This window comes from Oceanobacillus caeni (assembly GCF_042678465.1).
Lineage (GTDB): Bacteria > Bacillota > Bacilli > Bacillales > Amphibacillaceae > Oceanobacillus > Oceanobacillus caeni.
Genome location: NZ_JBHTKV010000022.1, coordinates 1 through 43,386, shown reverse-complemented (window position 1 = coordinate 43,386; position 43,386 = coordinate 1). Strand labels below are relative to the sequence as shown.

Genomic DNA, 43,386 nt, shown 5'->3' with positions numbered 1-43,386 from the left:
CATTTTTATATCAATCCTTATGTTTTATAAGACTGATTATACCTTAATGAACAATAAAGGCAAAAGAAAAAGCCTTGAGGCTGTCGCCCAACCGAAATTCATCTCCCCTTACCATTGGGCTACGCCCTTCACACGCTTGAAGAGGGAGACTTCTTTCGGAAGTGCGTTAAATCGCTGGACCCATTCTTCCATTTTTTTAGAATCTTCCAAACCGAATAAGGAATATTGCGGGTGTCCCTGCTCATCCGTCCATTTCATAATCATTTTAGCCCCAATAACCTAGCTGATCCGAGCCCTTAGACTGATAACGGGTTGTCCGAGCGATCAATACTTCTTGCATTTGTTCGAATGGAACGAATTGTTTCCACTCCTCTCTTGTTTTTTTTATTCTGAACGTATGTATAATAACCTTCTTCTTGCAATTCGCATTTCAGGTCAATGTCGGAATACATCTTGTTGGATTTTTTAATAATAGAGCTAGCCCATAAAATAAAACCGCTCACAGCAAAACAAGCAATTACGCCAAACCATTGTTGCCAATAGATTAATAAAATCCCGAAGCCAAATGCTGTAATTCCGATCAAATATAAGAACCATAATATAATCATTTGAACAATTCTTGCCCATCCCGGAATATCGTTTGAGTATTTCAGATCTTCTTTTTCACGCATTTCAATCAAAACTAGTTCCTCCCCATAGCCATGGATTCAACTTTAATACGAATAATATGAACAGAGGTTTCATTATTTTATAAAAAATAGTTAGTAAAAAAGACTATAATGGAAATACACGAAAAAAAGTCCCCTACTATACAAAACCATTCATATAGTAGGGGACCTTTTACCTGGTATATATCTAATATAAAAGGCTATTTTACTTCAGTAATTCGGCACCAGCGATTCCAGGATGTGTCATTTCATCTGGATTTAATATCAAATTTAATTCCTCTTCTGTTAATACATCGTATTTTAAACATAGTTCTCGGATAGAAGTCCCGTTTAGTATTGCCTCGCGTGCAATGTTGGATGCTGCTTCATATCCAATATGAGGGTTAACCGCAGTAATAATTCCGGCACTCTTTTCTACATACTCTTTTAATCTTGCTTCATTGGCTTCTATTCCTTTTAAGCAATTGTCTGTAAAAGTACGGAAAGCGTTATTCATGATACTAATTGATTGCAATAAATTAAATACGAGTACAGGCTCCATGACGTTCAACTCAAACTGTCCTGCTTCAGATGCAAGGTTGATGGTTTGGTCATTACCTATGACCTGGAACGCCACCTGATTAATTACTTCCGCTATAACTGGGTTTACTTTACCAGGCATGATAGAAGAACCAGGCTGTCTTGCAGGTAAACTGATTTCACCTAAACCGGCTCTTGGACCTGAAGCCATTAAACGTAAGTCATTCGCTATCTTTGACATATTAGTCATACAAACTTTCAATGCTGATGAAACCTCTGTAAATACATCTGTATTCTGCGTTGCATCAACAAGATGTTCGGAGCCAACTACCGGAAGACCGCTAATATCGGCGATGTGTGATACAACTAATTTTATATAACGAGGATCTGCGTTTAAACCGGTACCGACAGCCGTTGCGCCCATGTTCAATTCATATAAATACTGGCGCGTTTGTTTAATCCGTTTTATATCGCGTTCCACTACACGACTATAAGCTGCAAACTCCTGACCGAGTCTTATTGGCACCGCATCTTGAAGATGGGTGCGTCCCATTTTAATGACATGGTTAAATTCTTCGGCTTTCAGTTGGAATACAGAATGCATATCCTCCATCGTTTCCAATAACTTCTCTAATAGTCGAAGTACAGCAATATGAATCGCTGATGGTACGGAATCATTCGTCGATTGCGACATATTGACATGTGTATTCGGACTGCAATGGGAATAATCCCCTTTTTCATACCCCATTAATTCAAGTGCACGGTTAGCAAGGACTTCATTTATATTCATGTTGGTGGAGGTCCCTGCCCCACCTTGAATCGGATCAACTATGATTTGATCATGCCACTTACCGTTAATCATTTCATCCGCTGCCCTAGTGATTGCTTCCCCAATTGTAGTATCAAGGCGCTTCACGTCCATGTTTGCAAGCGCTGCAGCTTTTTTCACGATGGCCATTGCCGCAATCAATTCTTCATGAATACGGTATCCTGTAATAGGAAAATTTTCAACCGCACGAAGGGTTTGAACTCCGTAATAAGCTTCAGCTGGAACTTCCCTAGGCCCTAAAAAATCTTTTTCAATTCTCGTTTGACTCAACGTGATGGACATCATTTTCACTCTCCCAAGTATATTTAAAAAAGGAAAAGAGGAGCTATAATTTTTGCTTCACATTTCCAATATAGACTATCCATTAACAATATAACATAAGATAAATCTTCAGCAACAAATACTTTTTAGAATTACAATCAAATAGGTTATTTCTTTTAATTCTCCATTATCTGTCCATTCAGACAATCTTATTTGACCCAGCATTCATCTAAGTTTATATAAGAACACTTTAGGTTCCCATTGTTGATAAAGGAATAAAAATCATGTAATCTTTATTCATGTGACAAAAAATAAGGTTTTTTATAGATAAAAGGCCTCGTTGTTCCAAGATGAGGCCTTTTTTTCGGGGCAGAGAAGAATAAAAGATGTGTCCCGTTTTTACTTTGGAGGTAGACAATGAAGCAAGGAAATCCATGGGCACTGATCCCATTTGTTGTTTTTTTAATTTTATTTATTGGTTCAGGGATTATTACTGGTGATTTTTATGCCTTTCCCGTCATTGTCGCCATCGCCATTTCAGGTGCTGTGGCTCTAGCAATGAATCGAAAAGAACCGTTTGCACGTAAGGGTGATATTTTCTGCCAAGGCGCAGGAAATTTAAATGTCATGCTGATGGTTGTCATTTTCCTCTTGGCTGGGGCCTTTTCAGAGGCGGCAGAAGGCATGGGCGCAGTGGATTCCACTGTTAACTTTGCTTTATCTTTCATTCCTCAGAATCTGCTTGTTGCAGGCTTATTCATTATTGCTTGCTTTATCTCCTTATCCATGGGTACTTCGGTGGGAACGATTGTTGCACTTGCACCAGTTGGGGTTGGAATAAGCGAGCAAACCGATCTTGCTATGGCTTTAGTAATGGCGGCCATTATTGGCGGTTCCATGTTCGGCGATAATTTATCCTTTATTTCCGATACAACCATTACTGCCGCCCGTACACAAGGTGCAGAAATGAAGGATAAATTTAAGGTGAATTTTTGGATTGTATTACCGGCAGCTATTGTAACATGCCTAATTTTAGGGGTAATTACCATGGGTGAAACGACATCAGTAGAGCATGTAAGCTACAATTGGGTGAAAATCCTCCCCTATGTTTTAGTTATTATTTTTGCGTTAGCTGGTATGAATGTTTTCCTTGTTTTGGCATCAGGGATTGCTCTTACAGGGGCTGTTGGCTTAGCGGATGGCAGTTATCATGTCATGAGCTTTTTGCAGAAGATTGGTGAAGGAATGGCAGGTATGTACGAAATTGCCTTTCTTGCCATATTAATAGCTGGAATGGTAGAGGTAATTAAATTTAACGGCGGAATTGACTATCTTCTTCACCTTGTGACACGGAAGATTAAATCGAAAAAGAGTGCTGAATTAAGTATTGCCGGTCTCGTGGGCCTAACTGATTTGTCGACTGCTAATAATACGATTGCTATTTTAATTGCTGGCCCACTCGCAAAAAATATTGCAGAGCAGTATGAAATTGAGCCACGAAAATCCGCAAGTCTTTTAGATATTTTTGCCTGTGCAATCCAGGGCCTTCTGCCATACGGTGCTCAATTTTTGGCAGCCGCAAGCGTAGCCAGAATATCACCAGTGAGCATTATGCAATACTCTTTTTATCCAATTCTTATAGGAGTTTGCGGAATCATCGCTATACTTATTGGATATCCGGCAAAAAAGAGAGCCTAGGAAAATAAAAACAAAATCCACTTCCCAGAAAATTTCCATAATACGATGGTAGTGCTTAAGCCCTTTGACTGCATCTATATGCGGCAGAGGGCTTTTTCATTAGTTTCTGATGGCCTGAAACTTATCATTCTATTCACCTTTCTGCTTAGCTGGAAAAATAGTATACGACCATGAATATATAAAATCAACAATAAATACTAATCCCCAAACCATCGAAATCCCATATAAGGTTTCATTGGAATATGGTGTTTCTTCAACATATTCTGTACCTATCCATGATAAGTCTGTTAAATATGGTATTGCTTGTTCCATACTATCTAGGCTATAAGACAAAAATATCAGTTGCGCAATTACAAAAAGCAGGAAATGGATCATAGAACTGTATCGATATTTCTTAGCAATATACTTTGGATCTTTTTGTTTCTTCATCACGTACTTATCTTTTTCCGTCAGTAGCTCTGTACCTCGCCAATTTCCTATTTTTAAACGCATCCAACGATCTAGCTTCTTGAAATCACTAATCCCAAACGTGCAGGCATATATAACAAATATCGTAATGACGATTTGGAATGTAGAAAATTCTCCAGTTTCCCTATAAATAAAAATTGCCAAAGCAGCTTCTAGAAATAGCAATAACACAAACAAAAATAAAAAGGATAAGCTTCGTTTCTGTTTATTAAATACATAGCGAACAACCCCAAATAACAAAAGGGAAACTAATGATAGCACTTCTATTCCGATAAAAACTTCCCACTGGTATTCTAATATAACGTCCATTTTACCCCCACCCTTTATCTACGCAGTAAATATATATCCGGAGTATATATTCATTGTGTACATATGTCAATGATAGGTTAGAAAATTCTGATAAGTACTTTTACCAAATACATACCGAAATTCCTGATTAGGAGTAACTAAGTATCTTCCTCAAAATGATTATCCACACACAATTAGATCGAATCCAAAAATGTTTGAACAAATGGTATGGCAGCACCTTTGGGAACTCCCATTGCTGGTGAACGGCTAATATGAATAAATGGCTCATTCGTTGGAAATGCCGTTTTTTCGTTAACTTTTTCATGAAGAATTTCCATATCTTCTTCGTTTAAGTATGGAGAAAGATGGCCACCTAAAATAAATTCTCGATTAATAACAAGATGTATATTATTGATTGACAACGCTAAATGATCTAAAAAGACATTCCATCTTTCCGCATAAGAAGGGACATTAGAACGTACCTGTTGAAAGAAGTAATCTAATGATTCATCATCCTCTAGAAGCGCGCTTATAGAGCTGTAGGTTTCCATGCAACCCCTTTTTCCACAATAACAAGGAGGGCCTTCGGGATTAATTATCATATGTTCAACTGTACCACTGTGGCCGTCTTTCCCCATATAAAGTTGATCATTTATAATAATCGCACCCCCAAGATGTATACCAATAGACAAATAAACAGCATCGCCAATATCATTTCTTACCCACAACTCTGTTGTTGCGGCGCATTTGGCATCATGAACAAGCTCGCAAGGATAATCGAGATATTGGGAAAATGCATCAATTTCTAACCCTGTAGGCAGTAATATTTTTCCGTAAGTTATTTTTTGTCCATCATTTGATGTTAAAGCTTCTACGGCAAAACCAATACCGAGAACCTGTTCTTGATCCACATCAAGTGTTGTGATGAAAGCTTGTACAGCCTCGCTCACCTCCTTGTAATAACGGTCGACATTAGAATAATGAATGGATAGTTCCGTTTGCTGAAATACGCTTCCACGCAAATCGATTGCTAAAATTTTCACATGTTTTTTCTGGATTTCCACCCCGATGCTAATTTTAGCCCGAGTACATATCCCGTAAGCAGTTGCGCGTCTACCAATAGAAGATTGAAAGTATCCACTCTTCTCTATCAGTTTCTCTTTTTCCAACCGTACTAGATTCTGAGTGATAGTTGGTAAACTCAAATGAAGTTGATTCGCGATTTCTTGTTTAGAAATTTTCCCTTTTTGATAAATAAGATGGTAAATGGATGAGTAATTACTTCTCTTAATATCTTTAAAAGTGATGTTATTATCCATGAACATACCTCATTACATAAAATAATTTTATAAAATACGTTAATTTAATTCCGTTTAAAATATATCATATTAGACTATGCAAAAACAATTTCTTCAGAATTCATGGGATTTAACTTATTGACTATCCTAGAAAAAAACCTTATTATATAAATGAATTTTATAAAACCATTTTACAAAAATAATTAACAAAAGGGAAAGGAACATAAAGATGGGGATTATTGAGAAAATGCGGCTAGATGGAAAGAAAATTTTTGTAACAGGTGGCGCTAGAGGCATTGGTAAAAGTGTTGCAACTGCATTTGCCGAAGCAGGAGCAGATATAGCCATCATCGACCTAGATATAGATGAAGCAAAAAAGACTGCTATAGAACTAGAAAAAAATCACGGAATTAAGTCGATCGCTATCAGAGCAGATGTAACAAATCCAGATGATGTCAATGCGATGATTGACATAATATTAGATAAATTTGGTCGTTTAGATGTTGCTTTCTGTAATGCGGGAATTTGTATGAATGTTCCAGCGGAAGAAATGACGTTTGAACAATGGAAGAAAGTAATAGATATTAATCTTTCAGGTGTATTTTTAACTGCACAAGCAGCTGGAAAAGTCATGCTAAAACAAGGTGGTGGTTCCATTATTAATACAGCTTCTATGTCAGGACATATTGTAAACGTTCCACAACCACAATGTTCCTACAATGCCTCTAAAGCAGGAGTAATACAATTAACCAAATCGCTTGCGGTCGAATGGGCAGATAGAAATGTACGTGTAAATTCGATTAGTCCAGGATATATCGGAACAGAACTTACATTAAATTCTCCAGATTTACAACCTTTGATTAAACAATGGAATCAAATGGCACCGCTCGGACGAATGGGCAGACCGGAAGAACTTCAATCTATATGCGTTTATCTTGCAGGAGATACGAGTAGCTTTACGACTGGCTCGGACTTTGTAGTAGATGGAGCATTTACTTGCATTTAATAGTAATATAGGGGGATTATCATGAACTACTTACTTGGAACTGACATTGGAACATCTGGTACTAAAACAATTTTAATGGATACAGCGGGAAATCTAATTGCTCAAGATTTACAAGAATACGATGTATTGACTCCAAAGCATCTATGGGCTGAACAGTGGCCAGATGTCTGGCTAGATGCAACAAAAATTTCAATTAAAAATACGGTAAAAAAATCAGGAATTTCAGCTGAGAAAATTCGTGGAATTGCCATTAGTGGTTTATATGGTGGTTCCGGGATACCATTGGACGAAGAAATGAAACCAGTTAGACCGTGTATGATTTGGATGGACCGCAGAGCTGAAGAAGAAACACAATGGGTCTTAGATAATATTGGAGAAGATAAACTCCGAGAAATCACACATAATGGAGCCGATCCTTATTACGGCTATACAAAAATGCTATGGATGAAAAGGAATGAACCGGAAAACTGGGAGAAAACAAAACTTTTTCTACCACCAAATGACTATGTTATTTATAAACTTACTGGTGAGATTGTTATAGATTATTCTTCTGCCGGAAATATCGGTGGCATTTTTGATATGAATAACAGATGCTGGTCGAAAGAAATGATGGATGCAATGGGAATCCCCCTTTCGATGATGCCGGAAAAAATCGTGGAATCAACCGATATTGTTGGTGGAGTTACAAAAGAAATCGCCGAGGAATTAGGGGTTTCTGAAGGAATGCCCGTCATAGCGAGTGGTATTGACTCTGGAGCAGCTAATATCGGACTTGGTGTATTTGAATCTGGTATTTATGCAGCAGCTATTGGAACCTCTATGTGTGCAGCATTAATTTCTGATAAACCAGTGAAGGGAAAAGATTTGATTGCTTGGCCATACTTATATGATGCCAAAAGATTGTCTTATTACTTCGCTGGTGCAAACACAGCTGGAGCAATTGTAAAATGGTTCCGTCAAATAATGTGTCAATATGAAATTGAATTGGAAAAAGCCGGCGGGAAAAAAGCCTATGACATTTTAAATGAACAGGCAGTCGACATTCCAGCTGGAAGCGAGGGGTTAATTGTACTCCCCTACTTTATGGGTGAAAGAAGTCCTATTTGGGATTCAGATGCAAAAGGAACCATTGTAGGCCTATCATTAGCGCATACAAAGGCGCATATTTACCGTGCATTTTTGGAAGCAGTTGCATTTTCTTTAAGAGATGCAATGGAAGCGACCGGAGAAAACCTGGGCGAATATATATTGCTCGCCGGTGGTGTGACAAAGTCCAAACTCTGGCGACAAATCTTTGCAGATGTGACTGGTTATCCGGTTGTCTGTCCCGTAAATGATGTAGAAGCAAACATGGGTGATGTCATGCTTGCTGGCATCGGAACGGGTCTACTATCTTATGAAGATGTGAAGCAATGGCAAGTTTTGGATGAAAAAATTATACCAAATAAACAGAATCACCAAAAATACAATGAATATTATAAAGTTTACAAATCTGTTTATAACAATTTAAAACAGGATATGAAACAATTGACGGTACTTTCTTGAAATATAAAGAGTTACATTGCAAAAATTTGATGTAAAAAACCTCACAAGCCTATCCATTCCACTCGTGAGGTTTTTTATGATGTCGATTAATTATGCCAGTCAGGGCCTTTTCTAAAAAAGGTTAAAACGACCTTTTCTTCTGAGACAGCTTCCCTTCACGAATTATTTCAAGTAACAGCCCCACTTACACGTCAAAAGGATTGCTCTCTACCCTACTTTCCTTATTAAACAGCATAGTTTCTTGTTTGGTTAGGTTATATTCTGGCCAGTCTGGAATCCCCTCATGATTCGGATTGCCTGAGTGGGCAAATGCAATCCATGCTTGATGCATTTGTTTTGCAATCTCCTCCCGTTCCGGAGAATTACCTGTTAACTGGATAATCTGAGGTTCGTTAAGGTTATTCCATACAAATGGAATTTCCAATGCGTGACATGATTTTAATCCACCAGCCGCGACAGGACTCTCCCAATCAAAACGATACATATAAGTAGGTGCACCCTGCCTTACCTGATATTCCGCAAGTTTTAAGGCTGGCTTCGTGAAAATTTGCGCTGTCATTAACTTATCGTACAAATCCTGATCCAAAGTATCATTTTCCGAAAGCTGGCTTTGAATAGCTGGCATGGCAGTTCCGAATGTGCTTTCAAAAATTTGCTCTACTTCTCTTTGCTCGGCATTTTTCCATCTAGGATCAAAGTAGGTAAATAGACGATACTCATCTTTATTTACCCCAATCAGTATAGGAATGTCTTTTGCAAATCCATCTTCCAAAGCTTCTTCTGGGTCATTTGGTAATGATATTCCATCAACTACTGGTACAAGCTTCATCATTGGAAGTGTGCTAGACACTTCTATAAGCTTTTCAACGGGGATATCCCTCAATTTTGGAAGTTCATCATGCACAATACCGAGGGAAGTTAAAATTCTCTCCGCAACCTTTGTAGCCTGAGATGAACGAATAACGTTACTCGCAGCGCCACTTTGTAAAATAGCTTGATGGAAAAGACCTTTTGCTGATGGCATGGCTAATAATACGCCAACACTCATCGCTCCGGCTGACTCTCCAAAAATAGTAACTCGGTTAGGGTCTCCTCCAAAATTTTCGATATTGTCTTGAACCCACCGCAATGCAGCAACCTGGTCAAGGATCCCGCAATTTCCTGAAGTTGCATACTCCTCACCAGCCAATTCACCCAAATGAAGAAAGCCTAAAATTCCTAATCGATAATTGATTGTAACAACTACGACATCCCCCGAGCTTGCAAAAGAAGTTCCATCGTACAACCCACTAGAACCGGAACCATTCATAAAAGCTCCCCCATGAATCCAAACCATAACAGGACGGAGCTTATCTTTATTTATACTAGGAGACCAAATATTAAGGTTTAAACAATCTTCACTAGAACTTTCAGCGTCATTTCCTAAATTATTCATTATCTCACTATCCGGCTGAGGTGCAACCGGGCCAAACTGGGTTGCGTCTAGAACTCCATCCCATGATTCCGGCGCTTCAGGTGGTTGAAAACGTAATGATCCGACAGGTGCTTTCGCGTAAGGAATTCCCTTCCACACATAAACGTTTTCATTCTTTTCCCCTTTAACTTGACCATACGTGGTATTTACAAATGTTGCCGATGTCATCCCAATCCCTCCTTATCCTTTATTTTTATTATACGGTATGTTTAAGTATTCGTGGACATTTAAGGACGAAACCTGTACGCGATACCTCTGTACATTTTGCTTTCCACATTAGTATTTATAGGTAAATCAACCTTTATACCAAGTATATCGAGACTTGTACTTTTGTGTTTCTGCATTATTATTAGGGATGACGACTTAGCATCATTTTGCATAACGTTAGGGAAACTATTTCCAAAATCCCATACCACTATCACAACACACAATTCCTTGAAGCAATCAAAGTTATAGCTCACCTATCCTTCACTAACGGCATCTTCTCCTGATACTAGGCCTGTTGAATCCCCTTCTAAAAAGGATTTAATGACCTCTTTATTTTCTTCAAAATCAATATCCAATGCCATTCCTACCCCTTCATATCTTACATTTGTATAAGAGTTTTCCACGGGTATGGTTAATGTTTCTACGGTCTGAGGCGGCTCTAGTGCAATGTCTTTTACAAGATTAAATAGATCAGCGCTTTGAAAATTCGTTTGAACATATGGTTGAACTGTACCAATTAGCTTTGGTAGCTTTAATGCACCATTAGTGCTAAGAAGTTCGTTGCTCATGGTTTTGATAATCTGCTGTTGACGTCTCACCCGTCCAAAATCAGCTTCTGCGTCTTTACGGAAACGGGCATATCCTAATAATTCCTTTCCATTTAACTTTTGTAAGCCAGAATCTAGGGAAACACCTATATTAGCAGACATATTTTTCTCAACATCAATCTCAATACCATCAGGCGCAAGAACATCGACCATTTTTTCAAATCCCGTAAAATCAATGATGGCATAATATTCCACATCTAAGTCAAAGTTGTTTTTCAAGGTTTCACGTAGCAATTCTGGTCCACCGAGATAAAACGCGGTATTGATTTTATAATTCTTATAACCGGGAATTTCTGAGTAAATATCCCGCATAATAGAGATGAGTTTTGCCGTTCCTTCCTTTGGGTCGTATTGCGCTACCATTATAGAATCCGTGCGAGATTTACCTTCATCAGGGCGGGCATCAACTCCAAGCAGCAGAACATTAACTTTGTCAAGATTTTTCTGCCCATTGAACTCGTAATCCTGTTTCTGAACTTCCATTGGATCTGCCATGCTCACACCTTCGTTATACTGGTAAACAAAATACCCTACCGCTACTACTATCATAGCTAATAATGCAACTGCTATCTTAAAAATCCTGCTTTTTCGTTTATTACGTTTTTTACTTCTCATCATTTATTCCAATCCTTTTTTTGTGCTGTAATTTTTTCATATTCCTCCATTTTTCATCGATAAACCATTCATGACCCAATTGATAACAATGGCATCATCTATAAACCCAATCGGAAACAGATAATCCGGGATACAGTCTAAGTTAACAATAAAGTAGAGAAGTGCTCCGCCTATTAGAGTAAGCTCTGTCTTCGTACCATTTTTTCCGCAAAATTGCTTGTACATAACCTTTAATGAGTGAATGAATGGTCCTATACTCCCTACTTTTTCTATTTTCTTTTCAAATTGTCCAAGGATGGTTTCATTTCCCTCCTCTTCTAACGATAATCGTTGGTATTTTTCTAATTCTTCTTTTACGTCATTTAAACGAAACTCTTTATCTACTAAATTAGTGTTTTCCAAAATTGCTTGTATATGTACAATAGATTCCTTAAGATCTGAATGGCTTTGATAGACGGGATAACCAGCAGCTTCATATAATCTTAAGATTGAAATGTCAAGCTTGTCCGCAAACCGCTGTAAATGATCCAGGGTAGCTTTTCGTTTTCCATTGATAATTTTCGAAATAACCGCAGTATCAATCCCCGTCAATTGGCTCAATTTTCTCATAGATAAAGATCGCTTCTTAAGTAATTCCTTTAGTAGCAGACCCAGTTCATTGCTTTTCTCTACCATATTCCCTTTCCCTTCTAACTATCTTATCTATTATTAATTTACAGCGGCGTTGACATTTTGTCAACACCACAAAAAATACAAGTCGGTATCTCCCAAAGTTACGAATATCCGGTAAATGCATTTCCCAAAAGACATACAAAAATCCCCATCATGTTGTTGTAACAACATGATGGGGATTTTTAATGCTGATTTAACTTAATGTTTAGAAGCCTTGCGTCTCACTTCAAACAGTAGAAAATCCATTCCTTCTTTCAGGCATTGTTCCCAACTTAAAAAGGATCCCTTCCAAAACTAGAAGGGATCCCCAAAATAAAACCATCTTATAATTTATTCAAAATTTCTCTAATAAATGCTGGCTCGTCCTGAGGTGTACGAGAAGTAATAATATTTCCATCTACCACTACCTCTTGGTCTAAAAAGTCAGATCCAGCGTTTTTCAGATCATCACGAATTCCAATATATGAAGTTGCATTTACTCCTTTTAGAATATCTGCACTAATCATGACTTGTGGGCCATGACAAATACCGGCAATCACTTTACCTTGTTCATTTGCTTGTTTTACAAATTCTACTACTTCGTCATTAACTCGTAGTGCTTCAGGAGCTGATCCACCAGGAATAATAACCGCATCGTAATCGTCAGCCTTCACTTCACTTATGGAAAGGTCAGAAGTATAAGATACAGTTCCTTTCTTCCCTTTAAGTTCCGCTCCTTTTTCAAGTCCTACAATAACGGTTTTGTGACCCGCTTCATTCATTGCATCATAAGGGCTCTTCATCTCTGAGTCTTCATAGTCATCAGCAAGTAAAAAGCATATATTAGCCATCTTGTATCCACTCCTATATAAAATGATTCAATTTCATTCTAAATGAATTCATAGGGGCATTTCAATTAAAGTGATTCTCTTGGAATAATACATCCTTCAAAAGGTTTCACTAGAATCTACTATTTTGTGTTCACTACTAGTTTGTGAATACCTAAAAATATATTTCCATGCTGAAAGTGCATTTCATTTGCTAGTCACCGATTGAACACCTATTTCTTTTTTTGGCGATATAAATCAATAGATTTATATCCAAGGGAAAGAATATCGATCATTTGTGCTTGTCGTTTTTCACGTGTTTTCTGTTGCTTAGCTGAAAAAATATAACGAGCCCAATCCCTTTGATAACCTGGTGTAAGTTCCTGATAAAATTTTAATTCGTTTGGATGATTTGCTAATAGCTTTTTGATATCTTTTATATTATCCTCATAATCTGCTACGCACTGACTGGAAGCAAGGGACTTTTTCCCTTTCTTTTTTTCCCGTTTTAATCCAACAACCGTAAATACATCATCCATACTAACCATCCGTGAAAATTTCACATCGCTGTTTCCAACATATCCATCTTCCGTTACTTTCATCGCTGGAAAAATATCATCACGATGAACAAATGTATCGTACCGTTTGTTCCCTTTTTTCGGATAGGCAAAAAATAGGTATCCTTTTTCAAGCAATTGTCCCTCATTGATAATGCGTTCTGTATAATTTACCATCTCATCTAGGGTTTCAACAAAAACAAAAATAGCATCATGCTCTTTCGATAACGATGTCTTGTACGCATTAAATAGGTTATAGTCACTTGGTTGATTAAGAACGGCCATATTTTTATACTTACTTAATTTTAATTTATCAATAATTGTCATCATGATCTCCTTTTTCATCGCTTTACTATCCATGGATAATTTGCACACAGGAATCTTCTTACTAGATTATAGCATAAATTGGAAATGTCTTAATCTAATTATATATTTCGATTAGCAAGATGGTATTTTTAGCTAATGGAACTATGAGCACAAATGTAAAAGACATTATTCATCAATCAAAAGCATTTTAGGGGAATCGGGATTTATAACTCTAGGCAAGGAGAATTAGCTTATCAAGAGAACGGACATGCGGTGTTGGATCTTTCCCGAGGAATCTTAAAAAATGTTCTGACGGTTAATCAAAGGTGGGATAGTAACGCTGAAAATTTAAAAGCTTTCACAGATGTTCGACAGAGAATTGTATAAACCGATGTATCCACAAGGACCAGCATTTATTACATGAGAAGATCCGGATGGTAACCCAAATTTAATAGATCAACATCGTTAACAGGAAAGCCATTAAAGAAAAAATGATGAAAAAGAAAAGACGGATAAATGTAATGGGACTGGTCGTGCAACCATTCGAAATTCACCGCCATTCCCTTTTTGTAACTTGTCGAATCATACATAATAAGAAAGTATTATTTACGAATCATATTAGTGAAGGGGGGAAAGATGTCTGTCCCCTATACTGGATAACAGATCCCCCTTTATTTACTATTGGACTAGCCTCTAAATACGCATTAATGCGCCATTAGGCTTTGGTAATTCTTGGTCTCTTATTTGATTCATTTTACAAAAATGTTCAAAAAAGCGTTGTGCCAGCTCTCGTTCCTTTGGGTCACTTTTCAAAGAAACCATATCAAGCAAAATTTGAGCCATCCATAAATTATCAAAATAACGGTATTTACCTGTATTCCATGTCATTTTGTGGGGGAATTTCTCATTTACATAATATTTCCAAAAGAGCATCTGATCTGATTCCTGTTCTGAAAGCTTTAGTCTGTATTCTGAATGAGCAGGAATATATCCATCTTCACATAGCTTACCGATAAAATCTTCATTTACCATATAGACACCTAAGATACGTCTGTCTTTTTCGGGCATGCTAGAATCCCTTGCTGTTAAAAGGCAAGCACTATTTTGGTGCATACGATTAGGTTTGTTTGGTTTCCCTTTGTTAACACCACTTTTTATTTCGCCTGAAAAAACCTTCCACTCAGATAGGGAACTATTCTGTTCTTCCGTGTCACACCAATAAACCATCTGTGATTGAGGATGAAGTTTATGATTTTTCATAAGTCTTTCATGTTCCAAGCGAAGTTCCTGTTCTTCACGCCTTAGTTTTTTTTCTTCTTCCTTCTTCCATTCTTCCTGTTTCCGTTCCATTTCCTTTTTCTGTATAACTTTTTCAATTGAATGAGCAGCGCCTTTATCATGGAGTTTTAGGTGTTTTCCAAATACATCAGGAAAAACAAACTTTTTATTTTCCGTTCCAAAATGTATTTCAATAAAAGAATCACTTTGTTTAACTATACTACCCATGCCAAAATGCTCGTGTGTAACTTTCTTATTGATTAAATTCATTATTTAATCCTCCCTCGTAGTATAAAAACTCGGTTCCATATAAGAAATTAAGTTGATAATTCCAATCAACTAACTTACTTTTAAAGCTCAGCCAATTATTATTATATTTTTTCTTTTCTTCCGTTTAAAAAGGAAAAAATGATGTTAAGACTTATTATAACATTTTTTCGAAAATATCACAAATTCTTTATTGACAATACGTTTTATGATGGTGTAAAATAAAAAGTTTTATTTCATTAACCACAAAGCATAAGGGTGATTCAAGTGGTTTTTATTTCAAAAATTCAATTCTGGTAAATAATTAAATCCGACTATATTACGTATGTTTCTATACGTCAGACAAATAATAAAATAGTCAACTCGAGAAATCTAAATTTCAGTTTTGGTTACGGGTTACATGTAAAAGGTTCATATTTCTTGACACCTATTTGAAATTAGGAAGATAATTTAAGTAGTTTCTTTAACACCAAGATTTAAACAGGAGGTAATCATATGGGAAAATTAGATGGAAAAGTTGCACTCATTACTGGAGGTGCTGCTGGAATCGGTAGACAAACTGCACTCTATTCGCAAAAGAAGGAGCAAAAGTAGTTATAACAGATATTAGCGAAGAGGAAGGCAATAAAGTATTACAGGAAATAAAAGAGATTAATAAAGATGCACTATTCGTGAAACACGATGTTAGTAAAGAAGAAGATTGGAAAAATGTTGTTTCTGAAACGACCAAAACGTTCGATAAAATTGACGTCTTATTTAATAATGCTGGTATTTATATTATCAAACCGATTCCGGAAATTGATTTGGATACATGGAATAAATTAATGGGAATTAATGTTACGGGTGTGTTCCTCGGGTTAAAACATGTGCTTCCGGTAATGGAAAAGAATAATACTGGATCCGTTATCAATGCATCCTCAATCGCTGGTCTAAGAGGAAGTGCCGGTCACCTACTATACGGAGCAAGCAAAGGTGCCGTACGAGTAATGACAAAAGATGCAGCAGCAGAATATGCAGCTAAAGGAATCCGTATTAACTCGATTCATCCTGGTTATATCACTACCGCTATGGCTGATTACGCGTCAGAAGCCACAAAATTATCCAAAAAAGAATTGGATGCCACTTACCCATTAGGTAGAATGGGAGATCCTAAGGAAGTATCAAAATTAGTGCTATTCCTTGCATCAGACGACTCATCCTTCTCAACAGGAGCAGAATTTGTCATCGACGGTGGAGCTACAAATATATTATAAAAAGGAACAAAAGGACATTCCACACAATTGGCTGGAGTTTCCTATTCGTTTAAACTAATTAATAAAGCTATCATAGACAGAACCTATCTCAGATCTGTCTATGATAGCTTTTTATTTGAATAGACCATAATATACCATATTTACTTAAAGCCATTCATGTTGTTATCATAATAAAGCAACCATTATCCCAAGGAGGTGATTACACTGGAATTCATACCAAGCGTCATTATATTAACCATTTTATTTGCCCTTTATAAAAAAGGAATACTATCAATAAGAAGACAAACATATCTATCCCATATAACGAAAAAAAACGAAAAATCGTTTTCGTGCATCTTATAAAAAATATAATGGTTATCATTACTATTGTTTCTTGGTGAAAAAAGGAAGTAAAGTTACTGTATCATATGATGTTACCGTTGAAGCCGGATCTCTCATCCTAGAATGGAAGGATATCAAAATGAATCATTATTTTCATAAGGAATTTTATGATAGCCAATCGGGAAGTTTTTCATTTGAAGCAGAACGACGTTATTATACATTGAAATTTACGGGGAAGAATACAAAAGGCGGATGTATCGTTGAGTTGAAAGAATCCGCTTCATGAGACAATTTTTAAGTAAGTCTGATGCTTTTGGATCTAGCAGGACATAATCACCGAAACCATCCTACATAATCTTACCATCACCCACCCGTAACACCTGCTTCATTTCTATCTTTTATAATGTCTTGAATAATCTCAATATGAAAGGCAGCCCAAGCATTCTCACGAAAGTGTAAAATCACAGTTATTACTAAAAATAGTAAATAAATTAAGCTGAAAAATAACCAAAGCATACTACCATCTTGAAAAAGAAAATTTTCTAAATGTGTGGAGAATAAAAAGAGTAGCCATGGTATGGCGGTTACAAAGATAGGAATCATTCCAGAGCCATTCTTTTCTTTGATCATGCGATAGTGTATCAACTTTAATACGTCCGTCTCTATGGATTGATAAAACGTACGGATTTCTTCAATTTCTTTTAAATATTTTGTCTCTCGAATTTGATGAGGTGTTTTTCTTAAATGAAGGTAAATTTTATGTGCATCCCCACGTAAATTAAACATATCACGACATCCTTTTCAATTTTAGCAAGTTTTTTTGTACTTCCCGAGACCATTTTCATTTGATTTTATATTTTTAGCTTTTGTGTAGTTATATGTTTTTATTCTAATGAGATTACTTTAAGATTAAGGTTAGGTTTGAATATTTTTTTACCTTATACAAAAACTATAAAAACAAACATAATCAGCAAATACATACATAATTCTTCACTACTTCACAGGATGTCCAAGTTCATTTATAATGTTTAGTAGGAGGTGAAAAAATGGAACAAGAAACTATGTTAAAGGAAATTCTACACGCATTAAAAATTCATTCCGAAGAAATTGAGAAGAAATTTGATGTATTGAATTCTAAGATGAACAATTTTGAATCTAGAATGGATAACTTTGAATCTAGAATGGATAACTTCGAATCCAGGATAGATAATTTGGAATCTACGATGAATAACCGCTTTGACCGGCTGGAAAAAAAGGTCGATGGAATTCGAGTAGAATTGACAGAAACACAAGAAACCACGGATTATTTGTTGAGTAAAAATGCTCAACATGAGAGAAAACTTCGCGAACTTTCCAAGCAATCATGATAACCACCTCATGTTGTATTACCTCATTCAATAGATCTTCACATAAGGTTTCTCTATGGTAATATGCTGATAATGTTAGTTAAAGGTTTAAAATCATCCCATTCTACTAATGGAAAAATCTAATGAATCCCCCTTATCTATAATGTTTAACAGGAGGTATAAAAATGGAACAAGAAACCGTACTAAAGGAAATTCTACATGCATTAAAAGTTCATTCCAAACAAATTGAGAAAAGATTTGATGAAATGAATTCTAAAATAGAGAACTCTATATTTGACCTGGAATCCAAAATGAATAACCGCTTTGATCGGCTTGAAAAAAAGGTCGATGGAATTCGAGTAGAATTGACAGAAACACAAGAAACCACGGATTATTTGTTGAGTAAAAATGCCCAACACGAGAGAAAACTTCGCGAACTTTCCAGACAACGATGATAACCCCTCATGTTGTACTACCTCATTCAACAGATCCTCGCTGAAAATGCAAGACAAGCATTTAAAAGCATTTCCCAAATTAACGGGAAATGCTTTAGATTTATCATTCAGTGATATTCAACATTAGACAATCGCTACTTTCTTTTGTATCAACTAAATAAAAGGTTGATTATGGGACTTCTATTTTTTCCATTTTTAATTACCAGCTACCTCCGTTGTCTCAAGAACATAATTTGCTGCAGATTGTCCTGATAATCTACCAAATACCGCACCTGACATTAATCCGGATCCACCTGGATAATTATGGTAGAATATGCCACCAATCATTTCTCCTGCCGCAAGCAGCCCGCGGATTGGAGAATCATTTTTGTCTAGAACTCTTCCTTTTTCATCCACACGAATACGAACATTCGCTATACACTTCACAGCAACCACCAAGGACGAAATAATTATCAGATTTCAAAGGAATTGCTCAATAAATTAATTTCCGATATTTTCATATAAACAATCAGAACCTTTGACAATAGATTCCTTTCATAATAGAGTTATATGCAATATGCTTATCATCGTTTAAGATGTTATGTAGTTAAAATAAAGAAGACTTCCATCAGTGTGGGTATCCTTCATCCCCACTAATGGTTAGTCGCACTTATCGGACCTTTACGGGCAGTTGATCTCCCACCTACCTTCTTTGTTTGAGATGGGAGTTTTACTGCCCATTTGGGTGGGATAAATAGATTACGAGACATCATGTTAAGGGAGTATTGGTATGTGTGAGAATTTCAGTTTTATTTGAAGATAATCATCTATTACTTGTGGAGAAGCCAATAAACATACCTGTTCAGGGAGATCGTACAGGGGATATTGACTTTCTTTCTATGTTAAAGCAGGATTTAAAAATTCGATATCAAAAACCGGGAAACGTCTATCTTGGTCTTGTTCATCGTTTGGATCGTCCTGTTGGTGGTGTGATGGTTTTTGCGAAAACATCAAAAGCTGCTTCACGTATGTCGGATTTAATCCGGAGGCAAGCAATGGAAAGAACGTATTTGGCTGTTGTACGGGGCGTGCCACAAAAAGATCAGGCATTACTGGAACACCACCTCGTGAAGAACAACCGCGAAAACAAAGTGTATACGGTAGCAGCCAATCATAAAAACGCAAAGAAGGCGCTTCTCGACTATAAAACGATTGCCAAAACAAAAAAATTAAGTCTTCTATCCGTTCAACTTCACACTGGTCGACCACATCAAATACGTGTCCAGCTTTCCGCAAATGGAACGCCAATATACGGAGATCAAAAATATGGACAAAACGTAAATCGACCTGGACAACAAATTGCACTTTGGGCACACTCATTACGGTTCGAACATCCAGTAAAGAAAGAAATGGTAGAAGTCCTTTCCCCTCCACCAACAGAAAAATATCCATGGGAGATTTGGAAGAATGTGTATAATAAAATAGAAGCATAAAGTTGCGAAAGGATATCAAGGGTACTGACTTTAGTTAAGGGCCATCGTAGACTAAAGGATGAAAAAGCATTTAAACAATCTATTCTTAATACAAAATCGCTTCCGCCTACATGCTAATAATGTCAATGTAATCATTATAAAAGCACTCAAAAAGATTGGTTTTACAATCTTTTTGAGTGCTTTTGATTATTTTTGTATACCTCTAGACTTACAGGCTTAATTATTGTTTATTTCCCAGTTTCCGCAAATCGTATCATTCGTTCACCTATCTCATCACGAACGCGCCGAAATACTGCCCATATTTCTTCTTCCGTACCTTCTGCTTTGGCAGGGTCATCAAAACCCCAATGTTCCCTTTTCACATGCGGAGGAGTCATCGGACAGCGGTCTTTTGCATCTCCACACAATGTAACTGCTAGCGTTGCATGATTTAAAAACTCCGTATCAATCATTTCTGAATGTTGGTTAGAAATATCAATGCCAACCTCATTCATTGCCTTTACCGCTTTGGGATTAAGTCCATGTGCTTCAATACCCGCACTTCTAACTTCCCATTCATCACCAAGATATTTTTTTGCCCACCCTTCTGCCATTTGGCTTCTGCATGAATTTCCTGTACATAAAAAGTAAATTGACCTTTTAAACATATCGGTTCTCCTTTTCATTATGACGTAGTATCATCTCTGTTAAGAAATTAGTAACGTTAAATATAGGCCGATTAGTGTAATAAATAGTATTGGGATTGTCAAAATGATTCCTGTTTTAAAATAAGTTCCCCATGAAATTTTAACCCCTTTTTGGGATAATACATGAAGCCAAACTAATGTAGCTAATGAACCTATTGGTGTAATTTTGGGACCTAAATCCGATCCAACCACGTTCGCATAAACCAAGGCATCTCTTAATACACCAGAAGTATTGGTTTCCGCTATGGCTAAAGCATCAATCATAACAGTTGGCATATTATTCATGATGGATGATAGGAAAGCAGCGATAAATCCCATAACAACCGTTGCTACAAATAAACCTTGATCCGCTACGGTTTGAATGATACTTGCTAAAGCAGATGTAAGCCCGGCATTTCCTAATCCATAGACGACCACATACATTCCAATGGAAAAGAATACGATATCCCATGGTGCTCCTTTTATCACTGCTTTCGTATTTACAGCTTTACTATTTCTTGCCATAAGGATAAAGAATATAGCAATAACCCCAGCAACAATAGAAACAGGAAGCGTAATAAATTCACTTATAAAATAACCGACAAGTAGTAATCCTAGAACATACCATGATATCTGAAACATTTTATCATCTTTAATGGCAGTTTTCGGTTCACTTATTTTAGAAACATCATACGATTTTGGGATACTTTTTCTAAAATAAATGAACAATACGGTAATCGTTGCTACAAGTGAAAATAGGTTAGGAATAATCATTCTCGATGCATATTCTACAAAACCTATTCCAAAGAAATCTGCCGATACGATATTCACTAGATTACTAACGATGAACGGCAATGAAGTCGTATCCGCGATAAATCCACTGGCCATAATAAATGGAAAGATCATCTTTTCTTTAAAGTTTAAGTTTCTTACCATGGCGAGTACAATTGGTGTAAGAATTAATGCTGCACCATCATTTGCGAAAAAGGCTGCTACAATTGCACCTAAGATACTGATATAAACAAACATCTTTGTCCCATTTCCCTTAGCAATTCGCGCCATATGTAATGCTGCCCACTCAAATAATCCAATCTCATCTAGTATTAAAGAAATAAGAATAATAGCAACAAATGCTAAAGTGGCATTCCAAACGATTCCCGTTACTTCGATTACATCACCAAATCCTACTACTCCTACCAGTAAAGCAATCACAGCACCACCCATTGCCGACCAGCCGATATTTAAACCTTTTGGCTGCCATATTACTAGGACTATGGTTGCAACAAAGATTAATATTGCGAGTAAAAGCGTTACTGACAAAATAATACCTCCAATTCTAACAACAAGAAATGCGTGTTCCTTTTTCTTCCAGCTCTTTTAATTTATATTCTTGACTAGGAATTTGATCAAGAATTGGCTTAATAAATGGATAATACTTATTGCATTTATCTACCGAATAAAAGATCCATTGTCCTCTTCTATCTTCCTTAACCAATCCTAAGTCTTTCAATTTACGTAAATGTTGGCTAATGGAGGGTTGACTAGTTTGAAAGATCTCCACCAATTCACATACACAACAAGCTTCATCATCTATTAATTTCATCATGGTTAATCTTGTTTTATCACCAAGTAATTTCAGAATTATTGTGGCTTTCTCGATCTCCATACTTGTTTGTGGCATATTCAGTTCCCCTTCTAAGTTTATTACTTAATAAGTATATAACTATATACTTATATAAACAATAAGAAAACGTAAAATTCCCCTAAAAATCACCATCACCTGTGTTTTGCAGTTAAAATGAATAAAAAACAGCCTTGAACCCTCATAATTTCTGGTTCTATGGCTGTTATCTTTTTGTCAGAAAGTTGTAGTGTAAATCAACCTTTTTCACCTAACTTCGCTAATCCTATTCATAACGCAATGCTTCAACCGGCTGTAACTTCGAAGCTTTAATAGATGGTAGAATTCCAAAAATAATACCAATGAACATGGAGAAAATAAAGGAACCAATAATTGCTGGTACCGAAACAAAGTATGGCATATTCGCAAATACCGATATGGCTTTAGCAATTCCTAATCCAGAAAGAATACCAATGATACCACCAATACTTGTTAAAACAACGGATTCCGTTAGAAATTGAGCTAAAATAACATACCGTTTTGCGCCCAATGCCTTCTTGATCCCGATTTCCCTTGTTCGTTCTGTAACGGAAACAAGCATGATATTCATGACACCAATTCCACCTACCAGTAATGAGATACTTGCTATCCCACCAAGGATAAAGGCAAAAGCTTGATCATATTGTGATATTTCCTCCATCATTCTTTCAAAGTCAGCAACTTGATAAATCGCCGTTTCATATGGAGGTAAATCCATATTTAAGCGATCGGCTGCCATTGTTCCGACTTCTTGAATCGTTTCTGAAGAACTTGCCTGTACGGCAACCTGCATCGGCGCATCAAACCCATTTAACAATGGCCAGATTGTAGTTGGCAAATAAATGGTTGACTCGGGATAGTACCAATCGCTATCCTCTATTGCATCGGAAAATATTCCCACTACTTTAAATGGTATGCCACCAATGTCGATGGTTTGATGAAGAGCATCACCTTCAGGGAATAATTCACTCATTGCCACTTCATTGATTAGAGCAACTTGATTGTATGAAGCAAAATCTGATTCAGTAAATTCCCTTCCCTCAACCATGGTAGTTGGGAAAAGATCAAAATACCTTTCATCAATACCTAATAGTCTTGGGTGGGTAACATTTATTAAATGATAAGCCTCCTGCCATCCCTCATAATAGATAGACATGCCGTTAACGTTCGGATATGTAAGAATTTCTTCAATTGCTTCTTGCTTAATAGGAGGGGCACTCCGATTAGACATTTCTCCCCCCCACATACCTTCTTCACCATACATATCTTCTTCTTCAAAGACAACATTTATTGTATTATTTCCCATTCCAATTAGGTTACTTTTTAAGTCCTCACTTCTTCCTTGAATAATAGCAAAAATCGCTATAACTGCAGCAATTCCTATAATAACACCAAGCATGGTTAAAGACGAACGGAGTTTATGACCCCATATCGATTGAAAGGAGATACGAATGTTTTCAAGCATGAACGTCTTCGCTCCTCTCTTTAAATAACTCACCATCGCGAATATAAATAATTCGATCCGCCTTTTTAGCCACTTCCTCATCATGTGTGATCATAATGATGGTTACCCCTTCCCCATTTAATTTTTTAAAAAGGGAAAGTATTTGCTCTCCGGTTTTTGTATCGAGCGCTCCTGTTGGTTCGTCGGCTAATATAAATTTGGGTTTATTCACAATCGCCCGTGCAATGGCAACACGCTGTCTCTGTCCACCTGATAATTGCGGAGGTCTGAATGAGGCTCTATCTTCCAATCCTACCTTTTTTAGAGCATCCATTGCTCTTTCTTTTCGCTCCTTTTTCTTCAACCCACTATAAATTAATGGTAGTTCCACATTTTGCAAAGCAGTTAAGCGTGGCAATAAATGGAATGATTGAAAAACAAAACCGATAAATTGATTACGAATTTCTGCTAACTTATTTGCATGTCCAGTTAACATATTCATCGATTCTAACTCATAATCTCCTGAACTTGGAAGGTCAAGACAACCTAAAATATTCATTAACGTTGATTTCCCTGAACCAGATGGTCCCATTATTGCAAGGAACTCTCCTTCCTCAACGTCTAAACTAATTCGCTTTAGAATCGGAATCTCTTCCTTACCCAAATTGTAAGATTTACTCAAATTCTTCAAACGTATCATTGTCAATGATCTCAACCTTCTTTCCTTCTTTTACGGAAGGATCCGGATATACAATATAATCTTCTAGTGTTAATCCTGATGGAACTTCAACAAAAAAACCATCATCCATTACATTCATTTCTACAACTTGCTTATACGTTTCGTTCGTCTCCGTATCGACAGCCCATACATACGGTTCTTCTTCGTCCTGCACAATATAATCAATCGGAATAACAATGGTATCACCTGCTGATTCACCTTCAGCTCCTACCGGTTCTAGATTAACGTGAAAACCAATTTCAAGACCTTCATGTTCTTCTAATAATACAGTAAATGGATATTTAGAGGTTTGGGGATTACCTTCCTCATAATATTCGTCCACATTTTCTTCGTCATTACCTACAGGAAGCTTCCCTATCTCTACAATTCTACCAATCCATTCACCATCAGTTCCATTTTTCGTTGTAATACGAACTTCATCGTCAACAGCAATTGTGTCGAGTAATAGTTCATTTACTTCACTTTTTATTAAGTAAGCTCCCGTCTTAACTATCGTGATTAGCGGACCAGGGCTTCCACCTTCTTGTCCATACGGAGCCCCTTCTATTAAATCCTGATTAATGGATTGGACAACCCCTGAACCTTTACTAACAACAATTGGGGAATCTACTTTCTTCTTCAATGCATCAAGCTCGTTTTGGATTTGCTCTGCTTGTAGGTTATTCACTCTTAAATCAAAATTTACTTGCTCTAGTTCGGATTCCAATGACGCTTTATCGTCTACCCCTTCTTCCCCAATTTCTTCCGAGGTTTTCACATTACTAGAAGCTCCTTTGATACTCTTTTCCAACTGTTCTTTTTGTTTTTTCAAGTGGTTAATTTCCACATATGCCATTTCTAACTCTACTTGTTTTTGATCCTTTTCCACCGTTAAATCATCTGTCAATTCATATTCAAATAGTTTAGTGCCCTCTTTTACTTCTTCTCCCTCTGAAACAAAAATTTCCTTAACCGTACCTTTCTCCGGATCAGGGAATACCTTTTCCATCTTTTCTGCCTCTACCTTACCGGAAAAAGCAGTATATAAAGACATATCTTCGTTCATTTCCATTAGAAGTTCTACTTTTTCCCCATACGGCTCGAACTCCTCATTACCAAAAGCAGCAATTGCTGAACGCTGTAACAAGAATAAACCAGTTCCCCCTGAAAGCAGAAGTATTACAACACCAATACTCACCCAAATCCAAATTTTTTTCTTCGACATATCTTTCTCCCTAACTTGTAATATTTTTGTAAAAAAATCGTAATACTGATAACAATATTATAGTATCTAACCAAAGTTTGGCAATATATTTTTGGAACTTTACTAAAGTTTTTACAAAAATCTACATGGTATTCTAAGGCAGCGCGAAGCCACGGTGCCTCATATCTCCTAAAATAATTTTTAGAAGTAAGAACAAAGGCGCAAGCGCCCGTATAACGACGTCCGGAGGTGAAGGAAGTCTAGCTACGGCTTTAGCGCTGAAACCGGACGTGGCCTATTCTGAATAAGTATCCACATGCAGCAAATTTTATAATTTCCTAACAACAAAAAAACACTTAGTAAACATAGATAAATTCAATGTTTACTAAGTGCCTATATATACTCTTCCCAGCTGCCCCATAGCCCCTTCACAACATCAAGTACCTTAAGAACGATTTTTCGTTAAGGAAAAACGTTTTTTCTCGGTTGTGTCTATTTGTGTAATCTTTCCATCATGGACTGTAATGACTACTGATCCATATTCTAATTCTTTTAATGCAGTTAAAATATGATTGAGTTGTACATCATCAATCTTATCCAAACTAGTTTTCCCCCTTTTTCAAGAAATGTCATGAGAAATAAAAAAGACTTCCATTAGTGCGGTTTTCCTTCATCCTCCACTGATAGTTAGTTGCACTTATCGGACCTTTACGTGCATGATCTCCCAACTACCTTCTTTGTTCCCTGGAAGTTTAAGGTGGGTGTCTTGCTGCTCGTTTAGGTGGATAAATGGCATACTCTTTAAACTTCTGTTTTCTTCTATTACATGATTTCCTAAATGAAGAGCTTAAACATTGAATGCCTTTGGTAGCCCAATCAGCATTAAAAAACCCAATTCTGAAGAAGAAAAGGGGTGAAACAACAAGGTTCACTTTGCTCTTCTTATCTATCAAGTTAAATACTTGCTGGAATTGGCACAGTACTATTGTAAGTCTGTTGCCGAGGCTTCGTTGGGCCAGTCCCTCCACCTCTCTATATAAGTTACTAATCCTAGTGGTTTAATTGTATTTATTAGTTTACCTAGTATTTTTTGAAATGTCAATCACCTTTTTAAACTATTTTTTTATTTTATGGCTTCAGGTTAATTGGAGCCTGCAACAAATATAAGAAAAGACGGTTTCTACAGAATACACTCTATAGAAACCGTCTTTGTTAATGGGAATGGGATCCTGTTCATCCCAATTTATCCTTCAATTTTTATAATGTTTTCTTCTTCTCGTTCAACATTTCCTTGTTTCTCGATAATAACCTTTTCACCGTCTTTAAGGTTTGTGAATACAATTGGTGTAATCGTTGATTTCGCATGATCACCAATATATTGTAGATCCGCTTTTAATAGAGGTTGTCCAGTTTTTACCACATCTCCCTCTTTTATTAACATTTCAAAGCCTTCCCCATGAAGATTCACGGTATCAAGCCCGACATGAATGAGAATTTCTCTTCCACCCTCGGATTTAATCCCAAGTGCATGTTTGGTAGGGAATGCATTAAGAATGGTTCCATTAACAGGTGATACAATCAATCCTTCCTCTGGCTTAATTGCAAATCCATCACCCATCATTTTTCCGGCAAATACTTGGTCTGGAACCTCTGTGATCGGAACAATCTCCCCTTTAATTGGAGAAATAAAGGCTTCATCCACTATTTCATTTTGTAAGGCTTCCGGATTAACTTCCTCGATTTGTTGTGTTATTTCTGACTCTTGATTTACCTCTTTTGCTGGACGAGGTTTTTTCCCAGACATAATATCTTGCATTTGTCCTTTAATAATCTCAGAACGCGGACCAAAGATAGCCTGAATATTATTACCAACTTCAAGGACACCAGCAGCGCCTAAATCTTTTAATCCATCCTTATCAACCGATTGAATATCATGGACAGAAACACGGAGTCTTGTAATACATGCATCCAAGTGCGCAATATTTTCTTGTCCACCCATCGCCTCTAAAACATCAAAAGCTAAGTCTCCAGCATTACCTTTTGATTCTGCTTTTTCATCTTCAACTGCTTCACGACCAGGAGTCATTAGATTAAATTTCTTAATAAAGAATCTAAACAAGATGTAATAAATGACCGCGAATCCGATACCTACTAAAATGGCAAGCCACCAAGGCTCTTTTCCTGGTAAAATTCCGAATAAAGCAAAGTCGATAAATCCACCAGAGAAGGTGTATCCAATGTTTACGCTTAAGAACGTCATAATCATAAATGATAGTCCATCTAAGAAAGCATGGAGTAGGAATAATAATGGTGATACAAACATAAACGAAAACTCAAGTGGTTCCGTAATACCAGTTAGGAATGATGTTAGTGCTCCTGATGCAAGTAATCCTGCAACTAACTTTTTCCGCTCAGGTCTTGCCGTATGGTACATCGCAAGTGCGGCAGCAGGAAGACCAAACATCATAATGGGATATTCCCCAGCCATGAAATTACCCGCTGTGATGTCAACGTTATCACGTAATTGCGCGAAAAATATCGTCATATCTCCACGAACTGTATCACCTGCAGCAGTTACATACGAACCAAATTCATACCAAAATGGCGCGTGGAAAATATGGTGTAAACCAAATGGAATTAGTAGTCGTTTAATAAAACCAAATAAAAATACACCTAAATAGGTTCCTTCTTCGATTAACCAATAGGACGCGCTATTCATTGCATTTTGCACAGGTGGCCATACGAATAATAGAATTAAACCAGCAATAAATGAAAAGACAGCCGTTGCAATGGGTACAAATCGCTTTCCGGCAAAGAATCCTAAGAAAGATGGCATCTCAATATTATGGTATCGATTATAAGAAAATGCTGCGATTAAACCAACGATAATACCGCCAAATACACCCGTTTGCAATGTCGGGATTCCTAATACACTTGCAAAGCTGGGATCGGCATCAATCATCTCTGGTGTCACACCAAGCCAGGATCCCATCACCTGGTTTAGTACTAAGTAACCAACCAAAGCAGCAAGAGCAGCAGCCCCATCACTAGCAAGGCCGATCGCTACTCCGACAGCAAAAATTAAAGCTAAGTTACTAAAAATAATATTACCTGCATCTTCCATCACAGTTGCAACAAGTTGAATCCAATCTGCATGTAAGAATGGCAAGTATTCAAGCATGGTTTCCTGTTGCGCCGCATTACCAAAACCAAGTAATAGTCCCGCAGCTGGAAGTAAAGCAACTGGAAGCATTAGTGCTTTTCCAATCTTCTGTAAAACACCAAAAGCTTGTTTAAACATAAAACACCCTCCTCTTTTTGTTTGAACTTATTTCTCTACAGCAACCCAAACTATTTTGCAAATAAAAAAGGCATGAATAGAGTATGGGAAAATAAGCGATAGGGTTAGTTTTACCCAATCTCTCTTTCCTCATTAATCTCTACTCATGCCTGATCGAATCAGTTACACGTAATGAAATTATGAATTCTTTTTTACAAGTAAACGCTGCAGATGCATGGTTAAATAAACCGCTTCCGCATCATAAACAGGTTTTTTTAAGGTTTGCTGTATGATTTTAATAAGCTTCCATGCAAGATTATAGCACACTGGATATTCGCTTTTCAATAGGTTAGCTAATTTTGTTGGTTCTTCCATTTTTTCTCCTTTTAACACACGTTCAATCGTATAGCGAACATGTCTAATTAGACGGAAAAAATCAATACTTTCGCGGTCTATATTAATATCCAGTTGTTCCTCAATGGTTTCCACTATTTGCGAAATTAAATTAGAATACGTACTAAGCTCTGATAATGATTTATCGGTTATTGCACTATGGACATGTAAAGCAATAAATCCGATTTCTCCCTCAGGCAGATGAATGTCGAGTGTATGGTTCATATAATCGACCACCTCTGCAGCTATTTCATATTCAAAAGGATACAAGGCTTTCGTTTCTGCTAGAAATGGATTTTTTATTTCCATTCCTCGATGAAGACGGGTAAGCGCAAACAGAATATGATCGGTCAAAGCAACATGCACCTTTTCTTTTAGTAGTACGTTAGATTTACGTTTAATCATTTCTGTTGCAGTGATAATAGTCTCAAGAATGGATTCATCCATATTAGGAAGTAACTTTAAATAGTTCTCCTGCTCTACTTTATTTCGTAACACAAATAGTTTTTCTACCGTTTCTTCTTTTATGACATCCTCTTTCTTTTTATTAAATCCAATACCTTTTCCAATTAAAACGACTTCTTCTTTATTTTCATTTAAAGCAATAATGACATTATTATTCAAAGCCTTAGAAACTATGTATCTCAAAATTGTCTTCTCCCTTTATTAGCCAATGCTCTTGATGATAATTAAACTTACGTCAATATCACAACAACATTATACCATTGTGCATGTTAAGAACTAAAGTGAAAGCGCTCAACACTGTTTGCTGATTAATCACAAAATGATTTGCTTACATAAAGGAGACTTCCATCAGTGGGGGTCTTACTGCCTATTTAGGAGGGATAAAAAATAAATCAATACTTCGGTGTTACCCGAAGCATTGATTAGAAAGATGGTCCCTTAACTGATTGACATATAGAAAAGACATCATACATTTTATTAAATTTCAATCAAAATAGGAATAATCATTGGTTCTTTTTTCGTTTTCTCTTTTACATACTTCCAAACTAATTTCTTAATCTGTTTCTTTTTCGCATTCCATGAATATCGATTGGCCTCATGAAGCTCTTCAATAGTATCTCTAATAATCTGGTTGATTCCTTTTCTTATTTCTGAGAAATGATCATCTAGGAATCCTCGAGAAACTATTTCAGGTTCTGCAAGCATTTCCCCTTCTGCTTTACTCATCGGAAGAATGATCATGAGCATTCCATCTTCTGAAATTCGCTTACGATCCTGTAATACAAATTTCATCATTCCTTCATCTATCCCATCAACATATGTACTGCCCACTGGTATAGATCTTGAACTACGAGCAATGGAGTTTTCCATATCTACAACATCGCCATTTTTTAAAATAAATATATTTTCTGCATCAACACCAACAGATTCAGCGAGCATTTGATGATGGTGTAGCATACGATATTCCCCATGGATTGGAATAAAATACGTTGGTTTCATAAGTGTCAACATAAGCTTTAAGTCTTCTTGATAGCCATGTCCAGAAACATGCACTCCTGAACTACTTCCAGATCCATAAATGACATTAGCTCCTAGTTGATATAAGTTATCTACAATGCTGGTGACATTCTTTTCATTTCCGGGAATTGGGCCTGCGGCAAAGATGACGGTATCTTCCGCAAGAATTTCTACACCGCGAAAATTACCTGTTGAAAGGCGACTAAGTGCAGCCATTGGTTCTCCCTGACTACCTGTACAAAGAATCGTCACCATTTCCGGGGCGAATTCATTGATTTCATCCGCTTCAATTAACATACCTTTGGGAATATTTACATAACCTCTTTCCCTTGCAACCCTTACGACATTTACCATGGAACGACCAAGCAAGGCAATTTTTCGATTCGTTTTTTGCGAGGCATGGACAACCTGCTGAATACGACTGACATTGGAAGCAAAAGTAGAAACAATCACTTTTCTTTTAGCTTTCATAAACATACTTTCCAAATTTTCACCGACCATTTGCTCTGATGGAGTATATCCGCCGCGCTCCGCGTTCGTACTTTCGGATAGAAGTAGCAGAACTCCTTTGCTCCCAATCTCCGCCATTTTGTGAATCTCCGGACGTTCCCGATTAGCAGGGGTCAAATCAAACTTAAAGTCTCCCGTATGTACAATTCTACTTTCAGGCGTATCAAACACAATTCCTAAACAATCCGGGATACTGTGATTTACTTTAAAAAAGTTGATAGTCATCTCACCAATTTCGACCTTTGAATCTGAGTTAATTTCATAAAGTTTGCTTTCTCTTAAAATTCTATGTTCTTTTAATTTAAGTTCGATGATTCCAAGTGTGAATCTTGTGGCATAAACAGGTACATTCATTTTTTTCAAGAAGAAAGGGATGCCGCCAATATGATCTTCATGTCCATGTGTGACAATCAAAGCTCTTACCTTTTCTTGGTTCTCTATAAGATAAGACATATCAGGGATAATGAGATCAATTCCTAATAAACTTTCATCTGGGAATTTATTTCCGCAATCGATGACTACGATATCATTTCCATATTCAATAGCGTACATATTTTTCCCAATTTCATTTAAGCCGCCAAGGGCAAAGACTGATATGTTTTTTTCGTCTGTTCTCAATTGAATACCCTCCTGCTTTATATAATAATATAGTATACCCTGTTGATTTATTATTAAATCATCTTATTAAATGCAGTTGATAAATTTAAAGATTCTTTAACGATTAAAAAACAACCTGAAAACCTTTTCCTTATATTTTCACAAATCCCTATCAATCTAAATTCATTTCATGTTAAGTTATATTAGGAATAAAAAGATTTAAACCGTTGAGACCGCTAATTTTTCTAGATATCACAATAGATGTAGTTTCATTTCTAATGAATAATAAAAAGATAGATGGAGGTTTTTCTATTTGAAAGAAAATAACGGGACAAAGAAATATGAATATCTGGCGGATAATCCAGATGTTAAAGTGATGCCAATTATGCTTTCCTTAATTATTGGCGCTTTTTTTGCAATATTAAACGAAACGTTATTAAATATTGCACTTACAACCTTGATGGAGGAATTTCATATTTCCTTGCCTACTGTACAATGGATGGCAACAGGATTTATGCTAGTAATGGGCGTTGTTATCCCAGTATCTGCCTTATTACTACAATGGTTCACGACAAGACAATTATTTTTAGGAACGATGACTGTCTTTACGATTGGGACGACAATAAGCGCAATAGCACCTACTTTTCCGATTTTATTAGTTGGTCGGTTAATCCAGGCAGTTGGAACCGGATTACTAATGCCGATCATTTTCAATGTGTTTTTACTAATTTATCCACCACATAAACGTGGGAAAATTATGGGGTTAATAGGTCTGGTCATTATGTTTGCTCCTGCTATCGGTCCTACACTTTCAGGCATCATTGTTGAATATTTAGGATGGCGTTACTTATTTATTACAGTTATCCCATTCGCCCTATTCTCCATTGCCTTTGCATATAAATATTTAATCAATGTATCGGAGGTTACGAAACCAAAGATTGATATACTATCACTCGTATTCTCGACCATCGGGTTTGGATCAATCGTATACGGATTCAGTGCGGTTGGAGAAAGTGAAGCTGGTTTCCTTAGTCCAAATGTTTATATTGCAATCATTATTGGGTTTATTGGAATAGTTTTATTCTCATTTAGGCAGTTAAAATTGAAAGAGCCTGTCATGGATTTAAGAGTTTTTAAATATCCGATGTATACACACGCGGTTTTGATGTTTTTCATCATTATCATGGCGATGTTTGCTTCTGAGATCATTTTACCAATCTATATGCAGGGACCGTTAGCCTTAACTGCAGCAACAGCTGGTTTGGTTTTATTGCCTGGCAGTATTTTAAATGGACTCATGTCACCATTTATGGGGCACCTCTTCGATAAATTTGGACCTCGTGTTTTAATGATTCCTGCTACATTTGTTTTATGCGGGACGATGTTTATGATGAGCAGATTAACGATTCATACTTCATTGTGGGTAGTAATCGTTGGATATATCCTTATTATGTTATCTGTTTCGGCAATTATGATGCCCGCTGAGACGAATGGGTTAAATCAACTACCAAAACATTTGTATCCACATGGTACTGCTATCATGACTACATTACAGCCCGTTGCTGGCGCGATTGGGGTTTCTGTTTTTATCAGTATTATGAACGCAAGACAGCTTCATTATTTACAAACGGCGAGTAATCCACAAGACTCTGCCGTTATAAACCAAGCGATGGTAGTCGGTGTTGAACTTGTCTATTTAATTGCATTTGTTATGTCCATCTTGGCTATTATTCTAGCGTTTGTCGTTTACCGTGCCGAACCGAAAGAGATGGAAGAACTACAGCAAAATGAAGGATAGAGTTTTGGTAAAAAAAGCCCTATGTATTTGGGATTTCCAAATACATAGGGCTTTGCAATCTCTTTAATCAATACATTTACTGTGGAATTCTCACTTTAAAAGATTCAAACTCAACCGGCTGTATCATATCTCCTTTATATTCTAACTCTTTTTCGTTGCCATTTTCATCGACTTCTACTCCTCCCCCGCCTGACGGAATAACTACATAGGGAGTGATTGTCAATTCAGAAACATTAGAATCAATGGGATCAAAATGCTTATTACTCTTAAACACTATTTTATTCTTAACCAATTCACCTGACGCCCCACCAGAATGACCTGTAATTTCATTTCCATCCTGATCCACTACTTTAAATTCTATATTTCCCCCGCGGCTTAATTCAAAATCTGTTTCGTCTTCGGAACTTTCATAAGATAGACTTAATCCGGTTGGACTTATAGATAATTCCGATACTTTAAGATCTACCCCATCAACAGATTGTGAATGATTAACAGCTATTTTATTAATGTCGGTTATTTTTTGAACAGGAGTGGAAAAATACCACTTCTCTCCATTTTCTCCATGTAATATTAATCCAAGTTCGAAGTTTTCCGGCATTTCTTCAGTCACATTTATTTCTTGAATGGCAGTTCGAGTAGTTGGTGAAAGAATATTTTCGCCGTAACTACCAGTGGATCCACTAGGAAAATTACCGTCGATCGTAAAGTCCATCCCAGCTCCAAAATATAATTCATCAAGTTCTTTTTCAGATTCAATGTAAAGACCAACAGTAATATTATTCTGATCATATAGAATTTCATCAAGCGTAACGGCTATTCCATTTACTGTCTGTGTCTCCCCAATTTCATTCGTTAACCCTTTTTTTTGCGCTTGTTGTAAACCGATTAAATCGGATTTTGCGAAAATAGAACCGATAATCGGAATTTGCGACAAACTACTTGCTAAAGCAGGCGAAAAGTAAGAGGAGCCAACCAATATCGCAATGACAGCTGCCACACTACAGAAAGCATAAACTAGTTTTCTTTTTGCATTGTTCTTTTTAATATGAGGCGTAGTTATTTGTTCTTCTGCTCGAATAATTCCTGAACGAATCGCGGAACGTACCTGTTCTTTCGGAAAATCGTCGAACGGCTCATGTGACTTTTTCATTTAATGGATAACTCCTTTCTAACTCACTTTTTAATTTTTTCCTTGCTCTACGTAAGTACGTTTTTACTGTACTAACCGGCTTTTCCATCACTTCGGAAATATCCTTAATCGACAAATCATGATAGTAAAATAAAATGATAGACGTTTGATAGGATGATTTTAGCCTCGATAATGCCTCACTTAAATGAAAAGAATCTATTTCTTCCTCTTGCTTGCTATCTAATCTTTTCAATAATTCGCTTTCCTCATAAGGAATCATTTGGTCACGTTGTTTTAATAGCTTATAACATTCACGTATTAAAATTCTAAAAAGCCAAGTTGAAAAATACTCCGGATTTCGCAATTTCCTTATCGCAAGGAATGCGTTGTACGATGTTTCCTGAATAGCGTCCAAAGCATCTTCTTTATTACCAACGTAAGAAAGCGCCTTGTAATATAGCATTTTTTCTTCTTTAAAGAGCAATTCTTCAAAAGCTTCAACGTCGCCATTAATCGCCCTTTTCACAGTATGTAGATCGTGTTTCATATTGTCATCACCCCCTCCTCTCACTTATTAGAGTGATTTGGACATACAAAAAGTTTCAACTTTTCCTTTTTCCTAAATAAGTTTTAAATCTATTATTTATTCTTCGTGTCATGATAAGCTAATTATAGGGATTGTGAAGACGTTGCGGATAAATAGATTGCAAGCGGTCAGGAGCTAAGAATGTTAGCCGGCTGGAGTTGAAACCGGTAACGATTTTTAACAATCATAATAATAGACTACAATAATAGCTCAAATATAAAAATATCCCTCTAAGTAACTTTTTTGATACTTAAAGGGACGCGCTTTTTATTAACTAATTATGAATTAATTCCCATCCTCTTCTACTTTATGAAACAACGCCTCTGGAATCATTTCAAATCCTTCAATCATTGTATTTTCTTCTAGTTCAATCATAAGGTATAGCTTTCCGTTTAAGTGGACTTGGCGTACATGTCTTAATTCTTGTGGACTGATAGAAAGGTCCGCTACCTTTGTTTTTACTTTGATTGATTTTGAAGTATATTTCGGTACCACATTACTTGCTTTTAATTCGTAGCTATTATCATCAATCACCGTCTTAAATGCGGTTTCTACCTTTTCTGTATCAATATTTTCTATTCCACTACTTTTTAGTACTTTTTCAACATCTTTGTAATCTAATTTAGGTTCTTCTTCCTCTTCATTTTCTTCTATAACACGATTAATTTCGTCGTACATATTTGATAATGTGGTTGTATCGATTTGGGGACCAGCAACTTTTTTCACAATTTCTTCAAAAACTATTTTATCATCTTCTGCTGTCATCGTTTCTTCGGCATTTAATACCTCTTCTATGAAATGATAATTCAATTCATATGCTTTTCCAGCAGAATAAAGGACATGATTCACGTCCGCTGCATTATCTGTAAAGCATGGGAATAGAAATCCCGATACTGGTTGTTTCAGATTGATAATTGGATCCACGACAAAATTATATTTAAACTCCTTTTCAACGTAGTCGAAAAGTAATTCTTTTTTCGGATCCTGTGTTTTATTCATGCTGCATAAAATAAAGGGATGGGAATAAACCGTATCTCTTTCACTTTCTTCCGATTCTTCACTACGACGCTTCATCGGTTTCATATATTCCCCGCGAATGAAAGTAACAACAATATCCATTTCATATTGTTTATCTTTTAACATTTTTTCTACAAGTAGAAGCATTTGTGCAATCCAATCTTCCGTTTCACTACTTATTAAACCTTGGTGTAGAATCAATTGACTATTATCTTCAACATCACGTTGGAACTTTAACTCAAATAATTTTTCATCCAATTGGCCTGACAATATTTTTTTAAAGTTACCCATGAATAATTCTTTTTGTTCCTCTTCTAGCATTTCAAAAGGCATACTTTGATAATGATAGATTTCACTTGATTCCTTCATAATGTACACATTAAAGATCTCATGAATTTTTAATAGATCATTATTTAATTTAAATTGTTTACGAATATTCGCAATATCCTTCTTATTCATCTCGTTCCACTCCTTATTTGCCCGAATCAAAGCGACAGTTCGCAGTCCCACTTTGGTATGTAACGAAAAACACCCACAATGGTGCTATTGTAGATGTTCCCTTCTATTTACTATTAAATTGACTATTCTAGTATAACATCTACGTAGAATTTTTCATCATTAATTATATCGCTGAAAAAGTAAAACGCCTGCAACCGTCACCATTTTGACGTCTGCAAGCGTTTGGGATTATTTTACTACATTATATGCACCGATGAATGAGACATGCACCTTTTTCCATGATTTTTTGTTATGTTTTTGTACATTTATTAATCATATTACCACTTGGAATTTGCAGTCCTTCCAAAAAGTATATTTTTTCCTTTTAAACAAACTCTAATAAGAAAATAGGAGGTACAACATTGAAAGCTGTTACGTATCAAGGAAAGTATAAAGTAGAGGTTAAAAAAGTGGCTGATCCTATTATAAAGGATCCTCAAGATATTATTGTAAAAATTACTTCCACCGCTATTTGTGGTTCTGATTTACATCTATATCAAGGAAACTTTCCTCTTCCAATAGACTGTATGATTGGTCATGAACCAATGGGGATTGTAGAAGAAGTAGGTCCAGAAGTTACTAGAGTGAAGAAAGGTGACCGTGTCGTTATTCCCTTCACCGTAGCATGTGGTGAGTGTCCTTATTGTCATAACCATCTAGAAAGTCAATGCGATCACTCCAATCCGCACTATGATTCTGGCGGTTATTTTGGCTATTCAGAGAAATTCGGAAACTATCCTGGAGGACAAGCAGAATATCTTCGAGTTCCTTTCGCTAACTATACCCCGTTTGTCATTCCCGAGGATTGTGAATTAGAGGATGAATCCCTGCTATTTCTATCAGATGTATTGCCAACGGCTTACTGGAGTGTTGAACATGCAGGGGTAAAGAAAGGTGACACGGTTATTGTTTTAGGCTGTGGACCAATCGGATTAATGGCACAAAAATTCGCCTGGCAAAAAGGTGCCGAAAGAGTCATTGCCATCGATTATATCGACTACCGTATCAACCATGCGAAAAAGGTAAATAAAACGGAAGTATTTGATTTCACAAAAGATGAGGATATGGGTGAAACATTGAAAGAATTAACAAAAGGCGGAGCAGATGTTGTCATTGACTGTGTTGGAATGGATGGTAAAAAGTCACCATTAGAGTTTGTCGGTCAGAAATTGAAGCTTCAAGGCGGAACCATTGGCCCACTTCAAATTGCCACGAAAGCTGTTAAAAAAGCTGGCACGCTACAAATTACAGGAGTTTATGGTGGATTATATAATATGTTTCCACTCGGTCCATTTTTTACAAGAAATATCACCTTAAAAATGGGACAAGCCCCTGCACGTAGTTACATGCAAGAGCTTTATCACCAGATAGTCGCTGAAGAATTTGATCCGACAGATATTATTACGCATAAGCTTCCACTTGATCAAGCAGAAAAAGCGTACGATATCTTTAATAATAAAAAAGATCATTGTATTAAAGTCATACTTAAGCCATAACTTTTAACAATTTATTCATATGACCAAAATCTAATTCGGCAAATTTTTCCTGGACCTTTGTTTCATTCATATTCCAGATTGCTTCATCAAGTGAACATTGGATAGGGACATCGCATTTAATTCCGGCAAGTTCCCGTGATAAATGAAGCATTTCTAAGTCGTTGTTAATTTTTGTTTGAATTCCTTTAGACAATTGATCCATATTTGCTAATAATTGATCGATGGTTTCATATTCCTGGAGTAATTTTAGTGCAGTCTTTTCCCCAATACCTTTTACTCCAGGATAATTATCTGAAGTATCGCCCATTAAACCTTTCAAATCGATAATTTGTTTAGGATGAATCCCTTTTTTATCGTAGAAATTATCCATTGTAAATACTTCATAATTCCCTTGCCCTTTTCTCATAATAGCAACATGAATTCCGTCATCAACAAGCTGTAAAATATCTTGATCCCCTGTTAAGATGAGGACATCATTTTCTTCGTTTGCATAGCTACGTGCCAATGTTCCAATACAATCATCCGCTTCAAAACTTTCTAAACCGATATTTGGTATATCAAATGCTGCTACCACTTCTTTAACTAAATCAAATTGTGGAACTAATTCTACAGGCGGTTCATCACGATTTGCTTTATATCCAGCGTACATTTCCGTACGAAAGGTTTTACTTCCCATATCCCAACAACATACAACATGTGTTGGTTCAAATTTATCGACCGCATCAAGTAAATAGCGTAAAAACTGATAGATTCCATTAGTAGGAACACCTTTACTAGTTAACATAAAATTCCCTCTAAATGAAGTAGCGAAAAAGCCACGAAATAGTAAAGCCATTCCATCTACTAATAAAACCTGATTTTTTTTCAATTAGGACACTTCCTCTGTACCATGTTTACTTAATTCCGTTTCCATGATTTTTTGTTTTTCTTTAAGCTCAGAAATATTTACTTCTGTACTCATCATATCTTCATAGTTTTTCACCTGAAGATCATTTGTTGAAATTGCTTGTTGCTTCATTTTTTCAACTAGTTCTTCCCATTGTGGCATAAAACCAGCAAACATTACTTGTTTATTTTCTTCGATGTAATTTTTTGCTAATGGTGACAGTTGGTCGAAAATCGCTTCTTTCATCTGTTCTTTTTCATTTTTTTCAAAGAAAGCTTTCGTTCCCTTAAACGAAGAGATCGCCTTATTAAACAAGCCCAAATCGATATCGGTAAACGCTCCTTTATAATCGGGCGTTTTTAATTCGTCATCTTGCCAATTCGGTAATTCAAATAAATGATCCATATCGATACATTGTTTCTTAATCGACTGATAAAAATCATTACCCTGCTTAAGTATATAAGCTTCCATTCTCAATGAGACTGCTTGGAGCTCTTGGAATAATTCGAATCCAACATATTCTATTAAATTTTCAAGATTATTCCTTAACTGTCCGACTGCTTTTCGACCAGATTCGGTTACAGTAGTCGGGTTGAAATGTTCCTTAAACATATCATGGAAGCGGATCTGTAATCTTTCTAACACATAATAAAGTTGCTTATCCATTTTATCACGAATCTGATCACTTAGGGTAGTTGTTTCAATATTTACCAATCGTTCCTTCAGTATTTGTTTCTTCGAATGAAGTTCTTCTTTCCTTTTCCGTTTGGATTCTTCATCTAAATTCATCGAATCAATATAGTCAGCTAACTTATGATAGGTTCTTTGCATATCCCAAAGTGCTGAATCTACTGTCAGCGCCGTTAAGTCGTAGTGAATGAATCGATAAAAGGAGTCCTCAAAAGTAGCCATTTGTTCGTTTAGTTGATCGTTGTTTTGTTTTTCTTTCAGTGATTGTTTACTAGAAACAGGATACAATCTTGGTAGTCTTACTCCAAGTTCTAGTAGTTGCTGGCCCACATATTGAACAACTAAAGAAAGCTCCTTCTCGTCACGTGCCAAGTCAGCCGCATTAACAATAAAGAACATCTTGTCTAACTGAAATGCCTCTTTTACCCTACCTAACTGCATGAGAAAATCTCGATCCGCACGGGATAACGCATGATTATAGTAGGTTACATAAAGAATCGCATCAGCATGTTTAATATATTCAAAAGCAACATTCGTATGTCTTGCATTTACGGAATCTGCTCCGGGTGTATCAACAAGTGTGATTCCTTGCCTAGTTAAAGCACAATCATAATAGAGATTAATCGACTCGATATAACAAGCTTTTGTTTCATCGGTAACATAAGAACCGAATTCTTCTAATGTAATCGTTTGTCTTTTTCCAATATATTCTTTTATATATGGATAGCCATTCACCAAAGCTAAAAGATAAGATTGATACATTTTATTTAATTTAGGACTCTGATAAACCTTTTCGTCTTTAACCCATTGTATAAAAGACAGTAAATCAGTTTCTTTTGGACTAAATTTCTTCGTTATCTTTAATAAATCATTCATTAATGTGTCTTTATCTTTCAACCTGACAACAACTGTTCCATGTTGGTAATCATCAGTTACCGGACATATTCGATTGACTGCAGCTGTAGTTGGATTCGGTGAAACCGGTAGCGCATTTTCGCCAATCAGAGCATTAGCAAAGGACGATTTCCCTGCACTAAACGCTCCAAATAATGCAATCGTATACGAACGGTTAGATAATCGTCTTTTTTTCTCGTATAAATCCTCCTGCAAGGTATCAAATCCCGGAAGATTAGAAATCGTTTGAATCACGTTTTCAATACTAATTACAACTTCATCTGTAGCTAATTGTTTCTTATTACCTTTATCTCCCTTTGGTAATTCAGCTTTTTTGATTTTAGTTTTTTCAATAGATAGTGTTTTTGGAACTTCAACCTTCTTCATTTTTTCTGTCCGTTGATTCAATGCATCTTCTACATGACCCCAAGCTGATTGACTTGGTGCAGGATTTCCGAGTATTTCTTCCAATCTACGTAAATTTTCTTTTAATTTATTCTCTGTGTGATCTTTATGTTCTTTGTAATCTCGAATATATTCAAGCTTCGACAGTCGTTCTTTTAGTTTGCTTTCTTTTTCACTATTTCTCTTTTCTATAGATTGTTTTATTTCAGTTAATAACTGGCTTGCTTTTTTCCTATATTTTGTTTTTATGTCATTTGCAACTTCTTTTGTGTAATTAAGAACATAATCTCCATTCACTTTTGCACCCGTGTTTATTAACTGGATTAAATCTTTTTCTCCATAATCTAGTTTCAGTGATTGGATATGTTGTTTAATAGATTCCTCTGTAATTTCATATTCCTTGATAAGCCCAGCAAATTTTTCCCTTAGTTTCCACTGTATAGAAGCTTCTATATTTTCTTGTAAAGGATGTAAGAATTCTGCTAAACGCTTTTCTTTCTCAAACGAAGTCTTTTTCTTTGAACCAAATAAACCAATTTTAAAATTACTCTGCTGTGACTCTAGGAAGTCATGTGCTTTATCTCGTAATACTGCCGGCATGATATAAGCGTTATTTAATGTACTTTTTAATTCCTGATTATACTTACTCTCGAATTCTGGAACTTCATTTTGAAGATGATTCAACTTTAAATTTAGCTCATACATTTCCTCTAAACCATCGTTCAAATCAATTTCATTAACCTTTCCATCTAATTTGCTTTCATATGTATGGTTTAAATATTTTCGATGATTTTCAAGTACTTGATGTACAGAATGTTGAATCGTTCGCGTTTTTTGATTCATTATATTTGAAATAGTTTCCTGAACTTCTTTAAATTGATTATGTTTGACATCTTTATCTATTAAAGATGTGTAAAAGATGTTTTCAGGTAGCACATTCCATTGTTGGAAAGTTAGCTCAATACTTTGTTTAAATTGTTGAAAAGATAATTCAGTTTCATCATGTTTGTCAATTTGATTAATAATGACATAAAATGGAATTTGTTTTTTCTGGATTGATTGTAGAAATTGTAAATTCACTTCAGATTGAACATGGTTATAATCCATCACGTAAAACATAACGTCTACCAAATGTAAGGAAGACTCTGTCATAATTCTATCCGCATCATCAGCCGCATCAATTCCTGGTGTATCCATCACAGAGAAATGTTCTGGTAAAATGCGTTTTTTCGTGCTTATCTCTATTTTTTTAATCGTGTCTTTATCCTTCGAGTAATCCTTGATCATATCCATATCATAAGGTTCCTCGAATTCTAAAATATCGCCATTGTGTAAATGTACTCGTGCATACCCACCACCAGAGTTAATTTTGACTACGTTAGCACTTGTAGGTATTGGGCTTTTTGGTAAAATATCTTCCCCCATCAAAGCATTAATCATCGAGGACTTCCCAGCAGAAAAATGCCCCGCGAAACTGACAACTAGTTCGTTAGCTATTAGTTTCTTATATAAATCTAATACTTTTTCCGCGTTTGCAAAATCACCATTGTCATGAAACAATTGATACAATGCTGTAAGATGTTCCAACTTAATTTCTATCGATTTATCTCTCACTTTCAAACTATTCATGAATGCCTTCTCCCTTAATCTTAACTTACCAACTATTATACGGAAGATAATTGGTGAATACTAGTCAGAATTGTTATTCTAACTTAAAGTGAACCACCCCCACTTACCACTCTTACGGGTTGCTTGAAGTGGGGGCTTCTTGGGTAATCGCCACTTTTGGTAGCTGACGAATTTGACCAAGCTAACCC

General features: G+C 36.3%; 37 protein-coding genes, 1 pseudogene and 1 riboswitch. Of the genes and pseudogenes, 10 read left to right on the top strand and 28 right to left on the bottom strand.

Annotation, left to right across the window (positions count from 1 at the left end):
- Positions 1 to 108: 108 nt before the first annotated feature.
- The 3 genes from ACFQ18_RS14085 to aspA all read right to left on the bottom strand — a co-directional run bounded on the left by ACFQ18_RS14085 (position 109) and on the right by aspA (position 2,298).
- Positions 109 to 258: a hypothetical protein gene (locus ACFQ18_RS14085; RefSeq protein ID WP_257457447.1), complete on the bottom strand. Its 150-nt coding sequence runs from the start codon at positions 256 to 258 to the stop codon at positions 109 to 111.
- Positions 259 to 296: 38 nt separating this feature from the next.
- Positions 297 to 680, bottom strand: a complete 384-nt coding sequence (locus ACFQ18_RS14080; protein ID WP_060669292.1) for a hypothetical protein — start codon at positions 678 to 680, stop codon at positions 297 to 299.
- Positions 681 to 873: 193 nt separating this feature from the next.
- On the bottom strand, positions 874 to 2,298 hold the full coding sequence (gene aspA / locus ACFQ18_RS14075; RefSeq protein ID WP_204798554.1) for an aspartate ammonia-lyase: 1,425 nt from the start codon (positions 2,296 to 2,298) through the stop codon (positions 874 to 876).
- A 396-nt stretch (positions 2,299 to 2,694) separates the two neighbouring features.
- Between aspA and ACFQ18_RS14070 the strand changes: the two genes are divergently transcribed.
- A complete protein-coding gene (locus tag ACFQ18_RS14070) occupies positions 2,695 to 3,975 on the top strand; it encodes a Na+/H+ antiporter NhaC family protein (protein ID WP_204798549.1) in 1,281 nt (426 codons plus the stop codon).
- A 129-nt stretch (positions 3,976 to 4,104) separates the two neighbouring features.
- On the opposite strand, the gene ACFQ18_RS14065 is transcribed toward ACFQ18_RS14070, so the two are convergent.
- Together ACFQ18_RS14065 and ACFQ18_RS14060 are read right to left on the bottom strand one after the other, a co-directional pair.
- Positions 4,105 to 4,752, bottom strand: coding sequence for a hypothetical protein (locus ACFQ18_RS14065; protein ID WP_204798548.1), 648 nt, complete (start codon positions 4,750 to 4,752; stop codon positions 4,105 to 4,107).
- A gap of 173 nt (positions 4,753 to 4,925) precedes the next feature.
- Entirely contained in the window at positions 4,926 to 6,050 is a 1,125-nt protein-coding gene (locus ACFQ18_RS14060) for an ROK family transcriptional regulator (protein WP_060669289.1), read from the bottom strand.
- Between the two features lie 208 nt (positions 6,051 to 6,258).
- Here ACFQ18_RS14060 and ACFQ18_RS14055 point away from each other — a divergent pair, with 208 nt between their 5' ends.
- Both ACFQ18_RS14055 and ACFQ18_RS14050 read left to right on the top strand, forming a co-directional pair.
- Positions 6,259 to 7,035, top strand: a complete 777-nt coding sequence (locus ACFQ18_RS14055; protein ID WP_204798547.1) for an SDR family oxidoreductase — start codon at positions 6,259 to 6,261, stop codon at positions 7,033 to 7,035.
- 21 nt (positions 7,036 to 7,056) lie between these two features.
- Positions 7,057 to 8,580 (top strand): FGGY-family carbohydrate kinase, encoded by a 1,524-nt coding sequence (locus ACFQ18_RS14050; protein ID WP_204798546.1) that lies wholly within the window; start codon positions 7,057 to 7,059, stop codon positions 8,578 to 8,580.
- Between the two features lie 184 nt (positions 8,581 to 8,764).
- Here the strand turns inward: ACFQ18_RS14050 and ACFQ18_RS14045 are convergent, their stop codons facing one another.
- The 6 genes from ACFQ18_RS14045 to ACFQ18_RS14020 all read right to left on the bottom strand — a co-directional run bounded on the left by ACFQ18_RS14045 (position 8,765) and on the right by ACFQ18_RS14020 (position 15,373).
- Positions 8,765 to 10,222, bottom strand: a complete 1,458-nt coding sequence (locus ACFQ18_RS14045; RefSeq protein ID WP_204798545.1) for a carboxylesterase/lipase family protein — start codon at positions 10,220 to 10,222, stop codon at positions 8,765 to 8,767.
- A 293-nt stretch (positions 10,223 to 10,515) separates the two neighbouring features.
- On the bottom strand, positions 10,516 to 11,484 hold the full coding sequence (locus ACFQ18_RS14040) for an LCP family protein (protein WP_204798553.1): 969 nt from the start codon (positions 11,482 to 11,484) through the stop codon (positions 10,516 to 10,518).
- A gap of 36 nt (positions 11,485 to 11,520) precedes the next feature.
- Positions 11,521 to 12,159 (bottom strand): helix-turn-helix domain-containing protein, encoded by a 639-nt coding sequence (locus ACFQ18_RS14035; RefSeq protein ID WP_204798544.1) that lies wholly within the window; start codon positions 12,157 to 12,159, stop codon positions 11,521 to 11,523.
- 320 nt (positions 12,160 to 12,479) lie between these two features.
- Complete coding sequence (locus ACFQ18_RS14030; protein WP_204798543.1) at positions 12,480 to 12,986, bottom strand: type 1 glutamine amidotransferase domain-containing protein; 507 nt, start codon at positions 12,984 to 12,986, stop codon at positions 12,480 to 12,482.
- 209 nt (positions 12,987 to 13,195) lie between these two features.
- A complete protein-coding gene (locus ACFQ18_RS14025) occupies positions 13,196 to 13,846 on the bottom strand; it encodes a YdeI/OmpD-associated family protein (protein ID WP_204798542.1) in 651 nt (216 codons plus the stop codon).
- A gap of 672 nt (positions 13,847 to 14,518) precedes the next feature.
- Entirely contained in the window at positions 14,519 to 15,373 is an 855-nt protein-coding gene (locus tag ACFQ18_RS14020) for a malate synthase (protein WP_204798541.1), read from the bottom strand.
- 492 nt (positions 15,374 to 15,865) lie between these two features.
- Here ACFQ18_RS14020 and ACFQ18_RS14015 point away from each other — a divergent pair.
- Positions 15,866 to 16,623, top strand: a pseudogene (locus ACFQ18_RS14015) (SDR family NAD(P)-dependent oxidoreductase).
- A gap of 460 nt (positions 16,624 to 17,083) precedes the next feature.
- Positions 17,084 to 17,230, top strand: a complete 147-nt coding sequence (locus ACFQ18_RS14010; RefSeq protein ID WP_204798540.1) for a hypothetical protein — start codon at positions 17,084 to 17,086, stop codon at positions 17,228 to 17,230.
- A 77-nt stretch (positions 17,231 to 17,307) separates the two neighbouring features.
- Here the strand turns inward: ACFQ18_RS14010 and ACFQ18_RS14005 are convergent, their stop codons facing one another.
- Positions 17,308 to 17,730, bottom strand: coding sequence for a hypothetical protein (locus tag ACFQ18_RS14005; RefSeq protein WP_047186507.1), 423 nt, complete (start codon positions 17,728 to 17,730; stop codon positions 17,308 to 17,310).
- 260 nt (positions 17,731 to 17,990) lie between these two features.
- On the opposite strand from ACFQ18_RS14005, the gene ACFQ18_RS14000 reads away from it, so the two are divergent.
- Positions 17,991 to 18,311: a hypothetical protein gene (locus tag ACFQ18_RS14000; protein WP_204798539.1), complete on the top strand. Its 321-nt coding sequence runs from the start codon at positions 17,991 to 17,993 to the stop codon at positions 18,309 to 18,311.
- Between the two features lie 164 nt (positions 18,312 to 18,475).
- Positions 18,476 to 18,745 carry a hypothetical protein gene (locus tag ACFQ18_RS13995; protein ID WP_047186509.1) on the top strand — a complete coding sequence of 90 codons (270 nt, stop codon included), beginning with the start codon at positions 18,476 to 18,478 and terminating at the stop codon, positions 18,743 to 18,745.
- 195 nt (positions 18,746 to 18,940) lie between these two features.
- On the opposite strand, the gene ACFQ18_RS13990 is transcribed toward ACFQ18_RS13995, so the two are convergent.
- Positions 18,941 to 19,171 carry an FAD-binding protein gene (locus ACFQ18_RS13990; RefSeq protein ID WP_379566593.1) on the bottom strand — a complete coding sequence of 77 codons (231 nt, stop codon included), beginning with the start codon at positions 19,169 to 19,171 and terminating at the stop codon, positions 18,941 to 18,943.
- Positions 19,172 to 19,518: 347 nt separating this feature from the next.
- Between ACFQ18_RS13990 and ACFQ18_RS13985 the strand changes: the two genes are divergently transcribed.
- Positions 19,519 to 20,217, top strand: coding sequence for an RluA family pseudouridine synthase (locus ACFQ18_RS13985; protein WP_204798538.1), 699 nt, complete (start codon positions 19,519 to 19,521; stop codon positions 20,215 to 20,217).
- Positions 20,218 to 20,444: 227 nt separating this feature from the next.
- On the opposite strand, the gene arsC is transcribed toward ACFQ18_RS13985, so the two are convergent.
- The 10 genes from arsC to ACFQ18_RS13935 all read right to left on the bottom strand — a co-directional run bounded on the left by arsC (position 20,445) and on the right by ACFQ18_RS13935 (position 32,125).
- Positions 20,445 to 20,864, bottom strand: a complete 420-nt coding sequence (gene arsC / locus ACFQ18_RS13980) for an arsenate reductase (thioredoxin) (protein WP_204798537.1) — start codon at positions 20,862 to 20,864, stop codon at positions 20,445 to 20,447.
- Between the two features lie 39 nt (positions 20,865 to 20,903).
- Positions 20,904 to 22,202 (bottom strand): arsenic transporter, encoded by a 1,299-nt coding sequence (locus tag ACFQ18_RS13975; protein ID WP_145524089.1) that lies wholly within the window; start codon positions 22,200 to 22,202, stop codon positions 20,904 to 20,906.
- Between the two features lie 16 nt (positions 22,203 to 22,218).
- Positions 22,219 to 22,563, bottom strand: coding sequence for an ArsR/SmtB family transcription factor (locus ACFQ18_RS13970; RefSeq protein WP_060668956.1), 345 nt, complete (start codon positions 22,561 to 22,563; stop codon positions 22,219 to 22,221).
- A gap of 226 nt (positions 22,564 to 22,789) precedes the next feature.
- Positions 22,790 to 24,007, bottom strand: coding sequence for an ABC transporter permease (locus ACFQ18_RS13965; RefSeq protein ID WP_204798536.1), 1,218 nt, complete (start codon positions 24,005 to 24,007; stop codon positions 22,790 to 22,792).
- Positions 24,000 to 24,686 (bottom strand): ABC transporter ATP-binding protein, encoded by a 687-nt coding sequence (locus tag ACFQ18_RS13960; protein ID WP_060668965.1) that lies wholly within the window; start codon positions 24,684 to 24,686, stop codon positions 24,000 to 24,002. The genes ACFQ18_RS13965 and ACFQ18_RS13960 overlap by 8 nt, the downstream gene beginning before the upstream one ends.
- On the bottom strand, positions 24,661 to 25,929 hold the full coding sequence (locus ACFQ18_RS13955; protein ID WP_204798535.1) for an efflux RND transporter periplasmic adaptor subunit: 1,269 nt from the start codon (positions 25,927 to 25,929) through the stop codon (positions 24,661 to 24,663). The genes ACFQ18_RS13960 and ACFQ18_RS13955 overlap by 26 nt, the downstream gene beginning before the upstream one ends.
- A gap of 424 nt (positions 25,930 to 26,353) precedes the next feature.
- On the bottom strand, positions 26,354 to 26,500 hold the full coding sequence (locus ACFQ18_RS13950) for a YezD family protein (RefSeq protein WP_083452611.1): 147 nt from the start codon (positions 26,498 to 26,500) through the stop codon (positions 26,354 to 26,356).
- Positions 26,501 to 26,847: 347 nt separating this feature from the next.
- Positions 26,848 to 26,951, bottom strand: a riboswitch (SAM riboswitch).
- Positions 26,952 to 27,151: 200 nt separating this feature from the next.
- On the bottom strand, positions 27,152 to 29,209 hold the full coding sequence (ptsG, locus tag ACFQ18_RS13945; protein ID WP_204798534.1) for a glucose-specific PTS transporter subunit IIBC: 2,058 nt from the start codon (positions 29,207 to 29,209) through the stop codon (positions 27,152 to 27,154).
- A gap of 177 nt (positions 29,210 to 29,386) precedes the next feature.
- Complete coding sequence (gene glcT, locus ACFQ18_RS13940) at positions 29,387 to 30,232, bottom strand: glucose PTS transporter transcription antiterminator GlcT (protein WP_204798551.1); 846 nt, start codon at positions 30,230 to 30,232, stop codon at positions 29,387 to 29,389.
- A 291-nt stretch (positions 30,233 to 30,523) separates the two neighbouring features.
- Positions 30,524 to 32,125 carry a ribonuclease J gene (locus tag ACFQ18_RS13935; RefSeq protein WP_379566598.1) on the bottom strand — a complete coding sequence of 534 codons (1,602 nt, stop codon included), beginning with the start codon at positions 32,123 to 32,125 and terminating at the stop codon, positions 30,524 to 30,526.
- Between the two features lie 421 nt (positions 32,126 to 32,546).
- Here ACFQ18_RS13935 and ACFQ18_RS13930 point away from each other — a divergent pair, with 421 nt between their 5' ends.
- Entirely contained in the window at positions 32,547 to 33,968 is a 1,422-nt protein-coding gene (locus tag ACFQ18_RS13930; protein WP_204798550.1) for an MDR family MFS transporter, read from the top strand.
- A 76-nt stretch (positions 33,969 to 34,044) separates the two neighbouring features.
- On the opposite strand, the gene ACFQ18_RS13925 is transcribed toward ACFQ18_RS13930, so the two are convergent.
- From ACFQ18_RS13925 to ACFQ18_RS13915, 3 genes are all read right to left on the bottom strand, one after another.
- Positions 34,045 to 35,118, bottom strand: coding sequence for a DUF4179 domain-containing protein (locus tag ACFQ18_RS13925; protein WP_204798532.1), 1,074 nt, complete (start codon positions 35,116 to 35,118; stop codon positions 34,045 to 34,047).
- Positions 35,102 to 35,644 carry a sigma-70 family RNA polymerase sigma factor gene (locus tag ACFQ18_RS13920; protein WP_047186521.1) on the bottom strand — a complete coding sequence of 181 codons (543 nt, stop codon included), beginning with the start codon at positions 35,642 to 35,644 and terminating at the stop codon, positions 35,102 to 35,104. Before ACFQ18_RS13920 ends, ACFQ18_RS13925 begins: the two co-directional genes overlap by 17 nt.
- Positions 35,645 to 35,968: 324 nt before the next feature.
- On the bottom strand, positions 35,969 to 37,159 hold the full coding sequence (locus ACFQ18_RS13915; protein ID WP_204798531.1) for a DUF4317 domain-containing protein: 1,191 nt from the start codon (positions 37,157 to 37,159) through the stop codon (positions 35,969 to 35,971).
- A gap of 401 nt (positions 37,160 to 37,560) precedes the next feature.
- Between ACFQ18_RS13915 and ACFQ18_RS13910 the strand changes: the two genes are divergently transcribed.
- Complete coding sequence (locus tag ACFQ18_RS13910) at positions 37,561 to 38,694, top strand: zinc-dependent alcohol dehydrogenase (protein ID WP_204798530.1); 1,134 nt, start codon at positions 37,561 to 37,563, stop codon at positions 38,692 to 38,694.
- Here ACFQ18_RS13910 and ACFQ18_RS13905 read toward each other — a convergent pair.
- Together ACFQ18_RS13905 and ACFQ18_RS13900 are read right to left on the bottom strand one after the other, a co-directional pair.
- Positions 38,684 to 39,562, bottom strand: coding sequence for a 5'-3' exonuclease (locus tag ACFQ18_RS13905; protein WP_047186524.1), 879 nt, complete (start codon positions 39,560 to 39,562; stop codon positions 38,684 to 38,686). The two genes, ACFQ18_RS13910 and ACFQ18_RS13905, sit on opposite strands and share 11 nt — an antisense overlap.
- The gene (locus tag ACFQ18_RS13900) at positions 39,563 to 43,198 is read right to left on the bottom strand and encodes a dynamin family protein (RefSeq protein ID WP_204798529.1); all 3,636 of its coding nucleotides are present in this window, start codon (positions 43,196 to 43,198) and stop codon (positions 39,563 to 39,565) included.
- Between the last annotated feature and the right edge of the window lie 188 nt (positions 43,199 to 43,386).

Excerpts from the sequence above, each read along its gene's own strand:
- ACFQ18_RS14085 (WP_257457447.1), bottom strand. The coding sequence starts at position 258 with ATGAAATGGACGGATGAGCAGGGACACCCGCAATATTCCTTATTCGGT.
- aspA (WP_204798554.1), bottom strand. The coding sequence starts at position 2,298 with ATGTCCATCACGTTGAGTCAAACGAGAATTGAAAAAGATTTTTTAGGG.
- ACFQ18_RS14070 (WP_204798549.1), top strand. The coding sequence starts at position 2,695 with ATGAAGCAAGGAAATCCATGGGCACTGATCCCATTTGTTGTTTTTTTA.
- ACFQ18_RS14065 (WP_204798548.1), bottom strand. The coding sequence starts at position 4,752 with ATGGACGTTATATTAGAATACCAGTGGGAAGTTTTTATCGGAATAGAA.
- ACFQ18_RS14060 (WP_060669289.1), bottom strand. The coding sequence starts at position 6,050 with ATGGATAATAACATCACTTTTAAAGATATTAAGAGAAGTAATTACTCA.
- ACFQ18_RS14055 (WP_204798547.1), top strand. The coding sequence starts at position 6,259 with ATGGGGATTATTGAGAAAATGCGGCTAGATGGAAAGAAAATTTTTGTA.
- ACFQ18_RS14050 (WP_204798546.1), top strand. The coding sequence starts at position 7,057 with ATGAACTACTTACTTGGAACTGACATTGGAACATCTGGTACTAAAACA.
- ACFQ18_RS14045 (WP_204798545.1), bottom strand. The coding sequence starts at position 10,222 with ATGACATCGGCAACATTTGTAAATACCACGTATGGTCAAGTTAAAGGG.
- ACFQ18_RS14040 (WP_204798553.1), bottom strand. The coding sequence starts at position 11,484 with ATGAGAAGTAAAAAACGTAATAAACGAAAAAGCAGGATTTTTAAGATA.
- ACFQ18_RS14035 (WP_204798544.1), bottom strand. The coding sequence starts at position 12,159 with ATGGTAGAGAAAAGCAATGAACTGGGTCTGCTACTAAAGGAATTACTT.
- ACFQ18_RS14030 (WP_204798543.1), bottom strand. The coding sequence starts at position 12,986 with ATGGCTAATATATGCTTTTTACTTGCTGATGACTATGAAGACTCAGAG.
- ACFQ18_RS14025 (WP_204798542.1), bottom strand. The coding sequence starts at position 13,846 with ATGACAATTATTGATAAATTAAAATTAAGTAAGTATAAAAATATGGCC.
- ACFQ18_RS14020 (WP_204798541.1), bottom strand. The coding sequence starts at position 15,373 with ATGAATTTAATCAATAAGAAAGTTACACACGAGCATTTTGGCATGGGT.
- ACFQ18_RS14010 (WP_204798540.1), top strand. The coding sequence starts at position 17,084 with ATGAATCATTATTTTCATAAGGAATTTTATGATAGCCAATCGGGAAGT.
- ACFQ18_RS14005 (WP_047186507.1), bottom strand. The coding sequence starts at position 17,730 with ATGTTTAATTTACGTGGGGATGCACATAAAATTTACCTTCATTTAAGA.
- ACFQ18_RS14000 (WP_204798539.1), top strand. The coding sequence starts at position 17,991 with ATGGAACAAGAAACTATGTTAAAGGAAATTCTACACGCATTAAAAATT.
- ACFQ18_RS13995 (WP_047186509.1), top strand. The coding sequence starts at position 18,476 with ATGGAACAAGAAACCGTACTAAAGGAAATTCTACATGCATTAAAAGTT.
- arsC (WP_204798537.1), bottom strand. The coding sequence starts at position 20,864 with ATGTTTAAAAGGTCAATTTACTTTTTATGTACAGGAAATTCATGCAGA.
- ACFQ18_RS13970 (WP_060668956.1), bottom strand. The coding sequence starts at position 22,563 with ATGCCACAAACAAGTATGGAGATCGAGAAAGCCACAATAATTCTGAAA.
- ACFQ18_RS13965 (WP_204798536.1), bottom strand. The coding sequence starts at position 24,007 with ATGCTTGAAAACATTCGTATCTCCTTTCAATCGATATGGGGTCATAAA.
- ACFQ18_RS13960 (WP_060668965.1), bottom strand. The coding sequence starts at position 24,686 with ATGATACGTTTGAAGAATTTGAGTAAATCTTACAATTTGGGTAAGGAA.
- ACFQ18_RS13955 (WP_204798535.1), bottom strand. The coding sequence starts at position 25,929 with ATGTCGAAGAAAAAAATTTGGATTTGGGTGAGTATTGGTGTTGTAATA.
- ptsG (WP_204798534.1), bottom strand. The coding sequence starts at position 29,209 with ATGTTTAAACAAGCTTTTGGTGTTTTACAGAAGATTGGAAAAGCACTA.
- ACFQ18_RS13935 (WP_379566598.1), bottom strand. The coding sequence starts at position 32,125 with ATGTACGCTATTGAATATGGAAATGATATCGTAGTCATCGATTGCGGA.
- ACFQ18_RS13930 (WP_204798550.1), top strand. The coding sequence starts at position 32,547 with ATGCCAATTATGCTTTCCTTAATTATTGGCGCTTTTTTTGCAATATTA.
- ACFQ18_RS13925 (WP_204798532.1), bottom strand. The coding sequence starts at position 35,118 with ATGAAAAAGTCACATGAGCCGTTCGACGATTTTCCGAAAGAACAGGTA.
- ACFQ18_RS13920 (WP_047186521.1), bottom strand. The coding sequence starts at position 35,644 with ATGAAACACGATCTACATACTGTGAAAAGGGCGATTAATGGCGACGTT.
- ACFQ18_RS13915 (WP_204798531.1), bottom strand. The coding sequence starts at position 37,159 with ATGAATAAGAAGGATATTGCGAATATTCGTAAACAATTTAAATTAAAT.
- ACFQ18_RS13900 (WP_204798529.1), bottom strand. The coding sequence starts at position 43,198 with ATGAATAGTTTGAAAGTGAGAGATAAATCGATAGAAATTAAGTTGGAA.